Annotated in this window: 59 protein-coding genes and 1 tRNA gene (2 of these 60 only partly in view); 24 read left to right on the forward strand and 36 right to left on the reverse strand. The window is 62.9% G+C overall.

All coding sequences use genetic code 11. The features are described from left to right. Together ilvB and miaA are read right to left on the reverse strand one after the other, a co-directional pair. On the reverse strand, nt 1-1,519 hold the 5' portion of the coding sequence (gene ilvB, locus ACSH0F_RS05325) for a biosynthetic-type acetolactate synthase large subunit (protein ID WP_435200671.1). It extends 233 nt beyond the left edge of the window; the window shows 1,519 of its 1,752 coding nt (coding positions 1-1,519); the start codon lies at nt 1,517-1,519; the stop codon falls past the left edge of the window. Nucleotides 1,520-1,636: 117 nt separating this feature from the next. Next, the gene (miaA, locus tag ACSH0F_RS05330; protein ID WP_435200673.1) at nt 1,637-2,581 is read right to left on the reverse strand and encodes a tRNA (adenosine(37)-N6)-dimethylallyltransferase MiaA; all 945 of its coding nucleotides are present in this window, start codon (nt 2,579-2,581) and stop codon (nt 1,637-1,639) included. Between miaA and serB the strand changes: the two genes are divergently transcribed. Beyond that, nucleotides 2,574-3,458 carry a phosphoserine phosphatase SerB gene (gene serB / locus ACSH0F_RS05335; protein ID WP_435200675.1) on the forward strand — a complete coding sequence of 295 codons (885 nt, stop codon included), beginning with the start codon at nt 2,574-2,576 and terminating at the stop codon, nt 3,456-3,458. The genes miaA and serB overlap by 8 nt on opposite strands. Before the next feature lie 72 nt (nt 3,459-3,530). Next, complete coding sequence (locus ACSH0F_RS05340) at nt 3,531-4,364, forward strand: Coq4 family protein (protein ID WP_435200677.1); 834 nt, start codon at nt 3,531-3,533, stop codon at nt 4,362-4,364. 3 nt (nt 4,365-4,367) lie between these two features. Here ACSH0F_RS05340 and ACSH0F_RS05345 read toward each other — a convergent pair whose 3' ends face one another. From ACSH0F_RS05345 to ACSH0F_RS05365, 5 genes are read right to left on the reverse strand one after another with little or no spacing between them, the layout of a single operon-like run. Further along, entirely contained in the window at nt 4,368-5,039 is a 672-nt protein-coding gene (locus ACSH0F_RS05345) for a nitroreductase family protein (protein ID WP_435200679.1), read from the reverse strand. Between the two features lie 23 nt (nt 5,040-5,062). Then, nucleotides 5,063-5,470: a DUF3052 family protein gene (locus ACSH0F_RS05350; protein WP_435200681.1), complete on the reverse strand. Its 408-nt coding sequence runs from the start codon at nt 5,468-5,470 to the stop codon at nt 5,063-5,065. A 46-nt stretch (nt 5,471-5,516) separates the two neighbouring features. Beyond that, a complete protein-coding gene (gene purL / locus ACSH0F_RS05355) occupies nt 5,517-7,763 on the reverse strand; it encodes a phosphoribosylformylglycinamidine synthase subunit PurL (protein WP_435200683.1) in 2,247 nt (748 codons plus the stop codon). Between the two features lie 11 nt (nt 7,764-7,774). Then, entirely contained in the window at nt 7,775-8,455 is a 681-nt protein-coding gene (locus ACSH0F_RS05360; RefSeq protein ID WP_435200685.1) for a hypothetical protein, read from the reverse strand. 7 nt (nt 8,456-8,462) lie between these two features. Continuing rightward, a complete protein-coding gene (locus ACSH0F_RS05365) occupies nt 8,463-8,858 on the reverse strand; it encodes a DUF2177 family protein (protein ID WP_435200687.1) in 396 nt (131 codons plus the stop codon). A 64-nt stretch (nt 8,859-8,922) separates the two neighbouring features. On the opposite strand from ACSH0F_RS05365, the gene ACSH0F_RS05370 reads away from it, so the two are divergent. The 5 genes from ACSH0F_RS05370 (at nt 8,923) to queA (ending at nt 12,428) form a co-directional block, all read left to right on the forward strand. Beyond that, nucleotides 8,923-9,180, forward strand: a complete 258-nt coding sequence (locus ACSH0F_RS05370) for an exodeoxyribonuclease VII small subunit (RefSeq protein ID WP_435200689.1) — start codon at nt 8,923-8,925, stop codon at nt 9,178-9,180. 5 nt (nt 9,181-9,185) lie between these two features. Then, the gene (locus ACSH0F_RS05375) at nt 9,186-10,085 is read left to right on the forward strand and encodes a polyprenyl synthetase family protein (RefSeq protein WP_435202160.1); all 900 of its coding nucleotides are present in this window, start codon (nt 9,186-9,188) and stop codon (nt 10,083-10,085) included. Further along, entirely contained in the window at nt 10,085-10,597 is a 513-nt protein-coding gene (coaD, locus tag ACSH0F_RS05380; RefSeq protein WP_435200691.1) for a pantetheine-phosphate adenylyltransferase, read from the forward strand. Before ACSH0F_RS05375 ends, coaD begins: the two co-directional genes overlap by 1 nt. A gap of 80 nt (nt 10,598-10,677) precedes the next feature. Next, nucleotides 10,678-11,358, forward strand: coding sequence for a peptidylprolyl isomerase (locus ACSH0F_RS05385; RefSeq protein WP_435200693.1), 681 nt, complete (start codon nt 10,678-10,680; stop codon nt 11,356-11,358). A gap of 41 nt (nt 11,359-11,399) precedes the next feature. Beyond that, a complete protein-coding gene (gene queA / locus ACSH0F_RS05390) occupies nt 11,400-12,428 on the forward strand; it encodes a tRNA preQ1(34) S-adenosylmethionine ribosyltransferase-isomerase QueA (protein WP_435200695.1) in 1,029 nt (342 codons plus the stop codon). On the opposite strand, the gene ACSH0F_RS05395 is transcribed toward queA, so the two are convergent. After that, a complete protein-coding gene (locus tag ACSH0F_RS05395; protein WP_435200697.1) occupies nt 12,398-13,042 on the reverse strand; it encodes a TetR/AcrR family transcriptional regulator in 645 nt (214 codons plus the stop codon). The genes queA and ACSH0F_RS05395 overlap by 31 nt on opposite strands. On the opposite strand from ACSH0F_RS05395, the gene ACSH0F_RS05400 reads away from it, so the two are divergent. From ACSH0F_RS05400 to ACSH0F_RS05430, 7 genes are all read left to right on the forward strand, one after another. Then, entirely contained in the window at nt 13,043-14,470 is a 1,428-nt protein-coding gene (locus tag ACSH0F_RS05400; RefSeq protein ID WP_435200699.1) for a carotenoid oxygenase family protein, read from the forward strand. It abuts the gene before it with no gap. Then, nucleotides 14,471-15,406, forward strand: coding sequence for an ABC transporter ATP-binding protein (locus tag ACSH0F_RS05405; protein ID WP_435200701.1), 936 nt, complete (start codon nt 14,471-14,473; stop codon nt 15,404-15,406). Beyond that, nucleotides 15,403-16,167, forward strand: a complete 765-nt coding sequence (locus tag ACSH0F_RS05410; protein WP_435200703.1) for an ABC transporter permease — start codon at nt 15,403-15,405, stop codon at nt 16,165-16,167. The genes ACSH0F_RS05405 and ACSH0F_RS05410 overlap by 4 nt, the downstream gene beginning before the upstream one ends. A gap of 111 nt (nt 16,168-16,278) precedes the next feature. After that, nucleotides 16,279-16,833: an outer membrane protein gene (locus ACSH0F_RS05415; RefSeq protein ID WP_435200705.1), complete on the forward strand. Its 555-nt coding sequence runs from the start codon at nt 16,279-16,281 to the stop codon at nt 16,831-16,833. A 92-nt stretch (nt 16,834-16,925) separates the two neighbouring features. Further along, a complete protein-coding gene (locus tag ACSH0F_RS05420; protein ID WP_435200707.1) occupies nt 16,926-17,879 on the forward strand; it encodes a DUF481 domain-containing protein in 954 nt (317 codons plus the stop codon). Nucleotides 17,880-17,881: 2 nt separating this feature from the next. Beyond that, nucleotides 17,882-19,015, forward strand: a complete 1,134-nt coding sequence (gene tgt, locus ACSH0F_RS05425; RefSeq protein WP_435200709.1) for a tRNA guanosine(34) transglycosylase Tgt — start codon at nt 17,882-17,884, stop codon at nt 19,013-19,015. A gap of 111 nt (nt 19,016-19,126) precedes the next feature. Further along, nucleotides 19,127-19,789 (forward strand): M50 family metallopeptidase, encoded by a 663-nt coding sequence (locus ACSH0F_RS05430; RefSeq protein ID WP_435200711.1) that lies wholly within the window; start codon nt 19,127-19,129, stop codon nt 19,787-19,789. 4 nt (nt 19,790-19,793) lie between these two features. Here ACSH0F_RS05430 and ACSH0F_RS05435 read toward each other — a convergent pair whose 3' ends face one another. Beyond that, entirely contained in the window at nt 19,794-19,964 is a 171-nt protein-coding gene (locus ACSH0F_RS05435; protein ID WP_278328761.1) for a hypothetical protein, read from the reverse strand. Nucleotides 19,965-20,085: 121 nt separating this feature from the next. Next, nucleotides 20,086-20,700 carry a 30S ribosomal protein S4 gene (rpsD, locus tag ACSH0F_RS05440; RefSeq protein WP_278328760.1) on the reverse strand — a complete coding sequence of 205 codons (615 nt, stop codon included), beginning with the start codon at nt 20,698-20,700 and terminating at the stop codon, nt 20,086-20,088. A 207-nt stretch (nt 20,701-20,907) separates the two neighbouring features. On the opposite strand from rpsD, the gene ACSH0F_RS05445 reads away from it, so the two are divergent. Beyond that, nucleotides 20,908-21,219, forward strand: coding sequence for a chorismate mutase (locus tag ACSH0F_RS05445; RefSeq protein ID WP_435200714.1), 312 nt, complete (start codon nt 20,908-20,910; stop codon nt 21,217-21,219). On the opposite strand, the gene ACSH0F_RS05450 is transcribed toward ACSH0F_RS05445, so the two are convergent. From ACSH0F_RS05450 to ACSH0F_RS05500, 11 genes are all read right to left on the reverse strand, one after another. Continuing rightward, complete coding sequence (locus ACSH0F_RS05450; protein WP_435200716.1) at nt 21,209-21,937, reverse strand: RNA methyltransferase; 729 nt, start codon at nt 21,935-21,937, stop codon at nt 21,209-21,211. The genes ACSH0F_RS05445 and ACSH0F_RS05450 overlap by 11 nt on opposite strands. After that, on the reverse strand, nt 21,924-22,391 hold the full coding sequence (nrdR, locus tag ACSH0F_RS05455; RefSeq protein WP_278328757.1) for a transcriptional regulator NrdR: 468 nt from the start codon (nt 22,389-22,391) through the stop codon (nt 21,924-21,926). Before nrdR ends, ACSH0F_RS05450 begins: the two co-directional genes overlap by 14 nt. Before the next feature lie 8 nt (nt 22,392-22,399). Next, nucleotides 22,400-22,621, reverse strand: a complete 222-nt coding sequence (locus tag ACSH0F_RS05460; protein ID WP_435200719.1) for a hypothetical protein — start codon at nt 22,619-22,621, stop codon at nt 22,400-22,402. A gap of 4 nt (nt 22,622-22,625) precedes the next feature. After that, nucleotides 22,626-23,951 (reverse strand): serine hydroxymethyltransferase, encoded by a 1,326-nt coding sequence (gene glyA / locus ACSH0F_RS05465; RefSeq protein ID WP_435200721.1) that lies wholly within the window; start codon nt 23,949-23,951, stop codon nt 22,626-22,628. A gap of 2 nt (nt 23,952-23,953) precedes the next feature. Next, the gene (gene rpiB / locus ACSH0F_RS05470) at nt 23,954-24,391 is read right to left on the reverse strand and encodes a ribose 5-phosphate isomerase B (RefSeq protein WP_435200723.1); all 438 of its coding nucleotides are present in this window, start codon (nt 24,389-24,391) and stop codon (nt 23,954-23,956) included. A gap of 68 nt (nt 24,392-24,459) precedes the next feature. Further along, nucleotides 24,460-24,813, reverse strand: a complete 354-nt coding sequence (locus ACSH0F_RS05475) for a response regulator (RefSeq protein ID WP_435200725.1) — start codon at nt 24,811-24,813, stop codon at nt 24,460-24,462. Further along, complete coding sequence (locus tag ACSH0F_RS05480; RefSeq protein WP_435200727.1) at nt 24,810-26,222, reverse strand: sensor histidine kinase; 1,413 nt, start codon at nt 26,220-26,222, stop codon at nt 24,810-24,812. The genes ACSH0F_RS05475 and ACSH0F_RS05480 overlap by 4 nt, the downstream gene beginning before the upstream one ends. A 150-nt stretch (nt 26,223-26,372) precedes the next feature. After that, on the reverse strand, nt 26,373-28,403 hold the full coding sequence (rpoD, locus tag ACSH0F_RS05485) for an RNA polymerase sigma factor RpoD (protein WP_435200729.1): 2,031 nt from the start codon (nt 28,401-28,403) through the stop codon (nt 26,373-26,375). A gap of 55 nt (nt 28,404-28,458) precedes the next feature. After that, nucleotides 28,459-30,312: a DNA primase gene (gene dnaG / locus ACSH0F_RS05490; protein ID WP_435200731.1), complete on the reverse strand. Its 1,854-nt coding sequence runs from the start codon at nt 30,310-30,312 to the stop codon at nt 28,459-28,461. A gap of 36 nt (nt 30,313-30,348) precedes the next feature. Next, nucleotides 30,349-31,047: a hypothetical protein gene (locus ACSH0F_RS05495; RefSeq protein ID WP_435200733.1), complete on the reverse strand. Its 699-nt coding sequence runs from the start codon at nt 31,045-31,047 to the stop codon at nt 30,349-30,351. Beyond that, a complete protein-coding gene (locus ACSH0F_RS05500; RefSeq protein ID WP_435200735.1) occupies nt 31,044-31,565 on the reverse strand; it encodes a GatB/YqeY domain-containing protein in 522 nt (173 codons plus the stop codon). The genes ACSH0F_RS05495 and ACSH0F_RS05500 overlap by 4 nt, the downstream gene beginning before the upstream one ends. Nucleotides 31,566-31,715: 150 nt before the next feature. Here ACSH0F_RS05500 and carA point away from each other — a divergent pair, with 150 nt between their 5' ends. From carA to greA, 4 genes are all read left to right on the forward strand, one after another. Then, on the forward strand, nt 31,716-32,894 hold the full coding sequence (gene carA / locus ACSH0F_RS05505; RefSeq protein ID WP_435200737.1) for a glutamine-hydrolyzing carbamoyl-phosphate synthase small subunit: 1,179 nt from the start codon (nt 31,716-31,718) through the stop codon (nt 32,892-32,894). Beyond that, nucleotides 32,891-33,247 (forward strand): hypothetical protein, encoded by a 357-nt coding sequence (locus ACSH0F_RS05510; RefSeq protein ID WP_435200739.1) that lies wholly within the window; start codon nt 32,891-32,893, stop codon nt 33,245-33,247. The genes carA and ACSH0F_RS05510 overlap by 4 nt, the downstream gene beginning before the upstream one ends. Before the next feature lie 3 nt (nt 33,248-33,250). Next, complete coding sequence (carB, locus tag ACSH0F_RS05515) at nt 33,251-36,598, forward strand: carbamoyl-phosphate synthase large subunit (RefSeq protein WP_435200741.1); 3,348 nt, start codon at nt 33,251-33,253, stop codon at nt 36,596-36,598. A 110-nt stretch (nt 36,599-36,708) separates the two neighbouring features. Next, nucleotides 36,709-37,176, forward strand: a complete 468-nt coding sequence (gene greA, locus ACSH0F_RS05520; protein ID WP_278328744.1) for a transcription elongation factor GreA — start codon at nt 36,709-36,711, stop codon at nt 37,174-37,176. Between the two features lie 19 nt (nt 37,177-37,195). Here the strand turns inward: greA and ACSH0F_RS05525 are convergent, their stop codons facing one another. The 6 genes from ACSH0F_RS05525 to ACSH0F_RS05550 form a co-directional block, all read right to left on the reverse strand. Continuing rightward, entirely contained in the window at nt 37,196-37,669 is a 474-nt protein-coding gene (locus ACSH0F_RS05525) for a GNAT family N-acetyltransferase (RefSeq protein ID WP_435200744.1), read from the reverse strand. A 10-nt stretch (nt 37,670-37,679) separates the two neighbouring features. Then, nucleotides 37,680-37,910: a DUF4170 domain-containing protein gene (locus ACSH0F_RS05530; protein WP_278328742.1), complete on the reverse strand. Its 231-nt coding sequence runs from the start codon at nt 37,908-37,910 to the stop codon at nt 37,680-37,682. Between the two features lie 102 nt (nt 37,911-38,012). Beyond that, nucleotides 38,013-38,546 carry a hypothetical protein gene (locus tag ACSH0F_RS05535; RefSeq protein WP_435200746.1) on the reverse strand — a complete coding sequence of 178 codons (534 nt, stop codon included), beginning with the start codon at nt 38,544-38,546 and terminating at the stop codon, nt 38,013-38,015. A 46-nt stretch (nt 38,547-38,592) separates the two neighbouring features. Continuing rightward, nucleotides 38,593-38,910 (reverse strand): hypothetical protein, encoded by a 318-nt coding sequence (locus ACSH0F_RS05540; protein ID WP_435200748.1) that lies wholly within the window; start codon nt 38,908-38,910, stop codon nt 38,593-38,595. Continuing rightward, nucleotides 38,907-39,341, reverse strand: a complete 435-nt coding sequence (locus ACSH0F_RS05545) for a phage holin family protein (protein ID WP_435200750.1) — start codon at nt 39,339-39,341, stop codon at nt 38,907-38,909. Before ACSH0F_RS05545 ends, ACSH0F_RS05540 begins: the two co-directional genes overlap by 4 nt. A gap of 22 nt (nt 39,342-39,363) precedes the next feature. After that, nucleotides 39,364-40,002, reverse strand: a complete 639-nt coding sequence (locus tag ACSH0F_RS05550) for a hypothetical protein (RefSeq protein WP_435200752.1) — start codon at nt 40,000-40,002, stop codon at nt 39,364-39,366. Between the two features lie 173 nt (nt 40,003-40,175). On the opposite strand from ACSH0F_RS05550, the gene eno reads away from it, so the two are divergent. The 3 genes from eno (at nt 40,176) to ACSH0F_RS05565 (ending at nt 43,680) form a co-directional block, all read left to right on the forward strand. After that, nucleotides 40,176-41,462, forward strand: a complete 1,287-nt coding sequence (eno, locus tag ACSH0F_RS05555; RefSeq protein WP_435200754.1) for a phosphopyruvate hydratase — start codon at nt 40,176-40,178, stop codon at nt 41,460-41,462. Between the two features lie 77 nt (nt 41,463-41,539). Continuing rightward, nucleotides 41,540-42,589, forward strand: coding sequence for a phosphotransferase (locus ACSH0F_RS05560; protein WP_435200756.1), 1,050 nt, complete (start codon nt 41,540-41,542; stop codon nt 42,587-42,589). Then, complete coding sequence (locus tag ACSH0F_RS05565) at nt 42,589-43,680, forward strand: hypothetical protein (RefSeq protein WP_435200758.1); 1,092 nt, start codon at nt 42,589-42,591, stop codon at nt 43,678-43,680. Before ACSH0F_RS05560 ends, ACSH0F_RS05565 begins: the two co-directional genes overlap by 1 nt. Here the strand turns inward: ACSH0F_RS05565 and ACSH0F_RS05570 are convergent. The 9 genes from ACSH0F_RS05570 to ACSH0F_RS05610 all read right to left on the reverse strand — a co-directional run bounded on the left by ACSH0F_RS05570 (nt 43,677) and on the right by ACSH0F_RS05610 (nt 52,210). After that, on the reverse strand, nt 43,677-44,507 hold the full coding sequence (locus ACSH0F_RS05570; RefSeq protein ID WP_435200760.1) for an EamA family transporter: 831 nt from the start codon (nt 44,505-44,507) through the stop codon (nt 43,677-43,679). The two genes, ACSH0F_RS05565 and ACSH0F_RS05570, sit on opposite strands and share 4 nt — an antisense overlap. A 4-nt stretch (nt 44,508-44,511) precedes the next feature. Continuing rightward, nucleotides 44,512-44,934 carry a 6,7-dimethyl-8-ribityllumazine synthase gene (gene ribH / locus ACSH0F_RS05575; RefSeq protein WP_435200762.1) on the reverse strand — a complete coding sequence of 141 codons (423 nt, stop codon included), beginning with the start codon at nt 44,932-44,934 and terminating at the stop codon, nt 44,512-44,514. Nucleotides 44,935-44,938: 4 nt separating this feature from the next. Next, nucleotides 44,939-46,177 carry a 3,4-dihydroxy-2-butanone-4-phosphate synthase gene (gene ribB / locus ACSH0F_RS05580; RefSeq protein ID WP_435200764.1) on the reverse strand — a complete coding sequence of 413 codons (1,239 nt, stop codon included), beginning with the start codon at nt 46,175-46,177 and terminating at the stop codon, nt 44,939-44,941. Between the two features lie 117 nt (nt 46,178-46,294). Continuing rightward, nucleotides 46,295-46,370: transfer RNA gene (locus ACSH0F_RS05585), tRNA-Lys, on the reverse strand. 110 nt (nt 46,371-46,480) lie between these two features. Beyond that, a complete protein-coding gene (gene rodA / locus ACSH0F_RS05590) occupies nt 46,481-47,554 on the reverse strand; it encodes a rod shape-determining protein RodA (protein WP_435202162.1) in 1,074 nt (357 codons plus the stop codon). Between the two features lie 41 nt (nt 47,555-47,595). Next, nucleotides 47,596-49,713, reverse strand: coding sequence for a penicillin-binding protein 2 (gene mrdA, locus ACSH0F_RS05595; protein ID WP_435200766.1), 2,118 nt, complete (start codon nt 49,711-49,713; stop codon nt 47,596-47,598). Then, on the reverse strand, nt 49,713-50,264 hold the full coding sequence (gene mreD, locus ACSH0F_RS05600; RefSeq protein WP_278328729.1) for a rod shape-determining protein MreD: 552 nt from the start codon (nt 50,262-50,264) through the stop codon (nt 49,713-49,715). The genes mrdA and mreD overlap by 1 nt, the downstream gene beginning before the upstream one ends. Next, a complete protein-coding gene (gene mreC, locus ACSH0F_RS05605; RefSeq protein ID WP_435200768.1) occupies nt 50,264-51,154 on the reverse strand; it encodes a rod shape-determining protein MreC in 891 nt (296 codons plus the stop codon). The genes mreD and mreC overlap by 1 nt, the downstream gene beginning before the upstream one ends. A gap of 12 nt (nt 51,155-51,166) precedes the next feature. After that, on the reverse strand, nt 51,167-52,210 hold the full coding sequence (locus tag ACSH0F_RS05610; RefSeq protein ID WP_435200770.1) for a rod shape-determining protein: 1,044 nt from the start codon (nt 52,208-52,210) through the stop codon (nt 51,167-51,169). A 192-nt stretch (nt 52,211-52,402) separates the two neighbouring features. Between ACSH0F_RS05610 and mutL the strand changes: the two genes are divergently transcribed. After that, entirely contained in the window at nt 52,403-54,208 is a 1,806-nt protein-coding gene (mutL, locus tag ACSH0F_RS05615) for a DNA mismatch repair endonuclease MutL (RefSeq protein WP_435202164.1), read from the forward strand. After that, nucleotides 54,208-54,441, forward strand: the beginning of a protein-coding gene (locus ACSH0F_RS05620) for a hypothetical protein (protein ID WP_435200772.1). It continues 252 nt past the right edge of the window; only the first 234 of its 486 coding nucleotides appear in the window; it begins with the start codon at nt 54,208-54,210; its stop codon lies beyond the right edge, outside the window. Before mutL ends, ACSH0F_RS05620 begins: the two co-directional genes overlap by 1 nt.

The following is a 54,441-nucleotide window of genomic DNA, read 5'->3' on the forward strand; positions in this document are numbered from 1 at the left end:
TCACGAAGTCCGGCAGGCTGTCGGAATAGCTGTTCGAATAGCGGCTTTCGTAGGTCAGTTCCTGCCACTGGCGGACCATGCCCATGTATTCGTTGTTGAGGATGAACACCTTGACCGGCAGGCGGTACTGGCTGGCCGTGCCGAGTTCCTGGATGTTCATCTGGATGCTGGCTTCGCCCGCGATATCGATCACCAGCCTGTCCGGATTGCCGAGCTGCGCGCCGATCGCTGCGGGCAAGCCATAGCCCATCGTGCCGAGACCGCCGCTGGTCAGCCACTTGTTCGGACCCATGAAGCCGAAATATTGCGCCGCCCACATCTGGTGCTGGCCGACTTCGGTGGTGATGATCGGGTCGCGGTCCTTGGTCAGGGCGAAGAGGCGCTCCACGCTCTTCTGCGGCATGATGAGGTCGCCGCCCTTGTCGGGATAAGCGAGACAGTCGCGCGCCTTCCAACCGAGAATGCGCGCCCTCCACTCGCTTAGGTCGCGTGTCGTGCGGCTCTTGAGACCTTCAAGCAGCTGCTCGAGCACATGGCCGCAGTCGCCGACGATGCCTAGGTCGACGGGCACGATCTTGTTGATCTGCGCGCGGTCGATGTCGATGTGGATTTTCTTCGCCTGCGGTGCGAAGGCGTCTAGCCGGCCGGTCACGCGATCGTCGAAGCGCGCGCCGACTGCGATGATCAGGTCCGCCTTGTTCATCGCCATATTGGCTTCGTAGGTGCCGTGCATTCCAAGCATGCCGAGCCAGTCGGGATGGTCGGCGGGAAAGGCACCGAGACCCATCAAAGTGCTGGTCACGGGGGCATTCGTCGCTGACTGCAGCTGGCGAAGCGTTTCGGACGCCTGCGGCCCAGCATTGATCACGCCGCCGCCGGTATAGAACACCGGGCGCTCTGCCTTGGCGATCATCTCGACCGCCTCGGCGATCTCATCCGCCGCGCCGACCATGCGGGGCTGGTAGCGGTGCGAGGGCAGGGGGGTCTCGTCCTGAGCGCTTGCATCGGCCAGTGCGATCTGCACGTCTTTCGGAATATCGACGACGACGGGGCCGGGGCGACCCGTAGTGGCGATGCGGAACGCCTCGTTGATCGTGGCGCGTAGCCGCTCCGGGTCTTTCACGAGATAGTTGTGCTTGGTGCAGTGGCGGGTGAGGCCGACGGTGTCGGCTTCCTGAAAGGCATCGGTGCCGATCAGCGCAGTGGGCACCTGGCCGGTGATCACCACCATCGGGATCGAGTCCATATAGGCATCCGCAATGCCGGTCACCGCATTGGTCGCGCCCGGTCCGCTGGTGACGAGGACCACGCCGGGCTTGCCGGTGGAGCGGGCATAGCCTTCCGCCGCATGCGCCGCGCCGGCTTCGTGCCGCACGAGGATGTGGCGAATATCCTCGTCCGCGAAGAGCTCGTCGTAGATCGGCAGCACCGCACCGCCCGGATAGCCGAACACGAACTCGACACCCTGCCGCTTGAGGCAATCGATCAATATGGCAGCACCGCTGCGCTCGTCCGTCACGTCATCCTCCGGGCCGTATGGCTAGGTCCTAGGCACAAATCGGCCCGGTGCTGGGGTCTGAAGCACCGGGCCGACTGCGATCCTGATACGCCCTTTGGCATTACGCGGTCAACCGCCTTATTGAAATAAAGAAACAAAAAAATCGTACTCCGCGATAGTTTTGTTATCCGCTCGCGGCCAGTCTGGCGGTGGCTGGTTGCGGAACCATGTGTATTGGCGCTTGGCATACTGGCGTGTGGCGGTCTGCCCAGCGGCGATAGCTTGGTCGCGCGATAGTTCGCCTTCGAGCATGGCCGCGATCTCCGGAACACCGATGGCGCGCATAACCGGGAGCGCCGGATCGAGCTTGCGGGCGAGAAGCGCTTCCACCTCTGCTAGCGCGCCGCCATCAAGCATGCGTTCGAACCGCAAATCGCAGCGGGAGTAGAGCCAATCGCGATCGGGAAGCAGCACCACCGGATGCAGCGCGATTTCGGTGCCGATCCCGCCGGTCGGGCGATCCTGCCAATAGACCATGGGAAGCCCGGTCGAGCGGACGACCTCCAGCGCACGCGCCATGCGTTGCACGTCTCGCGGGCCAAGCCGACCGGCCGCTTCGAAGTCTTCCTCTGCCAAGGCTTGTCGCAATTCTTCCACCGATAGTGCTCTCACAGACTCGCGAATGCCGGGGTCGATGGCGGGGATGGGGGAGATGCCCTCAAGCAGCGTGCGCATGTAGAGACCCGTCCCGCCGCACAGGATCGGGACGCCGCCAGCGGCATGGACCTGCTCGATCTCGCTTTTCGCCGCGGCGGCCCAGTCTACGGCCGAGCACGCCTGCGCGCCATCCCAAGTGCCGAACAGACGGTGCGCGATGCCGCCCGTCTCCTCCGCGCTCGGGCGGGCCGAAAGGATATGCAGGTCGCGATAGACTTGCTGGCTATCCGCATTGATCACCGCGCTGCGCCGACCGCTCGCCTCCAGCCGCAGCGCCAGCCGCACGGCGAGATCGCTCTTGCCGCTCGCAGTCGGCCCTGCAATGAGCGCGACCGACGGTTTTTCAGGAGATTGCGCAGTGCTCATCGCCCGGCTGATAGCAGACCAGCAAGGCATCGAAACCCGTGTCGACGCGGCAACGAAAGCGCTCGCCGAAGCGGACATGCCGGTCGCGATGGCAGGGATGCTCGATTTCTGCGGAGACGTGTTGCAATTTGCGCTGCCACATGGCGATCCCGCGCAGCTGACCGCACTGCTGGTTGAGCACTTCGGCGAGGTCGACCAGCTCGTTGCCGATCATGAAATCGAGGTGCCGCGCCTGTTCGTCTCGGACATGGATTCGACGATGATCGGGCAGGAATGCATCGACGAGCTGGCGGATTTCGCCGGTTTGAAAGATCGGGTCGCTGCCATCACCGAGCGTGCCATGCGCGGCGAGCTCGATTTCGCCGATGCGCTGACCGAGCGGGTCAGCCTGCTCGAGGGGCTGGAGGAAACAGCCATCGACCGATGCTTGGCCGAACGGATCGTGCCCGTCCCCGGCGCGCGGACGCTGGTGGCCACGCTAGCCGCAAAAGGGTGCCGCACCGTCCTCGTAACGGGAGGATTCCATCATTTCGCGGACCCGGTCGCAGACCGTTTGGGATTCGAACGGGTCGTCGGCAATCGCCTCGGTGTGCACGACGGGAAGCTGACCGGTGAACTGGCCGGCCCCATAAGCGATGCCTCGACCAAGCTCGCAACGCTCGAGGAAGAGCGAGACCAGCTGGGCGAAGGGGCGAGGGTGCTGGCCACCGGCGACGGAGCGAACGACATTCCAATGGTCGAGGCGGCGGATTACGGCATTGCCTATCGCGCCAAGCCCAAGGCGCGCGATGCGGCCAATGGCAGGATCGCGAGCGAGAACCTGACGTCGATCCTGAAATTGCTCGGTATCGCGCAATCCGACTGGGTCGAAGGTTAATATTTCGATGGCGCGCATTTCCAATTATGCGCCGCGGCTCTCGAATATGTAAGCCGGAAAGAGGCTTGCATAATGAATGAACACATCAGCTTTACTGCCGCGATGGACGCAGCCTCGGATGGCACGCCGCTGCGGCACCCGGATCGTCCCCAGCCGAAATACCGGCCGCTTGTCGCCATCAGGGGCTTTCGCGAGCTCTTGAAGGACAAGGAAAACACGGCGATCGTCTTCCAGATCTACGACGCGCTACCGTCGAAAAGCTTTGTGCCGCGGGTGCGCGACCTTGCGCTCAGCCCGCGCGGCGAGGAATTGCGCGAGCGTGAGCCGTTTCTTCCCACACTGCTCGACGATCACGACATGCTGCGCACCTTCCCGCAAGGCAGCGTTGCGCAAGCCTATTGTGACTTCATGGAGAGCGAGGGGCTGACGGCTGCGGGCCTGGTGGAAGAATTCGAAAAAGCCGGCCGTCCGACATATCCCGATCTGGTCCAGTGGTTCGGCTTTCGCCAGCGCGACACGCACGACTTGATGCATGTCCTGACCGGTTACGGTCGCGACGCGCTTGGGGAACAATGCGTGCTGCTGTTCACCCATGGCCAGTCGCCGAGCCAAGGACACTTGCTGCTCGGCTATGCGGGATCGCTGCACATCAAGAAGCTGCGGAGGGGCAGCCAAGCCCCGGTGCTCAAGGCAACGCGCGAAGCGCATCGTACGGGCAAGGCATGTCCACCGCTGGTCGGACTGTCGATCAGGGATTTGCTTGCGAAGGACCTCTGCGAAGCGCGAGCCGACCTCAATATTCCCGAGCCACGCTGGTATCGCGAATGCCACCGTATCTGGCGCGAGGAAGGGATCGATCCATACGATTTGCTCGCCGGATCAACGAGCGAAAGCGCCGCCGCCTGAGGGTCAGAGCCAGCTGGCGATTTGCGACAGCGGCTTCTTTTCGGTCGCTTTCTTCGGGACGGTAGCTTCGTCCGACGGCAAGCCCGCAACCACGATCATCAGCGGCTTCTCATGGTCGGGTCGCCCGCAAATCTCGCGTAAGAAGCCCATCGGCGAGGGTGTGTGGGTCAGGGTCGATAGCCCGGCTTCGTGCAAGGTAGTAATCAGCATGCCGCACGCGATGCCGACGCTTTCGTTGACGTAGTAATTCTGTGTCTTCCCGTCCTCCCCGATCCCGTCCTTGCGCTGCGCGAAGACCACGATAAGCCACGGAGCGGTTTCAAGGAACGGCTTGTCCGCATCGGTGCCGAGGGGGCCGAGCGCTTCCAGCCATTCGTCGCTCGCCTTGCCGCTGTAGAAGGTGCGCTCTTCCGCCTCGGCCGCCTCGCGAATGGCGCGCTTGGTTTCGGGCGATGAGACGACGGCGAAATGCCAAGGCTGGTGGTTCGCGCCATTGGGCGCGCTGCCCGCTGCCTCGATAGCCGACTCGATGACTTCGCGCGGCACTGGCGCGTCGGAGAAATAGCGGCAGCTGCGCCGTTCCTTCAGCCGGTCGCGCATATTGCGGGCGCGTAAGACTCGCTCCTCGTTGGCGAGGGCAGGCATGGAGTAAGGCGGACTATCGTGATCGCGCATCTCGATGCTTTCAGATTGGCAATTCAGCGCAGGTCCTTGCGGATGACGAGCTTGAGACCCGACCAGATTTCGTCCGCCGCGCACTTCTTCGTATCGACGAAGCCGATAGCAAGCCCCGCTTCGCGGACATCGTGCTCGTCGATCTCGGTGTCGACGCCGGCATCTTTCTTTGGCCAGCTGACCCAGACCTGCCCGTCGGGCGCGATACTGTGGCGCAGTTCCGCGAGTTTGCGTTTGAGCAGGGCTTTTTCGGTCACGAAGATATGGGCGGCATCGGGCCGCTCGTCCGGGCTAGTGACAAAGGTAAGATCGAGAGCGTATTCGCCGATCTCGTCCTGCACGCTTTCCGGCATTTCGTAGAACCAGACTCGCTGGCCATCACGCAGCGAGAGCTTCTTGGCAAGCGGGGTGTCGGAATGGCCTGCGGTCATGTTAACTTCTTTCCATCGGCAGCCCGAACACCTGTAGACACTGCGCCTAGCCGTCCATCCACTCGCTGAAGAAGCTGCGATGGGCGGCGCGCATCTCGTCGATCGTTTTACCGAAGAGCGTGCTGCCGCCGGTCTTGCCGATGCGACGGAAGCCGATTGCAGCGGTCTCGTCGTTCTCCGTTCCCTTGGCGAGTGCTTCGTTGAGCGCTTGCGTATCGGGGACGGTCACAACGTAGCGGCCTTGGTCTTCGCCGAACCACCACGCGGCCTGGCTATATTCCTCGTTCCACTCGACTTCGGCACCGATGCCGCCTGCCATGGCCATTTCGGCAAGCGCAATTGCGAGACCGCCGTCGGAGACATCGTGAACCGCGCTGACCAGACCGTCGGCAATTAACTGGAGCACGATCTTGCCCGCGTTCTTTTCGACCGTTAGGTCGGTCGGCGGGGTGCGGCCTTCGTCGCGGCCGTGGATTTCAGACAGCCACAGCGACTTGCCGAGATGAGAACGTTCCGGATCGGCGGTGGCCCATTCCTCGGCGTGGATGAGGTAGATTGCCTCGCCCTCGGCTTTGAACGGCATCGTCATCATGTGGTCGTAATCGTCGATCAGGCCGACACCGCCGATGGCCGGGGTGGGCAGGATAGCAGAGCCGCCGCCGGTCGCCTTGCTCTCGTTGTAGAGGCTGACATTGCCGCTCACGATCGGGAAGTCGAGCACGCGGCAGGCGCGGCCCATGCCTTCGAGCGCGTGGACGAATTGCGCCATGATTTCGGGGCGCTGCGGATTGGCGAAATTGAGGCAGTTGGTCACCGCCAGCGGACGCGCGCCTACTGCGCACAGGTTGCGGTATGCCTCGGCAATCGCCTGCTTGCCGCCTTCATAGGGGTCGGCGTGGACATAGCGCGGGGTGCAGTCGGTGCTGGTGGCCAGTGCCTTCTTGGTGCCATGGACGCGGACCACGCCCGCATCGCCGCCGGTCTGTAGCGTATCGGCACCGACTTGGCTGTCGTATTGCTCGGAAATCCACTTGCGCGAAGACAGGTTGGGTGAGGCGAGCAGCGTCATCAAATCGCCGCCGACATCGTCGGTGTCGGGACGCTCGGTCATGGGCTTGATGCCAGCCCACGAAGCGTATTCTTCTTTCGAGAGGTAAGGGCGGTCGTACTCGGGCGCATCGGCCGCGAGGGGGCCGAGCGGAATGTCGCACACGACTTCGCCGCCGAATTCGAGCACCATGTGCTGCGTATCGGTGACTTCACCGATGACTGCGAAATCGAGCTCCCACTTCTCGAAAATGGCCGCCGCCATTTCTTCCTTGCCGGGCTTCAGCACCATGAGCATGCGCTCCTGGCTTTCGCTGAGCATCATTTCATAGGGCGTCATCCCCTCTTCGCGGCACGGCACCTTATTCATGTCGAGCCGGATGCCCGCCTTGCCGTTGGTCGCCATTTCGACGCTGGAAGAGGTGAGGCCCGCTGCGCCCATGTCCTGGATGGCGACGATGGCATCGGTCGCCATCAGTTCGAGGCAGGCTTCGATGAGCAGCTTCTCGGTGAACGGGTCGCCCACCTGAACCGTGGGACGCTTGGCCTCGGCATCTTCCTCGAAGTCGGCCGAAGCCATGGTCGCGCCATGGATGCCATCGCGCCCGGTCTTCGAGCCGACATAGACAATCGGGTTTCCGACGCCGGTCGCCGCGCTGTAGAAAATCTTGTCCGCATCGGCGACACCGACGGTCATCGCATTGACGAGGATGTTGCCGTCATAGGCAGGGTGGAAATTGGTTTCGCCGCACACGGTCGGCACGCCCACGCAATTGCCATAGCCGCCGATGCCCGCGACCACGCCCTGCACGAGGTGCTTCATCTTCGGATGCTCGGGGCGGCCAAAGCGCAGCGCATTGGCATTCGCGACCGGGCGCGCACCCATGGTGAAGACGTCGCGCAGGATGCCGCCGACACCCGTCGCCGCGCCCTGGTATGGCTCGATGTAGCTCGGGTGGTTGTGGCTCTCCATCTTGAAGATGGCGGCCTGACCGTCGCCGATATCGATGACGCCCGCGTTCTCGCCCGGACCACATATGACCCAAGGTGCCTCGGTCGGCAGCTTCTTGAGATGGAGGCGCGAGCTTTTGTAGGAGCAATGCTCGCTCCACATCACCGAGAAGATGCCCAGTTCCACAAGGTTCGGCTCGCGGCCCAGCGCATGCAATACGCGGTCGTATTCTTCCTCGCTCAGCCCGTGCTGGGCGACGACGTCGGGGGTGATGGCGGACTCGGGTGTGTTCATGGCCCGCGCCCTTAGCGGGGCGGGGTCGCGACCGCTAGTCCCACCTCGCCCTTATGCCACCGTGTGAGGCTGACCCAATAGGCCAGTGCGGTGAGCAAGGCGAAGGCGAACAGCCCGGTCGCGAGGAAGGCGAAATCGGCGGCCTGTGGTTCCGGCCCGAACCAGTTGATGGCTTGCAGAGCGAGCAGGGTGAAGAGCAATACCAGCGGCGGCACGATCGGGCCCTTCGTACGCCGCATGTACCACCAGAAGGCGAGGCCCATCAGCCCCAGTTCCAGCGGCATTTCGATCCACGGCTTGTTCCATAGCCCGAAGCCGAGTTTCGTCTCGCCGCCCGCGATGGTCAGGTCCGGGCGGTGCACCAGCAAGTCGAGCAACCAGTGTGACAGGACCACTATGCCCGCCCAAATGGCTGCAATCGCGTTGCGCGACAGCAGGTAGACCAACGCGGCGAAGCCGATCGCGAATCCTCCCGTGCCCACCAGGCTGTGCGTGATCGGCATGTGGTAGAAATCCATCGGGTTCATTTCGGTGATGCCCGGCACCACGCGCATCTTCTCTATACCGACCATGGCAAGCAGGAAGAAGGCCCAGTCCACCAGCTGCGCGGCTATGAACAGCGTGCCAAGACGCGGTGCGTCCTTAGTGATCGCTTTCGCCGCTAGCGCAGGTGCGAAGTGGCCGATGAACATGCTCGGCTCAGACCAGCTTGGTCGCCGCGAATGTCGCCACACTCGCCGCGACCGCCGTAGCAAAAGCGCCCCAGCAGATGTCGGCGACCGTCACCGTCGTCGACCACTGCCGCAGCGTTGCCTGGTTGGTGAGATCGTAGGTCGCGTAACACAGCGCCCCCAGCAGCGCGCCGTTCAGCGCCGCCGTCCCGACCCCGCCAGCCAGACCGGGACGCACCGCGAACCACACGATCCCGGCGATGTAAGCGACGTAGAAAACCAGCGCCGGAGCCATGCGGAAACTGTCCGCCAGCATGTCGCTCAAGCGAGGGCGGTAGAAATTGTCGCCGGCCCAGCCGAGCCAGAGGGCGTCGAGCACGCCAAACACGATGGCGGCGGCGACAAAGGCGACAATCCACGTCATATCGGCTCCCCGGTGTTTCGGGTTACTTGACCGCCCACGCCCGCGCGGTCAATGCTCCGCCGCGATGACAGAGCAAGACACTCCGATTGCAGATATGAGTTTCGAAGAGGCCCTGCGCGCGCTCGAAGACGTGGTTCGCAGGCTCGAAAGCGGCGATGTGCCGCTCGACGAGAGCATCGACCTCTATGAACGCGGCGAGGCACTGCGCAAGGCCTGCCAGGCGCGGCTCGATGCAGCGCAGGCGCGGATCGAGAAGATTGTGCAAGGCGCCGACGGCAAGCCGGCCGGAACCGAGCCCTTCGATGCAGGCAGCCCCGCGTGAACGCGATGACGGCAATGCCCGACATCCTCGCCGCAGCATTCGAGCGTATTCAGGCCGAGATCGACAGCGCATTCGACGCTTTCCTGCCCGTCCCGGACGACAGCCGCGCGCCGCTGATCGAGGCGATGCGCTATGCCGCGATCGGCGGCGGCAAGCGCGTGCGCCCGCTGCTGCTGGCGGCGACGGCAGATCTTTACGGCGTGAATCGGAGTGCGGCGGTGAACGCGGGCTGTGCGGTCGAAGCGATCCACGCCTATTCGCTGATTCATGACGATCTGCCCTGCATGGACGACGACGATCTGCGCCACGGCAAGCCGACGCTGCATAAAGCGTTCGACGAGGCGACGGCGGTGCTGGCAGGCGATTGCCTCCACGCTCTCGCCTTCGATATCCTGACCCAGCCAGACACCAGCACCGATCCGTTCGTGCGGGCAGAACTGGTCGCGACGCTTTCGCGCGCCAGCGGCCACGACGGCATGGCTGGCGGGCAGATGATGGATATCGCCTCCGAACAGCAGCAATACGACTTGCGCCAGATCACCCGGCTGCAACAGCTCAAGACCGGCGCTCTGCTGGCCGCGAGCGTCGAAATGGGCGCCGTGCTCGGTAGGGTTCCGCCGGAAGGACGCACGCACTTGCGCGCCTATGCCCGCGACATCGGTCTCGCCTTCCAGATTGCCGACGACCTTCTCGACGTCGAAGGCGACGAGGACAAGGCCGGCAAGGCGCTGCGCAAGGACGAAGGGCAGGGCAAGCAGACCTTCGTTACGCTGATGGGCGTGGACCAGGCGCGCGCACAGGCGGAAATGCTGGTCGAGCAAGCGGGCAAGCATCTTAGCAGCCACGGCGAAGACGCGCGGCTGCTGGTCGAACTGGCGCGCTTTATCGTGAAGAGGGACCATTGATGGCAGAGCGCATCGGCATCTACCCCGGCACATTCGATCCCATCACGCTGGGCCATGCGGACATCCTCCGGCGCGGCTCGAAGCTGGTCGACAAGCTCATCATCGGTGTGACGACCAATCCGTCCAAGAACCCGATGTTCTCGACCGAGGAACGCTTCGCCATGGTCGAGCGCGAAATTGCCGACATGGGGCTTACCAATGTCGAGGTGGTCGGCTTCAACGCCCTGCTGGTGAAATTCGCGCAGAAGATGGGCGCAAACGTGATCATCCGCGGGCTGCGCGCTGTGGCGGATTTCGAATACGAATACCAGATGGCCGGTATGAACCAGCAGCTCGACGACGACGTCGAGACCGTATTCCTCATGGCCGATGTCTCGCTCCAGCCGATCGCCTCGCGGCTCGTCAAGGAAATCGCGATGTTCGGCGGCGACATCAGCCCCTTCGTCAGCAAATCCGTATGCGACGAAGTGGTCGCGCGTGTTAAGCAAACCGGTCTCCGCGGCGATTATTGAGACACACCAATGCTATTCATTGAATGGACAGACCGCGCTCGTTAGAGGGGCGGCAATCCAGACACATCGATGGGATACCCATGTTCAAGACTTCGCTTGCCCTTGCCGCCGCTGCACTCGCCGCGACCATGCCGATCGGTGCTATTGCGCAGGAGGCCGAAACGCCGGCTGCGGCGCAGGACACGCGCACGTATGACCCGGTCAGCTTCGACATGGCGGTGGAGCCCGAGAATATCCTCCTGCTCGACCTTTCGAATGGCGAGCGCGTAGCAATCCGCCTGATGCCGGGCTGGGCACCGAACCATGTGGAGCGGATCAAGACGCTCACCCGCCAAGGTTTCTACGATGGCGTGATCTTCCACCGCGTGATCGACGGCTTCATGGCGCAGACCGGCGATCCGACCGGCACCGGTACAGGTGCATCGCAGCTTCCGGACATCGACGAGGAATTCAATCCGATGCCGCATGTCCGTGGCACGGTAGCCATGGCTCGCGCGGCGGACGAGAATAGCGCGAACAGCCAGTTCTTCATCGTCTTCTACCCGCGCTTCAGCCTTGACCAGAAATACACGAATTTCGGCCGCGTGATTTCGAACATGGCTGGAGTCGACGCGATCCAGCGCGGCGAGCCGCCGCAGAACCCGACGCGGATCCTGCAGGCTTCGATCGCCACCGATGGCAAGCCCGTGCCGATCAACACCGCGCCGCGCGCTGCCGACGAAATCAGCGTCGACGACCTCAACGCTCCGATCCAGGAATAGCGTTTGCGCCTTCGGTGACGCGCGCCTAATCGGCGGCCGTTATGCGCGTTGACCTGTTCGATTTCGACCTCCCGCAAGAACTGATCGCGCTGCGCCCGGCGCGGCCGCGGGATGCAGCGCGCATGCTCGTCGTCCGGGGAGAAGAGCCTTTCGAAGATGCGGGGGTGAGCGATTTGCCGCGTCTGTTGAGGCGCGGCGACGTGCTGGTGTTCAACGACACCCGCGTGATCCCGGCGCAGCTCGAAGGGCGGCGCGGCGAAGCGAAGATCGGCGCAATGCTGCACAAGCGGATCGATCTGAGACGCTGGCAGGCCTTCATCCGCAACGCCAAGCGATTGCGTCCGGGCGAGACAGTCGCGTTCGGCGGAGGAGTTTCGGCGACAGCGGAAGAGCGGCTTGCCGATGGCAGCTTCGTCCTCGCCTTTCACGGAGAAGAACCCGTCGAAGTCCTGCTCGAGCGGGCAGGGCGCATGCCGCTACCGCCCTATATCGCGGGCAAGCGTGCGACGGATGCGCAGGATCGCGAGGACTACCAGACGATGTTCGCGCGTGAGGACGGTGCGGTCGCCGCGCCGACTGCTGCGCTGCATTTTACGCCCCGCCTGATGGACGCGCTGGATGCGGCGGGCATCGCGCGCGAGACGCTGACGCTGCATGTCGGGGCGGGGACTTTCCTGCCGGTCAAGGCCGACGATACCGACGACCATGCGATGCACTCAGAATGGGGCCGGATTGAGCCCGAGACCGCCGAGCGCCTCAATGCGGCGCGTGCAGCGGGCGGGCGGGTCATCGCCGTCGGCACCACCAGCCTGCGCCTGCTCGAGAGCGCCACGGGTGAAGATGGCGTAATCCAAGCCTTCGCGGGTGATACCGACATCTTCATCACCCCGGGATATCGCTTCCGCGCGGTGGATGGGCTGATGACGAATTTTCACCTGCCCAAATCGACACTGATGATGCTGGTCAGCGCTCTGATGGGGCGGGAGCGGATGGTGGCGGCATACGATCATGCGATCGCGAACGAGTACCGCTTCTACAGCTACGGGGATTCCTCGCTGCTGCTGCCCTGAACCGGGAACAGGCTGCCGGTGTCGAGCAGGCGGTCGATTAGCGCGTCGTCCGCCGGAATCCGGCCATCAAGCATGAGCATGGCGATACCATGCGCGATCGACCAGGCTTGCAGTGCGAGGCGCTCCGCCTCTTCGCGGGTAGCGGACAACTCGCAAGCTAGTTCGGTCAACAATTCGCGTGCGGGATCCGGGTCCTCATCGCCAAGCTCGACCGGCTCCCCCTGCGTAAACATCAGGCGAAACAGCACAGGATGGGCGAGCGCGAAGCGGACGTAAGCTCGTCCCGTCAGAGCAAATTTGGTCGATAGATGGTGAGACGTGTCCGCGGCCTGTTTCTGAGCAATCCCAAGCAATTTGGAGCCTTCGCGGGCGAGGGCCCGGTTCAGGGCCTGCTTGTCAGGAAAGTGGCGATAGACGGCAGTGGCGGACACTCCCACTCGGCGGGCCAGTTCGCGCAACGACGGCTCCTTGCCCTCGCCACCTTCCAGTGCTGCAATTCCCTCCGTCAAGAGCGCATCCCGCAGGCTGCCGTGGTGGTAAGTCTCAGCCGATGTTGACACTGTTATCATTGCCTCTATGTTGACGGTGTTCACTTTAGACAAGGCGATTCGCATATGGCAAGCGTCATCGAGAAAACCATCCGCAAGGCCGTCACCCCAGCGATCCAGGCTGTGGCTACCGTCAATCGCACGCGCCTGGCCGAACCATCGGAAAATCCGTTTCTCAAGGGCGTCCACACGCCGATGACGGAAGAGAAGACAATCGAGAATTTGGCGGTGACCGGCACGATCCCCGCCGAACTCGATGGTCGCTATGTCCGGATCGGCCCCAATCCCTTTGGTGATGCGGGCAAGGGGCATCACTGGTTCATCGGCGATGGCATGGTCCACGGTGTGCGGCTGAAGGGCGGCAAGGCCGAATGGTACCGCAACCGCTTCATCCGTTCGCACGAGCTTCAAGCGAAAGGTGGCCCGAAAGGCGTCGGCGGTCCGCGTCGTGGGTACAGTGACACGGTCAATACCAATGTCATGGGAATCGGCGGTACGATCATGGCGCTGGTCGAAGCGAATTCCTATCCCGTCCAGCTGGACGAGAATCTAGAAAGCGTGGCTTACAGCGATTTCGGGGGAGGTCTTGCGGGATCCTTTACCGCCCATCCGCACCAGTGTCCGGTGACCGGAGAGCATCACGCAATTTGTTATCAGGCGGACAAGCCCAACCGGATCTGGCACGTCGCATTGAACGAGCAAGGCGAAGTTCTGCGCGAAATCGCAATTCCGGTCGTCAATGGCCCCTCCATCCATGATTGCGCTTTGACCGAGAACTACGTTGTCATCCTCGACCTGCCGGTGACCTTTTCGATGCGGGCACTCCTCGCAGGCCAGCGTTTTCCCTATCGCTGGAATCGCGAGCATCGGGCGCGCGTCGGACTGCTGCCACGCAAGGGCGGCGCAGATGACATCGTGTGGTGCGATGTCGATCCCTGCTACGTGTTCCACGTCGGCAACAGTTTCGAGGCCGAGGGCAAGGTCGTGATCGACCTGTGCGCCTACGAGACCATTTTCGACGGTGAGATGCCGGGCCCTTATGGTAAGCCGCTAGGTCTTGAGCGCTGGACTGTCGACCCCGCGATACAATCGGTCGAGCGTGTCACGCTCGATGCCGCAGGGCAGGAGTTCCCGCGACCCGACGAACGCTATTTCACCAAGCCCTATCGCTATTTGTGGTCGGACGGGCTCGAAGGCGATCTCGATTTCGTCTCCGCCCTACCGATCTATCGCCATGACCTGCAGACCGGCGAGAAGATCGAACACGATTTCGGCGAGGGCCGCATTCCCGGCGAATTCGTCTTCGTGCCGCGCAGCCACGAGGCTCCGGAAGGCGATGGCTGGATCATGGGCTATGTCATTGATCGCAACGAGAACACCAGTACGCTTGAAATCTTCGAGGCCGTCACGCTCGAGCCGGTCGCGTCCGTGCATATTCCGCATCTTATCCCGCCGGGCTTTCACGGAAACTGGATTGCCGCTAGCCACGGCTGAGTGGAGCCGATTCTCGAACTCAGCGGCCTGACCAAGGTCTATCCCGGCGGGCTGAAAGCGCTCGACGACGTCGATCTGACAATCCGCAAGGGCGAGATTTTCGCGCTGCTCGGTCCGAACGGGGCGGGCAAGACCACGCTGATCGGCGCAGTCTGCGGGCTGGTGCGGCCGAGCAGCGGCACGATCCGCGCCTTCGGCCACGATCTCGCCACCGACTGGCGCAAGGCGCGCGCCCGCATCGGCCTCGTGCCGCAGGAACTGAGCACCGACATGTTCGAGCCGGTGAAGCGCGCGGTCAGCTATTCGCGCGGGCTTTTCGGCCTCCCGCCCAATCCCGCGCGGATCGAGGAAATCCTTCGCAGCCTGAGCCTGTGGGAGAAGCGCGACGAGCGGATCATGGCGCTGTCGGGCGGGATGAAGCGCCGCGTCCTTATCGCCAAGGCACTGGCGCACGAACCCGACCTGCTGTTCCTCGACGAACCCACGGCCGGCGTAGATGTCGAGCTGCGGAAGGGCATGTGGGCGATCATCGACCAGATGCGCGCGCGCGGAGTCACCATAATTCTCACGACCCATTATATTGAGGAAGCCGAGGAAATGGCGGACCGCGTCGGCGTGATCCGCAACGGCCAGATTATCGCGGTGGACGAGAAGGACGCGCTGATGGCAAAGCTGGGCCGCACCGAAGCGCATATCGCTCTCGCCGAACCGATGCAGACATTGCCGCCGGTGATCGCGCAACTCCCGGTCGAGATCGAACAGGATGGTATGTCGCTCTGCTACCGCGGCGGAGACGGCACCGGCCGCGGCAAGGCCGAGGTTGCGGACCTCACTAAGGCGCTCACCCACGCCGGCATCGATTACGTCGGCATCGAAACGCGCGAGAGCAGTCTCGAAGATATCTTCGTCTCACTGCTCGGGGAGAACGCCCAATGATCGCGTGGCGCTCCACCTGGTCGATCTACAAGCGCGAATTGCTGCGGTTCCTGCGGACCGCCTTCCAGTCCGTCCTCGCCCCCGTGCTGACGACCACGCTTTATTTCATCGTCTTCGGCGCGGCCATCGGGGGGCGTATGCCCGACCTTGGCGGGGTGGATTACGGGGCCTTCATCATCCCCGGCTTGCTGATGCTCACCCTGCTCGGCGAGACGACCAGCAATTCGAGCTTCGGCATCTACATGCCGCGCTTCACCGGCACGATCTACGAATTGCTGAGCGCGCCCGTCGGAGTGGCCGAAACGCTGATCGGCTTCGTCGGGGCGGCAATGACCAAGAGTCTTATTCTGGCCGCCATCATCCTGGCGACGGCGCGGTTCTTCGTCGACTACAGCATCGCCTATCCTCTGCTCGCCGTGCTCTACATCATGCTCGTCGCGGCTGCTTTCAGCCTGTTCGGCTTCATCCTCGGCATCTGGGCGGACAATTTCGAGAAGCTCGGCATCATCCCGATGCTGTTCCTCACCCCGCTGACCTTCCTCGGGGGGACTTTCTACTCGATCGATATGCTCCCTGCGCCGTGGGACACGATCGCACTGGCCAATCCCATCGTCTATCTCGTCAGTGGGTTGCGCTGGACCTTTTACGGCAGCAGCGACGTGAACATCTGGGTCAGCTTCGGAATCACCCTTGCGTTTCTCGCCGCCTGCACAGCGGTGATCGCCTATATCTTCAGGACAGGTTGGCGCCTGCGGGCGTGATCGCCGAACCTTTCTGACAGGCTCTTTCCGCGTTCAGAATCCGGACAGCCGGTCGGGCGCAATTGCGCCGGTGCGCCACGGGAAACGGCGCTACAGATTCAAGGATAGAACATGAAGAAAATCGCATTCATCACCGCCGCTGCCGCAGCAGCCATCGCGCTGCCGAGCGCTGCGCAGGCGCAGGACGTGGTGCCGGGTAACGGCTTCATCGGCGTCCAGGCCGGTGTTCACGACCTGGGCCTTGACGATGAACTGGAAGACATCGGCACGGGCCTCGAGCTCGACGATTCGAGCCCGATCTTCGGCGTCTTCGCCGGCTACGACGTGCCTGTCGGCCCCGCGCTTTTCATCGGCGCGGAAGCCAACTACAATTTCGGCACCGACGCGCTGGACGGCGATTACGGCGCGAACGCCCGTCTTGGCTTCAGCGTGCCGGGGGGGGCGAAGATCTATGGCCGTGCCGGCATCCAGGCGATTAAGGTCGACTACAGCGAAATCATCAACGACGATTCGATCGATTTCGACGGCATCGACGACACCGAGAGCGACTACCTCGTCGGCATCGGCGCAGATGTTCCGGTCGGTCGTGCTTTCGTGCGCGGCAATCTCGACACGATCAGCTTCGACACGATGCGCGCAACGGTCGGCGTCGGCCTGCGCTTCTGATCGTCGCAGTGATGCAACGACGGGCCGGTCTCCTTGCGGGGGTCGGCCTTTCGCATTTGCGGGACCGGACATGGAACGCTAGGCGCTTGGCCATGATCTACGCCCGTATCTTTCGCCTTGGATTGCTTGCATGCGTGACATTGGCTGCGCCTCTCCAAGCGGAGCTTCCCGACGGCGCGCAGCAGATGATCGACGCAGCCCTTGCGACCAAAGACGACGCGAAGATCGCGACCGTTCTCGAACTCGCACGCAAGACGTGGCCCGATGACGCTGCGCAGATCGCGGCCATCGAATCCGCGTGGAAAGCGGACAAGGCGCAGCGTCTCGCAACGGTGGAGGAAGCGAAGGAACAGGCAATCCGCACCGCGGGCGTCTTCGATCGGTGGAAGGGGGAGGGCGAGCTCGGCGGCTTCCAGTCGAGCGGAAACAGCGACACGGTCGGCCTCGCGGCAGGACTGAAGCTGACGCGCGAGGGGATCGACTGGTCCCACCGCCTGCGCGCGCGCTTCGATTTTCAGCGCCAGAACGGCATCACGAGCCGCAAGCAATTGTTCGCCGCTTACGAACCTCGCTGGGAATTCGGCGAGGACATCTTCGCCTATGGTCTCGCCCAGTACGAGTTCGACGAGCGGCAGGGCATCGACGCGCGCTACGCCGTCAGCGGCGGGCTCGGCTATCAGGTGGCGGACAGCGACAAATTCAAGCTGGCCGTAAAGGCGGGGCCCGCCTTCCGAGTGACCGAATATACCGACGGCCGGACCGAGAGCAGCATCGCCGCCCTTGCAGGGTTCGACTTCGACTGGAGGATTTTCGAGCGGCTGACGTTCACACAGGATGCGAACGCCGTGACGGAAACGGGCGGCGCCGCGACCGTGATCATCGACAGTTCGAACACGACGCTCAACCTGATCACCGGGCTCGATTTCAAGGTCAGCGACAAGGTTCGCGCGCGCATGTCATACCAAATCGACTACGACAGCAATCCGCCGGTGGGCAAGGTCTCTACCGATACGCTCACCCGAGCCACGCTGGTCTACGGGTTCTAGCCATGGCGCCGAGATTTGCGTTCACCATCGAAGCGACCGATGGGGCTGCACGCACGGGCGTAATTGCCATGCAGCGCGGCGAAATCCGCACGCCGGCCTTCATGCCCGTGGGTACCGCCGCAACGGTCAAGGCAATGAAACCCGAGACGGTCCGCAAGACCGGGGCCGACATCATTCTCGGCAACACCTACCATTTGATGCTGCGACCGGGTGCAGAGCGGGTCGCGCGGCTCGGCGGGCTGCATAGATTCATGAACTGGGATCGCCCGATCCTGACCGACAGCGGTGGCTATCAAGTTATGAGCCTGTCCGACCTGCGCAAGCTGACCGAAGAGGGCGTCGAGTTTCGCAGCCATCTCGACGGGTCCAAGCACATGCTCACGCCCGAGCGCTCGATGGAGATCCAACGGCTGCTCGGCAGCGATATCGTGATGGCCTTCGACGAATGCCCGCGCGCCGACCGCCCGCGCGACGAGATCGCGGCGAGCATGGAAATGTCGATGCGCTGGGCGAGGCGCAGCCGTAATGGCTTCGACAGCAGTGGGGAGCACTCCGCCCGCTCGGCCCTGTTCGGCATCCAGCAGGGTGCGCTGGACGAGGAATTGCGCAAAATCAGCGCCCAGAAACTCATCGACATCGGCTTCGACGGGTATGCCATCGGCGGGCTCGCCGTGGGCGAGGGGCAGGAGGCGATGTTCGCGACGCTCGATTTCGCGCCGGGCCAGTTGCCGCATGACCGCCCGCGCTACCTGATGGGCGTGGGCAAGCCCGACGACTTGGTCGGTGCGGTCGAGCGCGGGGTCGACATGTTCGATTGTGTGCTGCCGAGCCGGTCGGGCCGCAACGGGCAGGCCTTCACCTGGGACGGTCCGATCAACCTGCGCAATGCGCGCTTTGCCGAGGACCAGGAGCCGCTCGACAATCATTGCAGCTGCGACACATGCGGTACCTACTCGCGGGCCTATATCCATCACCTCGTCCGCTCGCAGGAAATTCTCGGCGCGATGCTAATGACCGAGCACAACATCGCCTTCTACCAGCAGCTGATGCAGGCGATGCGCGATGCGATCGGGGAAGGTCGCTTCGCTGCCTTCGCCAGCGACTTCCGGCGTGACTATCTGGCCGGCAGTTCATAGCTAGGCAGGATGGCCCCATTCTCTCGGCGAAACCGACAATCGGCTCCTCCAGCTGCGGCGTGGTCGCTACCGCAAGCTAAGGTCGCTCCCAGGCAGGAGAGCTATTTGCTAGTGATCGCCATCATCACGGTCGTGTTGTGGCAGGTGCCTTTCGGCCAATTGGTGCTTTACCCGTTCTCGCTGCTGGCCACCTGGTTTCACGAGATGGGTCATGGCCTGACGTCCATGGCGCTGGGCGCACGGTTCGACGAGCTGGTGATCTTCCCGAACGGGTCGGGTTACGCGCTATCGTCCTGGCCGGGTGAGCCTTCGCGGCTGTCCCGTGCGCTTACTGCGGCTGTCGGCTTGCTTGGACCCTCGGTTGCAGGATCGCTGCTCATTGTCGGTTCGCGCAGTCCCGCCGCTACTCGCGTTCTGCTCACTGGGCTCGGAGTCGTCCTCGCCATATCCACGATCGTCTGGGTGCGATCGCTGGCCGGGTGGATCATCCTGCCCGCGTTCGCTGCGATCTGCGTTGCTGCCGCACTTTGGGGCAGTCGCAAATCTCAGCGCTTCGCAATAGAATTACTAGGCGTACAAGCGGCGATCAGCGTGTGGCGAGATCTGGGCTATCTCTTCAGCGAAGGTGGGTATGTCGGAGGCGAGTTCATCACGTCCGACACCGGAGCGATCGAGGAAGCGTTGCTGCTGCCCTACTGGGTGTGGGGCGCTCTGATAACCGCCACCGCGGTCATAATTATCTTCGGTGCGCTCAGGGTTGCGTCTGGCCGCTGACCGCTTAAGCCGCCGACTTCTCCCGCATTTCGAGGATCGTGCCGCGGTAGGGCACGAAACGGCCCGCCGCGTCGAGAAAGCCGGCACCGATTGCATTGGCGAAGGACTGCGCGTCACGCAGGTTATCGTACCATTTTCCGCGCCGATTCGGCGTCACGAAGCGATATTGTGTCATAGTATCATCGGAAGTCTCAAAATGGCAGCTGGTTCCGGCCAACCTCCTGAAAACGCGACGAATAGCAACGAAAAAGGGCGGCCCCGCAGGACCGCCCCTTTCGTGACGATATCGTCGGATCTTAGCGCGAGTAGAACTCGACCACGAGGTTCGGTTCCATGGTGACCGGATAGGGCACTTCATCGAGCTTCGGGACGCGGGTGAAGGTCACCTTGTCGGTGCCATCGGGCGCGACGTAGTCGGGAATTTCACGCTCGGGCAGGCTCTGCGCTTCGATCACCAGCGCCATGTCCTGCGCCTTCTTGCCGAGGCTGACGACGTCGCCGACCTTTACGCGAGCCGAGGCGACATTGGTCTTCACGCCGTTCAGGTAGATGTGGCCGTGGCTCACGATCTGGCGGGCGGCGAAGATGGTCGGCGCGAACTTGGCACGATAGACGACCATGTCGAGGCGCTGCTCGAGCAGGCCGATCAGGTTCTGGCCGGTGTCGCCCTTCATCTTGGACGCTTCGGTATAGGTGCGCTTGAACTGCTTTTCGGTAACGTCGCCGTAATAGCCCTTCAGCTTCTGCTTGGCGCGCAGCTGCAGGCCGAAGTCGGACATCTTGCCCTTGCGGCGCTGGCCGTGCTGACCGGGACCGTAGGAACGCTTGTTGACCGGGGAATTCGGGCGACCCCAGATGTTTTCACCCATCCGGCGGTCGAGTTTGTACTTGGCGCTCTTGCGCTTCGACATAAGTCTTTCCTTCGATTTGCTGAGCGGACCTGGTGCCCGCCATCCAACCCGGCATCGCACCGTCAAACCATGAGGTCCGGCGCGGCCACCGCTTCACCGGGGTGCGGGGCCAATTAGCGAGGCGCGCGAATAGCAGTTTTGCGCCATTCGTCAAGCACCGAGATAGGCGCTCGACAAAGCGGTGCGGGGAGGGCAGTGCGCACCGCCATGAACGACACAATCAAGCTCCCCGAGGACTGCACCGACATGGGCGAAGTGCGGCTCGGGGTCGATACCACCGACCGGCAGCTGATGGAACTGCTCAACCGCCGCTTCGGCTATATGCGTGCCGCCGCCCGCATCAAGACCGACCGCAATGTCGTGCGCGATGAAGCGAGAAAGGCGCAAGTCATCGAAAATACGGTGGCGGACGCCGACGCACGCGGGCTTCCATCCGAGAAGATTGGCGAAATCTGGGAACTTCTGGTCGAAACCTCGATCGCTTACGAACTCGAGGAATGGGACCGCATCAGGGCTTAGGCTCGCGCTGGAGCGATGACAGCACACCGCGCAGGGTGCGAACCTCGAGGTGGTTCCAGCCCGGCTTGGTCAACACCCCGCGCAAGGTTCGCCGCGTCGCTTCCGCTCGGCTTTCGGGCAGGAAATAGCCCTTCGGTTCGAGCATGCGGTCGAGGTGGTCGATCAGACCTTCGAGCTCGTCCTGCGGCGCGGGAGGCAGCAGATCTTCCTGCGTCGGCTGCACCAGCGTTTCGTGCTTCGACCATTCGTAAGCACAAAGGATCACTGCTTGCGCCAGGTTGAGCGAGCCGAAGTCAGGGTTGATCGGCACAGTCAGGATTGCGCGGGCAAGGGCGACGTCGTCGGTTTCGAGGCCCGAGCGCTCGGGGCCGAACAGGAAGGCGCTGCGGCCGACATTTTCGACCATTTCGCGCGCGGCTTCCTCGGGCGTCACGACCGGTTTGGTGACGCCGCGCTTGCGGACTGTAGTGGCGTAGACATGCGCGCAATCGGCGACCGCTTCTACGGTGGTAGCGTAGACTTTCGTTCGTTCGAGCAGGATATCGGCACCCGCGGCGGCCGGACCCGCCGAAGGATTGGGCCAGCCATCGCGGGGCTCGACCAGGCGCAGCTCCGTCAGCCCGAAATTGAGCATCGCCCGGGCCGCCTTGCCGATATTTTCGCCCAGTTGCGGCCGGACGAGCACGACCACCGGCTTGCGCGTGTCAGCTTCGCTCATTCGCCGCGTCCTGCACCGTACTGGCGAACTCTTCGAAATCCCGAGCCTCGCTGAAGTCGCGATAGACGCTGGCGAAGCGGATATAGGCAACGCTGTCGATCTGGCGCAGGCCGTCCATTACCATCTCGCCGATCCGCTGCGAGGCGATCTCGGCTTCGCCTGCCGTTTCGACCTGCCGCTGGATCCCGCTCGCCAACTGGTCGATGCGCTCTTGCGGAACATCGCGCTTGCGGCAGGCGAGAGTGATCGACTGCTCCAGCTTGGCGCGGTCGAACGGTTGTCGGCGATCGCCGGACTTGACGACGGTCACTTCGCGCAGCTGCACGCGCTCGAACGTGGTGAAACGCGCGCCGCAGCTCGAACACTGGCGGCGGCGGCGGATCGAGGTGGAATCCTCGGTCGGACGACTGTCCTTAACCTGGCTGTCGTCATGGGCACAGAAAGGGCAGCGCATTCAGGTGGTTACTTCTTGATCCTGTTGTAGAATGCGTATCCCGCGCCGGCTGCCAGACCGATCGGCCAGGTGACTACCGGTAGCAGCGCCGCGGCGACCACGCCGATGGCTGCGCCGGTCAGCACCGGCTTGGTAGAGGGGTGGCTCATGCCTTCCTTGGCCATGGCCTTCGCCTCGCTCCGGGCGCGCTCGCCCAGATCATAACCCTTGTCGTAATCGTCCTGGCTCATCGCTTTACCTTCCGGGATAGACGGGGAATTTAGCGCACAGCTCGCTCACGCGATTGCGCACGCTATCTTCCACCTGCGCGTCGCCTTCGGGACCGTTATTCGACAAGCCGTCGACGACTTCCGTTATAAGCTTGCCGATCTGCTCGAATTCCGCAGGCCCGAAACCGCGCGTAGTCCCCGCCGGCGTGCCGAGGCGGACGCCGCTAGTGACAAAGGGGCTGCGGGTGTCGAACGGAATGCCGTTCTTGTTGCAGGTCAGCCATGCCCGGTCGAGACCTGCTTCGGCAGCCTTGCCCGTCACGTCCTTGGCGGTGAGGTCGACCAGCATGGAGTGGTTGTCCGTGCCGCCGGAAACGACCCGCAGGCCGTTCGCCTCGATGCTCTTGGCCAGCGCGCGGGCGTTGTCGATCACGCGCCGTGCGTAATCCTTGAAGTCCGGCCGCAGCGCCTCGCCGAAGGCGACCGCCTTGGCGGCAACGACATGCATCAGCGGGCCGCCCTGCATACCGGGAAAAACGGCCATGTTGATCGGCTTGGTGTATTTCTCGTCATTCCACAGAATCACGCCGGAACGCGGACCGCGCAGGCTCTTGTGGGTCGTGGTGGTCACGATATCGGCATGCGGGAAGGGCGAGGGGTGCGCGCCGCCCGCCACGAGGCCGGAGATGTGGCTCATGTCCACCATCAGGTATGCGCCGACCTCGTCCGCGACCTTGCGGAAGGCCTCCCAGTCCCACACGCGCGAGTAGGCGGTGCCTCCAGCGATGATGAGCTTGGGCTTGTGCTCCTTCGCGGTGACCATCACGGCGTCCATGTCAATCAGTTCATCGTCCTGCCGGACGCCATAGCTGACCGGATTGAACCACTTGCCGCTCATGTTGACCGGCGAGCCATGCGTCAGGTGACCGCCCGAATTGAGGTCGAGGCCCATGAAGGTATCGCCCGGCTGCAGCAGGGCGAGGAAGACGGCCTGGTTCATCTGGCTGCCCGAATTGGGCTGCACATTGGCGAAATTGCAGCCGAACAGTTCTTTCGCACGCTCGATCGCCAGCGTCTCGACCACGTCGGCATAGTCGCAGCCGCCATAGTAGCGCTTGCCCGGATAACCCTCGGCGTATTTGTTGGTAAACACGCTGCCGGTCGCTTCAAGCACGGCGGTCGAGGCGATGTTCTCGCTCGCGATCAGCTCGATTTTATCCTGCTGCCGCGCTAGCTCCTTGCGGATCGCGCCGTAGATCTCGGGATCGGCCTCGGCGAGACTATCGTGCCAGAAGCGGTCCCCAGGGGATCGAGGCTGTTCGCGGGAGGTGTCCTTCGGGAGAGTGGCCATGATCAGAATTCCGGGTTTGAGAGCTTGTCGACGCGGCGCTGGTGACGGCCGCCGCCAAATTGTGTTTCGAGAAAGGCGGCGAGGCAGGCCCTGGCCATGTCGCTGCCGGTCAGGCGCGCACCGATGGCGATGCAATTCGCGTCGTTATGCTCGCGGGCGAGGCTGGCGGAAAGTGGCTCCGAAACGAGAGCGCAGCGCACAGCAGGATTGCGGTTGGCGCTCATCGAGATACCAATACCCGATCCGCACAGCGCAACACCGCGCTCGGCTGTGCCATCTGCGATTACGCTGGCGAGCTTGTAGCCGAAATCGGGATAATCGACGCTGTCGGTAGTCTCCGGGCCGAGGTCTGCGACCTCGTGGCCCTGCTCGATCAACCAGTCCCGCAGCTCGGCTTTGAGTTCGATGGCGGCATGGTCGGAGGCGATGGCGATACGCATGGTGGGGGCCATAATGCTTTAGCCCCTGCTGTGCCACCGTAATGTGTCGTTGTCCTCAACGGCGCAATTTAACTCGGAGGAGATGAAGCGGCAGCCTGAATCTGCTCTACGCTATACGGTTTGGTAACGGTCGGGACCTGGCGAAAACGCTCCGGATGCTCGGCATCGCCATAACCGGTGGCAAAAATAAACTCGACGCCCGCTTCCATCAACCGGTCGGCCACCGGATAGCTTTTTTCACCGTGAAGATTGACGTCCAGCACCGCAAAATCGAAATCGTTGTCGGCAAGCATTGCAAACGCTTCTGTAATTGAGGTCGCGACCGCAACGCTAGCGCCAACCTCTAAAAGCATGTCCTCAAGACCGAAGGCGATAATTGCTTCATCTTCCAGCACCAGAATGTGGCGATCAGCAAGGATCACAGGATTGTATCCAACTGATAGTGCAGACCTTCTGGGCGGAAATCGAGACTAGCATTTCCGCCGGGCGTTCCCAAACCCCGGCCAATCAACCGCGTGCCGAATCCGGAACGGTTTGGCGGGGTTGCTGCAGGACCTCCCCACTCGGTCCATTCGAAGGTCAGGCGGGTATCATTCCCTTGAGAATCTGTACTCCAGGAAATGTCGACGGAGCCATCGGGTGCTGAGAGTGCACCGTACTTTATCGCATTCGTACCAAGTTCGTGGATCACCATCGCAAGGGAAACGGCCATCTGTGGGGGCAAAAGGACCGAAGGACCTTCGATTGTAATCCGAGAGGGATCATCTGGTGCTATGGCTTCCAGTCCCTGGCGGACAACGGACTCCATATCCGCCGTCTCCCAATTGCGAGCAGTCAGGTGATTGTGGGCGGTCGCGAGGGCATTGAGCCGATCCGTGAAGGCTTTACGCTCTTGGACTTGCGACATGTCGCGAAAAGTCTGCTGTGCAATGCCTTGAACCACCGCAAGTGTGTTTTTCACACGGTGATTGAGTTCATTGATGAGGATGGTTTGCTGCTCCTCTGCTGCAACTTCCTCTGTAACATCGTGTCCTTGGACGAGAATGCCTCGAAACCCGTCTTCTCCATGTATCGGCTGGAAGATGAATTCGAGAAAGCGAGGTTCGAGCCGATCGCTGTTTTTTTCCTGGAGGAGCACGCGTTCCTTCTGGCCGAAATAGGGTTGGCCAGTTTCCCGTACGCGGTCGAGAATATCAATGAAGCCCTGGGCCTCCACCTCCGGCAAGGCTTCGGCAACCGGCCTCCCGTCAAGTTTTCTCTCGCCGATTAATTGGCGATAGGCCGCATTGGCCATGACGAACTTGTGGTTCCTACCTGCGAGAACGGCGACGAAACCCGGGGCCTGTTCGAGCATCGCCTTAAAACGGTCCAGTTGGCGAGCGGCTCCTTGGTAGCGTTGTTCGACTGCTTCGGCCCGACGAGCTACCCCTGCGACATTTCTTGGTCCCTCTACCTCGTCGAGATCGGTAATTCGGACGGTGTGCTGAAGGATATGCGTAACGCGCTCCTCCTCGTCGAGGATGGGTGTGTGCGTCGCGCTCCAGGTATGAACATCGAAGCCACCGTTACTACTGGGAATATCGTAGCGAATATGCGCGATCTCGTCGGCTTCGCCAGTTTCTAGGACTCTCTCCAGCGACTTCGTCAGTTGACGGCGCGGTTCGCCTTCACTCGGAAAAGCGTCGAACATATTGCGTCCGACGATGTCCTCCAACTCGCGCATGGTCGCCGCCAGATAGGCGTCGTTCGCCCATTCAATGCAAAAGTTTCGGTCGAGCAGAACATAGGGATTTGGGGATTTCGCCAGAACCAATTGGAAATCGATTGTCATTCCGGACCCACCAGACGCGACGTACAATAGATGTCGGACAGCTGCGCCTGCCCAGTGGATGCTCAATGGTCGGCCGGGCCAGCGGTTCCTGTATCTTAGCTAGCAGGAGAGAGGTGTGCTTTATCGGCCACAATTCCGAGCACCGCAAACCTACTGATCCAGGAACGAACGCATCTTGCGGCTGCGGCTCGGGTGCTTGAGCTTGCGCAGGGCCTTGGCCTCGATCTGGCGGATACGTTCGCGGGTCACCGAGAACTGCTGCCCGACTTCCTCCAGCGTGTGATCCGTGTTCATGCCGATGCCGAAACGCATACGCAGCACGCGTTCTTCGCGCGGGGTGAGGCTGGCAAGGACGCGCGTGACCGTTTCCTTGAGGTTCGCCTGGATCGCCGCATCCACAGGGATGATCGCGTTCTTGTCCTCGATGAAATCGCCGAGATGCGAATCCTCCTCGTCGCCGATCGGCGTTTCGAGGCTGATCGGCTCCTTGGCGATCTTCATCACCTTGCGCACCTTTTCGAGCGGCATGGAGAGCTTCTCCGCCATCTCTTCGGGCGTCGGTTCGCGGCCCTGATCATGCAGGAACTGGCGCGAACAGCGAACCAGCTTGTTGATCGTCTCGATCATGTGGACCGGGATGCGGATCGTGCGCGCCTGGTCGGCGATCGAGCGAGTGATGGCCTGCCGGATCCACCACGTGGCGTAGGTGCTGAACTTGTAGCCGCGGCGGTATTCGAACTTGTCGACCGCCTTCATCAGGCCGATGTTGCCTTCCTGGATCAGGTCGAGGAACTGCAGGCCGCGGTTGGTGTATTTCTTCGCGATGGAGATGACGAGGCGCAGGTTCGCCTCGACCATTTCCTTCTTTGCGATTCGCGCCTCGCGCTCGCCCTTCTGGACCATGTTCACGATGCGGCGGAATTCCTCCAGCGCCATACCGGTCTGGCTGGCGATGTCGGCGATTTCCGTGCGGATGCGATCGATCGCGTCGGCTTCCTTCTCGGCGAAGGCTGCCCATTTCTTGTCCTTCTTGACCCGGTCGTCCATCCAGGTGTCGTCGAGTTCGTTGCCGATATAGGCATCGAGAAAATCGACGCGCTTGACTTTGTGCCGCTCCGCCAAGCGCAGCATCTGGCCGCCAAGGGCGGTCAGGCGGCGATTGAAGGCATAAAGGTTGTCGACCAGAAACTCGATCTTGGTCGCGTGGAACTGGACGCTTTCGACTTCGGCAGTGAGCTGTTCGCTCAGCGCCTCGTATTTCTTTTCCTTGGCGGCGGTGAAGTTCTCACCCTTCGCCATCAGGTCGACCCGTTCCTTCTGGAGCTTTTCGAACTTGCCGAACAGGTCGGTGATGCGGGCGAAGCGCTCGATCGCGTCGGGCTTCAGCGCCGCTTCCATCTGGGCGAGGGACATGGTGTTGTCCTCGTCCTCGTCATCGTCCTTCTTAGACGAACCTTCCTCGCCGTCCTCGTCTTCGGAGGTCTCGTCGCTATCCTCGTCCTCGTCGTCGTCGCGGATGGTCGGGCCGGCGGTTTCCTCGGAGATCTCGCCGTCGTCGTCATCGTCTTCCGCGTCTTCGGCCATCTTGTCGGCCGGCGGTTCCTTGGAAAGCATGGCGTCGAGATCGAGGATCTCGCGCAGCTGCATTTCCTCGGCATTGAGCGCTTCGGACCACTGGATGATGGCATGGAAGGTGATCGGGCTCTGGCACAATCCGATGATCATCATGTCGCGGCCGGCTTCGATCCGCTTGGCGATGGCGATCTCGCCCTCGCGGCTGAGCAGCTCCACGGCGCCCATTTCGCGCAAGTACATGCGCACCGGATCGTCCGTGCGTTCGCCGGCGGCCAGCTTCTTCGGGGCCGCAGCGGGGGCTTTCTTGGCGTCCTTCTTTTCGGCCTTGCCCTCGATCGAGATTTCCTCGACCTCGTTGGCTTCGTCCTCTGCCGCCTCGGCATCCTCGTCGCTTTCGACGATCTGCACGCCCATGTCGGAGAGGGCAGACTGGATATCCTCGATCTGGTCGGAACTCATCTCGCCTTGCGGCAAAGCGTCGTTGAGCTCGTCATAGGTGACGTAGCCCTTCTTCTTCGCCTTGGTGATCAGCTTCTTGATCGATGCCTCGTTGAGGTCGATCAGAGGTGCGTCGTCCTTGTCGGTGGACTTCGACTTGGTGGCCATAGAGTACGTCAACCCAATCTATCGTTACGCGCGGCGTGCACTTCCGCGGCAATCACTAATCCGAATCGTCCGGTCCCGCCGCTTTCCTGCGCCCGAACTGCTTCAATCGCTCGTTAAGGACCAGCAAGCGCTCACGCAATCGGGCCTGTTCGGCGATGGAGCCTTCCGGGTCGCGATCGAAACGCGCTGTAGCCTCCGCCAGAGCGGATTCCAGCGCCGGTCTCTCGACCAGCAGCGACACGGCCTCGGCCAGATCCTCGCGCGCTTCATCCGGATCGGTGCCCTCATCGAGGAAGGCGAAATTGGGTTTAGCCGGCAGGGCGGGAAGGCCTCGTTCGAGCGATATGGGCGATCCACTGTTTAAATCAAGCGTTTCGGCGGCCTCGAGCAGCAAATCGATTGCGGGGCCGACATTTTGGTCACGCCTGGCGAAAGTGGCCAGGGTTTCTTCGTGGCGGACGATCTGGTCGGGAAAGCGCACCAGCCCGGCAATGACAGCGCGCGAGAAGAGATCGCGTGAGCCGCCCGCGATGGCGCGTTTCAGCTTGTCGGCGGTTTGCGGCGAGAGGGTGGGAACGCGCGCTTTCCAGTCGCCCTTCTTCCAGTCGCTGCGCGGCGTGAACTGGCGCTGCGGGCGCGGAGGGAAGGCGAAGGCGGAGAAGCGCTCCAGCAGCTCACGCTTGTAGAGGGCGCGGATGTCGGGATGCTGGATCGCATCGACATGGTCGAGCAACCGTGCCTTCAGCCCGGCCTTGTCTTCGGGCGAGGTGAGCGGCCCCGCGGCCTTTTCGAACTCCCACAGCGTGTCGAGCAGACTGGCAGGCTGTTCGAGCAGGGCTTCGATCGCGCCGACGCCTTTCTCGCGAATGAGGTCGTCGGGGTCCATGCCAGCCGGCAAGCGCACGATGGAGAGCGAATGGCCGGGGCGGAGCATGGGCAAGGCGCGCGAAATGGCACGCATGGCTGCGCGTTGACCGGCATTGTCGCCATCGAAGCACAGGATCGGCCGCTCGACCTGCCGCCAAAGCAGCTCGATCTGGTTTTCGGTGAGCGCCGTGCCGAGGGGCGCAACGGCCTCGCGGATTCCCGCATTGGCGAGCGCGATGGCGTCCATATAGCCTTCGACCACGATCATCCGCCCGCTCTGCCGCGCGGCGGGGGCGGCGCGGTGGAGATTGTAAAGCGTTCGGCCCTTGTCGAAGAGCGGCGTGTCCGGGCTGTTGAGGTATTTCGGGGCCTTGGGATTGGCCTCGGCATCGAGGATGCGGCCGCCGAAGGCGATCACCCGGCCGCGGGTGTCGTGGATCGGCAGCATCAACCGGCTGCGGAAGCGGTCGTAAGGCTCCTTGTCCTCCACCGTGATGCGCATGCCGGCGTCGATCAGCATGTCCTCGTCGAACTTGCCAAGCGCGCGCTTGAGGGCCTGCCGGTCCTCCGGTGCGTAGCCGAAGCCGAACTCGCGCATAATTGCTTCGGAGAAGCCACGCCTGCCGAGATAGCCGCGCGCCACCGTCCCCTCGCTGCCGTGCAAATTGCTTTCAAACCACTCCTGCGCCGCCGCGGTCACATCATGCAGGCTGGCGCGCTTTTCGGCGCGTTTGGCCGCCTGCGGATCGGGGGCGGGCACTTCCATCCCGGCCTCGGCGGCCAGCTCTTTCACTGCATCCATGAACGGCATCCCGCGCTGGTCGGTCAGCCAACGGATCGCGTCGCCATGCGCCTCGCAGCCGAAGCAATGGTAGAAGCCCTTTTCGTCATTTACGTAGAAGCTGGGTGTGCGTTCGTTGTGAAATGGGCAGCACGCCTTGTACTCTCGACCTGCTTTCGTCAGCCGCGTGGTGCGACCGACTATTGCGGACAATGTGATCCGCGCGCGCAATTCGTCGAGCCATTGGGGTGACAGGGCCATAGGGCGAAAATCCCTACAGCCGCGCCCACCGAATCGCTAGTTGCCAGAGGTCCCGTCTGCCGGATTTTCCGGCTCGGCGGGGAATGGCCCAGTGGCGCTCGCCTGATTGCCATCGACTTCGAGCAGGTAAGCGTCCGCCGGGCCTGCTGGGGCCAGGGTGGACTGCCACCAGAAGGTCAGCGTGGTGCCGGGCTGCCAGCCGGACCCCGCGACGACGCGCCAGATCAGGCTGCCGTTGTCGATGCTGATCGCGATCGCATCGGGATCGCCGAGGGCTTCCTCGACCTGTGCCAGGGCATAGCCGACCGACTGGTTGAAGCCGTGCGCTCGCTGGGTCGTGCGGAACAGGGTGGGCGGCGTCTCGCGGACTTCCGGCCCTTCGGTGGGCTGGGCATCAGCCGCGTCCTCGTCCGCATCGGCCAGCGTCACCTGGTGGACATAGGTGTAGACGGTATCCTCCGGCATCTGTCCCGGCACGCATTCCCCGACTCCCTCGGGGCAGGCGACGTAGCTGACCATCGTGCCGAGCTGGCGACCGCCAGCGCTGAGCGTCGTCTCGACCTCCGGCCCCTGCGGACCGACGATCTTCGCGCCCAGCGTCGACAGGTCGAGATCGGCGCCGACCAGCGTGCGCGGTGCCGCGACGGTGGGCGTGGGGGTCGGCTCCGGCTCGGGAGCAGGCTCGCTGCAGGCGACAAGTGCCAGCGGCAGCGCAATCAGTGCGAGCGCCCTCACGACAGCGACTCCTTCACCAGACCGCTGGCGCGACTCATGTCGAGCGATGCCCCATGGCGCGCCTTCAGCTCGCCCATCACGCGGCCCATGTCCTTCATGCCGTCGGCACCCAGGTCCGCCTTGATCTGCGCGATGGCGGCGCGGGTTTCGTCCTCGCTCATCTGCTGTGGCAGAAACTCCTCGATCACGGCGAGTTCGGCCTTTTCCTTGTCGGCCAGCTCCTGCCGCCCGCCGCCTTCGTACATCTCGATCGATTCGCGGCGCTGCTTGGCCATTTTCATCAGCACGTCGGTGATCATCGCATCATCCGAAGCGGGAGGTGTGTATGATTTCTGCGGCATCGGTTCGTGATCGGCTGTGTATTCGACTGACCGACCTTCAGCTTTGGCTTTCAGGCCTCTTTCTTCGATATCGCGGTCCTTGATCTTGGCCCCGATCAGGCGCAGCGCGGCAGTGCGCTCCTTGTCCTTCGCCTTCATGGCGGTGACGGTTTCGGCCTGGATTTTCTCGCGCAGCATGTCTGGTCCGTTCGGTAATCTGTGGATGGTTCGCAGCCCATGTAGAACAGTGCACCGATATGCCAAGGGTTCCGCTTGACGGGACCCCCAACCGGCCTTAGCGGGTGGGGCTTAGCGACATCGCCGGAAAACCCCTGACTCGGAGAGCCCATGGCCCTGCCCGTATTTTCGCACGCGCAACCCAAAAATGCGACGGGCGTGCTCGTTCTCGCGGACGGCACCTGTATCTGGGGGAAGGGCTTCGGTGCGACCGGCTCGTCGGTCGGGGAGGTGTGCTTCAACACCGCCATGACCGGTTACCAGGAGGTGATGACCGATCCCTCCTACGACAGCCAGATCGTCACCTTCACCTTCCCGCATATCGGCAATGTCGGCGCGAACGATGAGGACGTGGAAAGCCGCGGCCTCGGCGCGGTCGGGTTGGTGGTGCGGCAGGCGGTGACCCCGCACTCCAATTTCCGCGCGCAGAACGAATTCGTCGAATGGTGCGTCAGCCATGGCAAGATCGGCCTGTCGGGCGTGGACACCCGCGCGCTGACGCGCCGCATCCGCCTGTCGGGCGCGCCGAACGCAGTGATCGCGCATAGCCCGCGCGGGCAATTCGATGTGAAGGCGCTGAAGGCTCAGGCTGCGGAATGGAGCGGGCTGGAAGGGCTCGACCTCGTCCCCGGCGTGACGCGCGGGGTGCTGGAGGATTGGCGCGGCGGCTACTGGCAGCTCGGCACCGGCTACGGCGCGGCGGACAATGCGAAGCCGCATGTGGTCGCGATCGATTACGGCGCGAAGGACAATATCTTCCGCAATCTCGTGAAGGCCGGCGCGAAAGTCACGGTGGTGCCCGCGCGCACCTCGCTCGACGAGATCATGCGGCTCAAGCCCGATGGCGTGTTCCTCTCCAACGGCCCGGGCGATCCGGCGGCGACGGGTGAATATGCCGTGCCGGTAATCAAGGGGCTGCTGGACGCGGACGTTCCGCTGTTCGGCATCTGCCTCGGCCACCAGATGCTCGGCCTTGCGGCAGGGGCGAAGACAGCCAAGATGTTCCAGGGCCACCGCGGCGCCAACCACCCGGTCCAGCGCGTGGGCGAGCGCTGGGGGACAAGCGAGGGCCTCGTCGAGATTACCAGCATGAATCACGGCTTCGCAGTCGACGGCGATACGCTGCCGCCGGAGGTGGAGCAGACCCACGTCTCGCTGTTCGACGGCACCAATTGCGGCATTTCGATCAAGGGCAAGAAGGCGTTTGGAGTGCAATACCACCCGGAGGCGAGCCCCGGCCCGCAAGACAGCTTCTACCTGTTCGAGAAGTTTGTGGGGATGCTGGGGTGAGCATTGATTTCCCACCAAGCTATCCCGAGGAAAGGCTTTTAAAGCAAGCTGTCAGATGGTCTTTCCGAAATCGCTATCATATTCCTTCTCTGACCGAGCTCTTTCCAAATAGGAGTTTGGACTCCCTTATTGCCCTTGGAAGAGAATGGCAGCGTCAGGGCCTTGGATCGATGATCGAAGTATCCGAGCAAGGAAAAAAGTCTGTGCATTTCGCGTTCAACGATGCTGCGGTCATGGCGGTTAAGCGTCTCGACGAAGGGTCATTAATCGGACGCTTGAAGGCCGTGGACTGGTCGAATTGGATTTCTCTCGGAGCTCTTGCTGTCTCCGTAATTGCTCTCCTTAAAGGCTAAATAATGCCCAAACGCACTGACATCTCTTCGATCCTCGTCATCGGCGCTGGCCCGATCATTATCGGCCAGGCCTGCGAGTTCGACTATTCCGGCACGCAGGCGATCAAGGCGCTGAAGGAGGAGGGCTACCGGGTCATCCTGGTCAATTCCAACCCCGCCACGATCATGACCGATCCGGAAATGGTCGCGGGCGAAGGCGGAGGTCCGGACGGGGCGACCTATATCGAGCCGATCACGCCCGAGGTCGTCGCCAAGATCATCGAGAAAGAGCGGCCCGATGCTGTGCTGCCCACGATGGGCGGGCAGACGGCGCTGAACTGCGCGCTCAAGCTAGACGAGATGGGCGTGCTGGAGAAATTCGGCGTCGAGATGATCGGTGCCAAGGCGGACGCCATCGACAAGGCCGAGAACCGCCAGCGCTTCCGCGAGGCGATGGACAAGATCGGCTTAGAAAGCGCGCGTAGCGGCGTGGCGCATACGGTGGACGAGGCCTATGCCGTGCTCGAACGTACCGGCCTGCCCGCCATCATCCGTCCCAGCTTCACGCTCGGCGGCACCGGCGGCGGCATCGCCTACAACAAGGCCGAGTTCGAGAAGATCGTGCGCGACGGCCTCGACGCCTCGCCCACCACCGAAGTCCTGATCGAGGAATCGCTCCTCGGGTGGAAGGAGTTCGAGATGGAGGTGGTGCGCGATGCCAAGGACAATTGCATCATCATCTGCGCGATCGAAAATGTCGATCCGATGGGCGTGCATACAGGCGATTCCATCACCGTCGCGCCAGCGCTGACGCTGACCGACAAGGAATACCAGATCATGCGCACCGCCAGCATCAACGTGCTGCGCGAAATCGGTGTGGAAACAGGCGGTTCGAACGTACAGTTCGCAGTCAATCCAAAAGATGGCCGCCTGATCGTGATCGAGATGAACCCGCGCGTCTCGCGCTCCTCGGCGCTGGCCTCAAAAGCCACCGGCTTCCCCATCGCGCGCGTCGCGGCGAAGCTGGCGGTCGGCTATACGCTGGACGAGATCCAGAACGAGATCACTGGTGCAACGCCCGCGAGTTTCGAGCCGACCATCGACTATGTCGTGACCAAGATCCCGCGCTTCGCTTTCGAGAAGTTCAAGGGATCGAAGCCGGACCTCTCGACCGCGATGAAGTCGGTCGGCGAGGTGATGGCGATCGGCCGCTGCTTTGCGGAATCGCTGCAGAAGGCGCTGCGTGGCCTCGAAACCGGGCTCGACGGGTTCAACCGCGTGCCCGAGCTGGAAGGCGTCTCGAAAGAGAAGATTACCGCTGCGCTCAGCCAGCGCCGCCCCGACCGCATCCTCAAGATCGCGCAGGCCTTCCGCGAAGAGTTCACGGTCGAGGAAATCGCCCAGATCACCGGCTTCGACCCGTGGTTCCTGCGCCAGATCGAGGCGATCATCTACGAAGAGAAGATGATCGGCCACAATGGCCTGCCGAACGATGCGGACGAATTGCGGCGCCTGAAAGCGATGGGCTTTTCGGACAAACGCCTCGCTACGCTGGCCGTGCGCTCGGTCGGCGTTGCCGGCGGACTCGGTGAAACGCGGGCGAAGAGTTCGGGCCTGCTTCACGATGCCCTGCGCGCCATGGCCGGGGCGACGAGCGAGGAAGAGGTGCGCCAGCTGCGCCAGAAGCTCGGCGTGCATCCCGTCTTCAAGCGGATCGACAGCTGCGCCGCCGAATTCGAGGCGGTCACGCCCTACATGTACTCGACCTACGAGGCCCCGACATTCGGCGAGCCGGAGGACGAGGCGGACCCAAGCGACCGCAAGAAGATCGTCATCCTTGGCGGCGGCCCGAACCGGATCGGGCAGGGCATCGAGTTCGACTATTGCTGCGTCCATGCGTGTTTCGCGCTGGCCGAGGCCGGGTTCGAGACCATCATGGTCAACTGCAACCCGGAAACCGTTTCCACCGATTACGACACGTCCGACCGGCTCTATTTCGAGCCGCTCACGGAGGAAGACGTGCTCGAGATTCTGCGCGTCGAGATGTCGAAGGGCGAAGTCGTCGGCGTGATCGTGCAGTTCGGCGGGCAGACCCCGCTCAAGCTCGCCAATGCGCTGGAGCGGGAGGGCATCCCGATACTCGGCACCAGCCCCGACGCGATCGACCTAGCCGAGGACCGCGAGCGGTTTGCCAAGCTGATCAACAAGCTCAAGCTGATGCAGCCCGACAACGGCATCGCCCGCAGCCGCGACGAGGCCGCTGCGGTTGCCGCCCGCATCGGCTACCCAGTACTGCTGCGCCCCAGCTACGTGCTCGGCGGCCGCGCGATGGAGATCGTCGACAGCGAAGCGCAGCTCGATGACTATATCGCCACGGCGGTGAACGTCTCCGGCGACAGCCCGGTACTGGTCGACCAATACCTACGCGATGCGATCGAATGCGATGTCGACGTAGTCGCCGATGGCTTCGAGGTCCGCATTGCAGGCGTGATGCAGCACATCGAGGAGGCCGGCGTCCATTCGGGCGATAGCGCCTGCACCATCCCGCCCTACAGCCTGCCCGACGAGATCGTCACCGAAATGGAGCGACAGGCCGAAGCGCTGGCCAAGGCCTTGCAGGTGCGCGGCCTGATGAACGTCCAGTTCGCAGTGAAGGACGGTGAGGTCTATCTCATCGAGGTGAATCCGCGTGCGAGCCGCACGGTGCCCTTCGTCGCCAAGGCCATCGGCCGCCCGATCGCCAAAATCGCCGCGCGCGTCATGGCGGGCGAGGGGCTGCACGAATTCGAGCCTTTCGATATCCGCCCAAAGCATATGGCGGTGAAGGAAGCCGTCTTCCCCTTCGCGCGCTTCCCGGGCGCCGACCCTGTGCTCAGCCCGGAAATGAAGTCGACCGGCGAAGTGATGGGCATCGACACAGACTTCCCCGCGGCCTTCCTCAAATCGCAGCTGGGCGCAGGCATGATCCCGCCGCGCGAGGGCACGCTGTTTGTCTCGGTCAAGGATAGCGACAAGGAAGTGATCCTGCCTGCGGTGAAGACGCTGCTCGACAGGGGCTTCCGCGTGATCGCCACCGGCGGCACGCATCGCTTCCTCGCAAGCCAAGATCTGGATGTTGAACAGGTCAACAAGGTGGCGGAAGGGCGTCCGCATATCGTCGATGCGATCATCGACGGTGAGGTGGCGCTGATCTTCAACACCACCGAAGGCTGGCAATCGCTGCTCGACAGCCAGTCGATCCGCGAAGCCGCGCTGGAAAAGAAGCTGCCGTATTACACCACCGCCGCCGCCAGCCTCGCCGCTGCGCGCGCGATTGCGGAGGTTTCACCGGAGCAGCTTGAAGTGCGTTCGCTGCAAGACTATTATAGCTGACGGATTAACGCGATTTCCTCCCGACATTCGAACCCGATCGGCCCCGCAGAACGGCGGGCCGGGGTCGAATTGTCCGAACAGGGGAGGGGAGAACAGGAAGGACGCGCGCCATGGAAAAGGTGCCGATGCTGGCCGAAGGCTACGAAAAGATCACTGCCGATCTCAAGACGCTGCGTGCAGAACGCCCGCTGATCGTCGACGCGATCGAGGAAGCGCGCGCGCATGGCGACCTTTCGGAGAACGCGGAATATCACGCGGCCAAGGAGCGCCAGGGCCAGGTCGAGGCGCAGATCGCCGAGCTTGAAGACAAGGCCAGCCGCGCGCAGATCATCGATCCCTCGACCCTGTCGGGCGACAAGGTGATCTTCGGCGCGACCGTGACGCTGCTCGACGAGGACGACAAGCCGATCAAGTACCAGATCGTCGGCCAGACGGAAGCCGATGCGTCCAAAGGTCGGATCAGCTACAATTCGCCGATCGCCCGCGCGCTGATCGGCAAGCAGGTCGACGACGAGGTCGAGGTGACCGTGCCGTCGGGCGACAAGTTCTACCTGATCGAGAAGATCGAGTTCATCTGATCGACGTGCAGAGGCGCTGTCAGGACAGCGGTTTTTCCATCGCCCAGTTGTGGATGGGCACGCCGTCGATTGCGAACTCTCGCTTGTGCATGACCTCGTAGCCAGTCCGTTCGAAGGCGGGTCGAGCAAGGTCGCTCGCTTCCGTGTATAGCCGCTGCGCGCCACATTCGCGTGCCATGACCTCCGCTTCGGCGAGAAGCAGGTCCGCGAGACCGCGCCTCGTGTGGTCGGGATGGCAATAGAGGTGGTCGAGGTGCCCGTCGCGCTCCAGTAGCGCATAGGCGACGGGCCGATTGTCATCGTCGGCTGCAATCAAGATTTGCGCGCCGTCGGCTACGACGTCACGATATCGCTGCGGGCCGGGATGGCGTGAGCGCCAGGCTACCTGCTCGGCCGAATAGGCGCGCGGGCCGATCGCCTCAATGGCTGCCGCGCACACCGCCGCGACCGCCTCGGCATCCTCATCGCGATAAAGGCGGATCGCATAAGCCACCCACTGAGGATCAGGCGCCGGGATCGAGCAGCTTGTGAAGGTGCACGACGACGTATTTCATTTCCGCATCGTCGACCGTGCGCTGGGCATTGGCACGCCAGGCGTCGACCGCCGCGTCGTAATTGCTGAACACGCCGGCCACATGGATGCTTTCCGGATCGGCAAAAGTTGCAGAGCGCGGGTCGGTGACGCGACCACCCATGACAAGGTAGAGCGTTTGCTTGGCTTCGGTTTCTTCCATGGGATGGCTTTCTCGATTGGGGAGGGAGAGTGCCCCGGCCCAATAACGAAAGCGGCGCGACAGGCAAGCCCGTCGCGCCGCTTCTGTTAGCAATGAGTGGTATCAGTAACCGAAACGGGTCTTCAGCGAACGGGCACCACGCGATCCGGCACGCTTCGCTTTGCGCGAATTTGCGCGCAGCGCATCGCTGGCGACGTCCATCCGGTAGGCCGCATCGCGACGTAGTCCGCGTGCAGTGGTAGCGGCGCTGTCACCGAAGTCTTCGAAGCGGTCGCCGGCGTATTCCGCGGCATTCGCTGCACCGTCAATTGCGCGCGCGCCGTAAGCCAGCACGCTATCGAGTGCGAGGGTGGCAAGTGCGCCACCGCGACGGCCAAGCCTGCGGCCCGGGCGGGTCATTGCACCGATTGCGAGACCGATGGCGATCGCGCCTCCGACCACGGCAAACGGATGCTTCTTGGTAAACTCGACTGCGCTGTCGGCGACGTCCTTCGCCTGGTCGGCAAAGCTTCGCTCGGCATTGCGCCTTTCACCGGCTTCGATCTTCGCGCGCAGCTGCTCGCGCTTTTGTTCGTCGGTCAGCTTGCTGTCCGCACTGATCGGCGTGACGTTGTTGGTTTCTGCTGTCTCAGCCATGAAAATCTCCGAATTGGTGTTCGTTTATCCAACGGCTGCGCAGGGTTCATTGTTCCGCCGGTTCAGCCTCATCCTCGCTCGCATCGTCGCCTTCGCCGAGGCCGAACAGGTCGAGCAACGGATTGCGAGCAAACCAGACGACGACCGCAGCGACCAGCGCAGCAAGCGCACCCTTATTGTCTTCGGCAGCGTCCACTGCTTCTTCGTAAAGATCGATAGCACCGTGCTTGACGGTATCCAGGGTGCGGGCCGCCAGTCCTTTGCGCGCGAGGTCTGTTTTCACATGCTCGACATCGGCCTCAACCAAGGCTCTGGCGGAATCGCGGAGATAGCGATCTTCGAGCATTCGTTCACGGCGAGTCATTCTTCTGCGCCCTCCGAGAAAGCATCCCGAATATCGTCGATACGGCCCTTCAGCATGCGCAGAAACACGACGCCCACCACGATAAGGGCGAGCGTCACGACAGCTGTCGCGCCCCACGGGCCGATCAGCGGGACGAGTGCAATGACGAGACCGACAGCTCCCGCGATCAGGGCGAGGTGGAACACGCCGAACGCAGCAAGGCCAAAGGCGATGGCGCCCTTGGCCCTGTTTGCAGTGTAGCCTGCGCGGCTTTTCTGGAATGCCAGTTCGGCTTCGGCGTAAGTCTTGCCATCGGATAACAATGCCGTGACATCGTCTATCAAAGACGCTTCGCCGGATCCCCGCTCTTCATCGGCAGGTTCGTGATCATCCGGCACGTCGAGCGGACCGAGATAGCTCTCGGTCCCGCGCTCTACTTCGTCATCCCTCATCGCAGACCCCCTGATACGTCGATCAACGGCGACCGCCAAACAGGCGCGAAAGGAAGAACCCAGCGACTGCGGCAATACCCAGTGCCTTGCCGGGGCTGCGGCGAACGAATTCGCGGCCGTCGTCGACGAGGTCGTCAACGCTCTTCTGATCGAGCTTGGCAGCGTAATCGTCGAGCGACTTCGATGCTGTGCGAGCATAATCGCCATATTTCGCGCCGAGCTTCTCGTCGACCTGATAGGCGTTGTCGTTGACTATCCGGCTGAGCGAACGCATCCCTTCGCTGGCCTTGACCTTGCCTTCGGTTGCAAGTTCGCGGCCCTTGACCTTGGCATCGTCGCCATAGGCTTTGGCTTCGGCCACCCAATCGTCGCCCTTGCCCTTGGCCCGCGTGCGGTAGGCGGTTGCACGATCCTTGCCTTCCGCTTTCAGCGCGGCTGCGCCGGCCTTGGCTTCTTCAAGCGCGGCATTGAAGCGCGACTTGGCTTCGGCGCGGTTGTTGTTGGTCGTTTCGGCAGTGTCGATCGCGGTGTTGGTCACGGGGGTGGTCTCCTTGGCTGCGGGCGTCTTCGCCACGGTCTTGCGCGGCTTGGCGGCAGTGGATTTCTTCTTGGCGGGTATCTTGCGCTTTTTCGGTGCGCCGGTTCCGTCTGTATCGGCCATTGCTGTCGTCCTTGCCCTCAATTGTTTTCATGCCCCCAACGCTCCTGATGCGAAGGGGTTCAATTGTGCAACGCAACTTGCGCGCCGATGTTCCGGCGAATAGAGCGCGTGCCTGTCCCCATCTGGGGGTGTATTAGTGAATTGCAACACCTCAGCCCGGAGTGCCTCTTCCCATGACCGCCATCATCGACCTCCACGCCCGCGAAATTCTCGACTCGCGGGGCAATCCTACGGTCGAGGTCGATATTCTCCTGGAAGACGGCAGCTTTGGCCGGGCAGCCGTGCCGAGCGGTGCCTCGACAGGTGCGCACGAAGCTGTGGAGTTGCGCGACGGCGACAAGGACCGGTACCTTGGCAAGGGTGTGATGAAGGCGGTCGACGCTGCCAATACCGAGATCGCCGAAGCGATCCTGGGCCTCGATGCGGAAGACCAGCGCGACATCGATGCTGCCATGATCGCGCTCGACGGGACGGACAACAAGGGCCGCATCGGAGCGAACGCGATCCTCGGCACGAGCATGGCGGTCGCCAAGGCTGCGGCCAATGCGCGCGGCCTGCCGCTCTACAGCTATATCGGCGGTGTTTCTGCGCATGTCCTGCCGGTGCCGATGATGAATATCATCAACGGCGGCGAGCATGCCGACAATCCGATCGATATCCAGGAATTCATGATCATGCCGGTCGGCGCCGACAGCCTGGCAGAGGCGGTGCGCTGGGGCGCGGAAGTGTTTCACACGCTCAAGAAGAAACTGCACGAGAAAGGCCTGGCAACCTCGGTAGGTGACGAAGGCGGGTTCGCGCCCGATCTTGCCAGCACACGCGATGCACTCGACTTCATCATGGCGTCGATCGAACAGGCTGGCTTCACCCCGGGCGAGCAGATGGCACTGGCGCTCGATTGCGCATCGACCGAATTCTATCGCGACGGGAAATACGAGATTTCGGGCGAGAACCTCTCTCTTTCGGGCGATGAGATGGCCGAATATCTTGCCAAACTGTGCGCCGACTATCCCATCCGCTCGATCGAGGATGGCATGGGCGAAGACGATTTCGAAGGCTGGAAAGCGCTGACCGATTTGATCGGCGGTTCGGTCCAGCTGGTCGGGGATGATCTTTTTGTGACCAACCCGACGCGCCTCTCCGACGGGATCGAGCGTGGTCTGGCCAATTCGCTCTTGGTCAAGGTCAATCAGATCGGCACGCTGTCCGAAACGCTGGACGCGGTCAGCATCGCCAATCGCGCCGGGTACACGGCCGTCATGTCGCACCGCTCGGGCGAAACAGAGGATGCGACCATCGCCGACCTCGCAGTTGCGACCAATTGCGGACAGATCAAGACGGGCTCGCTAGCCCGGTCGGACCGGCTTGCGAAATACAACCAGCTCATCCGGATCGAGGAAGAGCTGGGCGATAGCGCAGTCTATGCCGGTGCTGGCTGTTTCGGCAGGATCGGGTCCTGACGCGCCATCCGGCTAAACGATTGCCAGCCTAAGTCCTCTGCGTTAGCGTCTGCCCTTGCTCTTTGTGGGAGAGGAGCTTGGGACGATTTCCGGCACACCCGGACGAGGTAACAGCCAGCTGGCTCGGCGACGTGCTTGGCGCGCGGATGGACGGTGTGCGCTGGGAGCCCATCGGCACGGGTCAGGTCGGCGACAGTGTGCGGTTCCATTGCGAAGGGCAGCGCGGCACCTTCACGCTGGCCGGTAAGTTCAGCGCGGAAGACGAGGCCAGCAAGGCGACGGCCACATCCTTCGGCCTCTATCGCAAAGAGGTCGAGTTCTATCGCAACACCGCTCCGCATCTCGCCGTGCGCGTGCCCCAGGTGCACTATGCCGAGGTCAATGACGAAGGAAGCGAATTCCTCCTTCTGTTCGAGGACCTCGGCCCGGCGGAGCAGGGCAACCAGATTGCCGGTTGCGGAATAGAGAGGGCACGCGACGCGATCGTTCAGGCCGCCGCGATTCATGCGCCGAGCTGGAACAATACCGAGCTTCTCGAAGCGGAATGGATCCAGCCTCCTCCCGAACTCGGTGCGACCGTCGCCGCGATGTATCCGCAGGCCCAGGCCGTTTTCCGCGAGCGATATGCCGACCAACTCGAGCCGGACTTCATGGCCTTGTGCGAGGAACTGGCCGATCTGGCGCCGGTCTACTTTCGCAGCGATCCCGACCGGCAATGCATCGTCCACGGCGATTTCCGCCTCGACAATATGCTGTTCGACATAAGGGGGGGGGCGGAGCCGATTGCCGTGCTGGACTGGCAGACCGTGACCGTCGGCAAGGCCATGACCGACGTCGGTTATTTCTTGGGCTGCGGCATCGGCGAGGCCCTGTGGCGAGAGCATGAAGAAGACTTGCTCGACCTCTGGCTGGCCGAGATGGCCAAGCGGGGCATAACGCTGAGCCGCGACGGGATCGAGGACGATTACCGGCGCGGTATTCTCCACGGTGTCTCTACCGCCGTCTTCAGCGCCGCTTTCGTCCAGCGCACCGAGCGTGGCGACGCGAATTTCCTGTCCATGGCGCGCGGCGCGTGTTCGCTGGCGCTGGCCCGCGACTCTCTGGCTGCATTGAAAGAGGTAAGTTAATGGTCCTGTCACGCGGCGATGAATATCCGATCCACCAGACGCCCGAACCAGTCGCCTATTCAGGCACCGACCGGAATTTCTACGACCGGTATTTCTTCAACGGCTATGCTCCCGACGGCAGCGGTTTTTTCGCCCTGGCGCTGGGCGTTTATCCGCATCTCGACGTGATGGATGCGCATTTCAACGTCGTTCGCGACGGGGTGCAGCACTGCATCCATGCGAGCCGCGAGTTGAACATGGAGCGGATGGATCTGATTGTCGGGCCGATCCGCGTCGAGGTGATCGAGCCGCTGCACAAGCTGCGCCTGATCGTTGATGAGTGCGAAGGCATTTCGGCAGATCTAACGTTCACCAGCCGCGCCTTCGCGATCGAGGAGCCGCGCTTCACGCATCGCATCGGCCCGCGTGCCTTCATGGACTACACGCGCATGACGCAGAACGGCCATTACGAGGGCTGGATCTCTGCCGATGGCGACCGGCGCGAGCTGGCCGGGGGCACAGCCGGCACACGCGACCGCAGTTGGGGCGTGCGGCCTATCGGCGCCCGCGATCCGCAGCCCATGCCCGGCGCCCCGATGCCCGGCTTCTTCTGGCAATGGACACCGATCAATTTTGCGGGCGGCAGTCTGTTCTTCCACGTCAACAATGACGAGCATGGCCGTGCCTGGAACACGCGTGCGGCCTGGGCTCCGGACGGTGCGACGGCCAGCGACATTCGCGAAGGCCACGGCAGCATGCGGACGCGGATCGCGCCCGGCACTCGCTGGCCGACCGGAGGAACGCTGTCGCTGGCCGTGCCCGGCGCGCCGGAGCAGGTGACGCTCGAACCGCTGTCGCGCTTCCAGATGCGGGGGCTGGGGTACACCGATCCCGATTGGGGGCACGGTCTCCATCACGGGCCGCTCAAGGTAGAACGCGAGGATATCGAGCTGGATCAGCTCGATCCGCTAGAGCCCCAGAACCTCCATGTGCAAATGCCGATGCGCGTTACCGGCAGCGCGGGCGAGGAAGGTATTGGCGTGTTCGAGCAGCTCATCATCGGGCCGTTCTCACCGCTCGGCCTTGGTGAATTTCTCGATGGCGCGAGCTAGCGAGAGAGCAAAAGCACAAAAACGCCGCTGAAGATGACGATCCCGCCGGCGATCTTGAGCCGGTCCGGCCGCTCGCCGAGAAACAGCGTTGCGATGAGCAGCGCGAACAGGATCGAGCTCTCCCGCAAAGGCGCGAGACGCGGCAATTCGCCGACCGAATAGGCAAGCATTGCAAGGCCATAGCTGGCGACGCCCGCCGCTCCGGCTGCGACGCAGCTCTTCCAGTTGCGGCGAGTGTAGTCGATGAAGGCGCTGCCACGCCAAGCTCCAATGGCCCCGCCGATCACAGCTCCCAGCACGAAGAAAGCCCATGCGATGTAGGAGAAGGGCGTCGGCGCATTCCGGACGCCGCCCGCATCGAGTACGGTGTAGGTCGCGACGGCAAGGCCGGTAAGCAGCGAATAGCCCAGCGCCTCCCGCGTCAAGTTGCGCCCTATCGCGCTGAGAAGGATCCCGCTCGTGACCAGTCCCATACCGATTGCGACCGGGAGAGTAATCGCGTCGCCCAGGAACACTACCGCACCGAAGGCCGCGAAAACCGGCGCGGTGCCCCGCATGACGGGATAGGTCGCGCTCATGTCCGCCACTTCGAACGCGCGCACCAGCGCGAGGAAGTAGACGGCGTGGACGATCAGCGATCCCAGCAGCCAGCCCCACGCGCCATGCGGCGGCGGGAAGAAAAAGATTGCCGGCAGCACCAGCAAGCCGCCGCTCAGATCGATCAGCGCCCGGCTTGCGAGTTTGTTGTCGCCCGATTTTAGAACAGCGTTCACCACCGCATGGATCGCGCCGGACGCGATCATCATCAGGGCGGCGACTTCGAGCATTTGCTCAGCGGGCGAAGCGCCCCTGCAAGTCGAGCAGTGCCAGCGCAGCCTGCGCCGCTTCGCCGCCCTTGTTCTTCTGCTTCGGATCGGCGCGCACCAGTGCCTGCTCCTCGTTCTCGACCGTCAAAATGCCGTTGCCGATCGCAACGCCGTCCATGGTCAGCGCCATGATCCCGCGCGCACTTTCGCCCGCGACGATCTCGAAATGATAGGTCTCGCCGCGGATCACGACACCGATGGCGACGAAGCCGTCATAAAGGCCGCTGTCTGCAGCCATCGAGATTGCGCCGGGCACTTCCAGCGCGCCGGGCACGGTGAGCACTTCGGCCTCGTGACCCTGCGATGCAAGCGTCTCACGGGCGCCATCGATCAGCATGTCGTTGAGATGGTCGTAGAAACGCGCTTCGACGATCAGGAACTTGGCCATGGAATCACTCCGGAATGGGACGGTGGTCGACGATGTTGAGGCCATAGCCTTCGATCGCCACGACATTGGGTTGCGAATTGCTGAGCAGGATCATGTCCTCGATGCCGAGGTCAGCGAGGATCTGGGAGCCGATACCGACATTGCGCTCGGCCTCGCTCTCGCCATAGCCGCTCGCCGGACGGCCGGTGATGATCACGATCACGCCCGAGCCATGATCGCCGACTGCCTGCATCGCCCGCTGCAAGGTGCGCTTGCGCGCCCCCGGCTTGCCGAGCACGTCGTCGAAGATCGAGATCGGATGGACGCGGGCGAGGGTGGGTTCGCCGGGCTTCACTTCGCCCTTCTGCAGGACATAGCTCTCGCTGCCGTCGACCGTGTTGCGATAGGTCATCATGCGCCATGCGCCGCCATAGTCGGATTCGAAAGTGTCTTCGGCGACGCGCTCGACGAGGTGGTCGTTGCGCATGCGATATTCGATCAGGTCGCGGATCGTGCCGATCTTCATCTCGTGCTTGCGCGCGAAACTGACGAGGTCGTCGAGGCGGGCCATTGTGCCGTCCTCATTCATGATCTCGCAGATGACACCCGCCGGATTGAGACCCGCAAGGCGCGAGATATCGACTGCCGCTTCGGTATGACCGGCGCGCACCAGTACCCCGCCGTCACGCGCGGCGAGGGGGAAGACGTGGCCCGGGGTAACGATATCCTCCGGCCCCTTGTTCGCATCAATGGCGACCGACACGGTACGCGCGCGGTCTGCGGCGCTGATGCCGGTGGTGACTCCGGTCTTGGCCTCGATCGACGTGGTGAAAGCTGTCTGCATGCTTTCACGATTGTCGCGGCTCATCGGTTCGAGACCGAGCGCCTCGACCCGCTTGCGGTCGAGCGAGAGGCAGATGAGTCCGCGGCCGTGGGTAGCCATGAAATTGATCGCATCGGGAGTCGCCATCTGGGCGGGGATGATGAGATCGCCCTCGTTCTCGCGATCCTCGTCATCGACGAGAATGTACATCCGGCCATTGCGGGCTTCGTTGATGATTTCCTCGGCCCCGACGATGACCGGCGTTTCGTCGTTCGCTTCGAGAAAAGCCTCGAGTTTGGCGAGCGTATCAGCGGTGGGGTTCCACCCATCCTCGGTGCAATCGCGCAGGGTATTGGCATGCAACCCGGCTGCGCGGGCGAGGCCGGCACGGGTCATCAAACCCTGCGAGACGAGCGAACGAACTTTGTCGATGGTGTTCATGGCCCGACCGACTATCACATCATAATGTGATGTCAAACAACGTAATCACATTGCATACCGGACGTGGCACATTCCGACTGTGCCAGCAAAAGTCGCGCGATGAAATTAAAGAGAAAGTGGTGGACGCACTAGGGCTCGAACCTAGGACCCGCTGATTAAGAGTCAGCTGCTCTACCAACTGAGCTATGCGTCCACACTGCGGCTTGCCGCTCGCCCGTGGATGGGCGCCCCGAATCGGAGAGGCGCTCATATAGCTGGCTTGCTCGGGATTAAAAGGGCTTTTTCCGGTCGCCCGAGGTGCGTTCAAGAGATGAGGCCGGTGCGAGGGGCGCGGCGGTTCCAGCGGGCGACCATCATCAGCGATCCGATGCAGATCATATTCGTCATCATCGAGCTGCCGCCGTGGCTCATGAAGGGTAGGGGAATACCCACCACAGGCGCTAGACCCATGACCATCATCAGATTGATCGCGACGTAGAAGAAGATCGTCGCCGTCATTCCTGTGGCCAGCAATTTTCCGAAGCGGTCCTGACTTTCGCGCGCGGTTTTCAGGCCCCAGCCCAGAATCATCGCAAAGGCGCCGATCACTACGAGACCGCCTATGAAGCCCCACTCCTCAGCCATGGTCGAGAAGATGAAATCGGTTTGCGGTTCGGGCAAATAATTGAGGTGGCTCTGCGACCCCTCGTTGAAGCCCTTGCCGCCCAGCCCGCCCGAGCCAATGGCGATCTTGGACTGCGTGATGTGATAGCCATCGCCCAGCGGATCGCTCTCGGGGTCGAGGAAGGTGAAGACGCGGCGCTGCTGATAGGGCTGGAGTCCGAAGAAGAAGGCGACCGGCGCGAGTACCGCAGCGGCTGCTCCGGCAGCGAGGAACCAGCGTAGGGGCAGGCCTGCAACGAACATTACGACTGCACCGCCGAAAGCCAAAGCGAGTGATGTGCCTAGGTCGGGCTGCAGCAGCACCAGTGCCACCGGAGCGCCGATCAGGGCGGCGGCGGGAACGACCGATCGCCAGGTCGGGATCAAGCCGATGGGGAGGTTGGCGTAAAAGCGCGCAAGGACGAGGACGAGCCCCGGTTTCATCAGTTCCGACGGCTGCAACTGCATGAAGCCCAGATCGAGCCAGCGCTGGCTACCCCCGCCCACGAAACCGATCGCCTCCACCGCCATCAGCATGACGATAATCACGATGTAGACGGGGAAGGCGAAGAATTGCGCCAGTTCTCGGCTGAACATGCTGATGACGAAAGCCATCGGCAGGAAGACCAAGAAGCGGATCACATGCGAGGAGGCATAGGGGTCCCAAGACCCTCCTGCCGCCGAAAACAGAACGAGCGCGCCGAAGCCTATCAGGACGAACAGCGGGAAGAGCATCCGCCAGGGCTGGCGGGCTATCGGATCGGGTACAATTCCGCTCACTCGGGATCGTCCGCCGGGGTGGCCTGTGTGGTCGATCCGGGCGAAGTCGGCCTCGCCGAGTTGGTGTCTTCGGACACCTCTTCGGCAGAACGGGTATCAACGCGCGACGGGCTGGCTTCCTCGGCAATCGCTTCGGGTTGGCGAGCCGCCACGCGCGCTTCAGCCTCGACCTGGTCGAAGATATCCTCGTCGCGCTCGGGCACCGGGGGAACCGCTTCTCCGGCGGCCGCTGCGTAGGCGCGATATTTCTGATTGAGGCGCTCTTGCGCCGTGCCGCCCCATTGCTCTTCCAGCGGGCGCAAAGCCTCCATGCCCTTCGCCGGATCGAACATGAAGGTCATCACGTCCCGCGCGATGGGGTAGGCAGAGCCCGAACCGCCTCCGTGCTCGATCACCACCGCGCCGGCGTATTTCGGCTTGTCGAAGGGTGCGAAGAACACGAACAGGCCGTGGTCGCGATATTTCCAAGGACCCGTCTTGCCGTTCGAGATGCTCAGCGAAACAACCTGCGCGGTACCCGTTTTCCCGGCCATGAGAATATCATCGAACGGCAGGCGGGCGCGCCCGGCCGTGCCGGGTCCGTTGACCGTGTCGCTCATCGCCTGGCGAACGTAGCCGATCTCCTCGGGGCTAAAGTCGAAATGCTCGAACTGCGGCTTTTCGTCGGTCAGGCGCAGGCGCGGCATGACCCTGTCGCCGGTCGCGAGGCGCGCGCTCATTACGGCGAGCTGCAGCGGACTGGTGAGATAATAGCCCTGGCCGATGGACGAGTTGACCGTATCGTAGGGCTGCCACTCCTGATCGAACTTCTTTTTCTTCCACGCCGGATCGGGCACGGTGCCGTAGAACTGGCTGGTGACGGGAAGGGGAAATTCTTCGCCCAGACCCATCTTGTGCGCCCATCTCGCCACATGGTCGAAGCCGACCTGCTGCGCGAAATGGTAGAAATAGCTGTCGCAGCTTTGGTAGATGGCCTTTGCCATGTCGACAGAGCCGTGATTGCTCCAGCAGTTGAAGAACCGGTTGCCGATGCGCCGGCCGCCGCCACAGATAATGGTTTCTTCCGGCTTCACGCCTGCATCTAGGAAGGCCATGCAGTGCATCGGCTTGACCGTCGAGCCTGGCGGATAAAGGCCCTTGAGCACCTTGTTGCGCAGCGGCACGCGCTCGTCATCACGCAGCATGGCATATTCCACGCGGCCGATGCCTTGCGAGAAACTGTTCGGATCGAAGCTCGGCATGGAGGACATGCAGAGGACGTCGCCGGTCTCGCAATCCATGACCACGCAGGACCCGCTTTCGAGGCCGATGCGCCGCGCGGCGTAGTCTTGCAAAGGGCCGTCGATGGTCAGGCGAACGGGATCGCCCTGGACGTCTTCGCGCGTTTCGAGGTCGCGAACGATCCGGCCTGATGCCGTAACCTCCACCCGCCGCGCGCCGGGGACGCCGCGCAGGTCCAGCTCGAACTGCTGCTCGAGCGCGTCCTTGCCGATCTTGTAGCCGGGGGTGATGAGCAGCGGGTTGCGGTCCTGTTCTTCGTATTCCTCGGCATTGGCGGGCCCGACATAGCCGATCAGGTGACCGACCGACGGGCCGGTCGGATAGAAGCGCGAGAAGCCGCGTTGCGGCACGACGCCGGGCAAATCGGGCAGGCGCACGCTGACAGCGGCGAACTGGTCGTATTTGAGGCCGGAGGCGACTTCGACGGGCTGGAAGCCGGGCGAGTCCTCGATCCGCTTGAGCACGTCGGCGGACTGGTTTTCGTCGAGCTCGAGTATGTCGGTAAGGACCGCGACCGTCCGGTCCGGATCGGGCGTGCGTTCCGGAATAATGTCGACACGGAAGTCGGCACGGTTGGATGCCAGTGGGGCGCCGTTACGGTCGAGGAGCCAGCCCCGCCGCGGCGGGATCAGCGACAGATTAACGCGATTGCTTTCGCTTTCGAGTTCGTATTTCTCGTTCTCGGCAATGGCGATATAGCCCATGCGCGCAGCGAGCAGAACGCCGAGCCCGCCCATCGCCGTGCCGATGGTGAAGGTACGGCGGTCGAAAGCATTGTCCAGCGTCACCTGGCTTACGATATCGCGCCGCTTGTTCCTGTTGCGCAAGCCCATCAGATCGTTCTCCAGCGATGCAGCCGGAAGCGATCGAGCCGCGCGACTATGCGCGAGAGAATGGGGAAAAGCAGTATGGACAGCACGAGTTGGGGCACGAGAGCGATAAGCGAATGGATGTTGGGCGTGGCGCCGGATAGCAGCCAGCCAACAATCAGATAGACGCTTACGACTATACCAGCGGTGAACCAGTCCTGCCAGAAGGCGCGCCACGGCAACCTACCTTCGAGGATCTCGATCCCGATCAGGGCGAGCGACCAAGTCAGTATCGCAAAGCCGAAGGGCTGGCCGCTAAAAAGGTCGTCGAACAGGCCGAGCGGAATGCCGGCCCACACCGGCAAAAGACCGGGGCGCACGAGCCGCCACCCGAGCAGCATGAGAAATCCCAGCGGCGGCAGGAGCGGCAGCGCGGAGGCAATCGGGAACAGCGGCAGGATCGACGCGAGGAGGATCGATCCCCACGGCACGACCGTCGCGAGGAAAGTCGAATGCGAGCGATTGATGCGATTGCCGTAAGCGTCGCTGCGAGCACGCGGGTCGATCCGCTCCATCAGTCGGACAGCTCGGTTTCGGTCGGTGTCTCGACTGCCAGGGCGGCTTCAGGCTCGAAGATCGGGTCGATGGAAACGAAGTCGGTCGCCGCGGGATCGCTGACCATGCGGGCGAGACCGCCATCGTCGGTCTTTTCGACCAGGATCGCGACGGCAGCACCCGGGCGATAATATCCGCCTGCACCGCTCGTCACGAACAGATCGCCTTTTTCGAGCGGATTGATACCGAGGTTAATCAGCCGGATGCGCAGCAGGCCGTCGCCGCGCCCCTCGGCGAACGCCACGACCTCATCGCTCGCGCGGCGGACAGGCAGGACGCTTTCGGTGTCGGTTAGCAGCAGGATGCGCGCGCTATCGCTGCCGGTTTCGAGCACTCGGCCGACGACGCCGCGCGGCGAGCGGATCGGCATGCCGACCTCGACACCCTGGTCGCTGCCTGCCCCGACATAGGCAAAGCGACGCGTGCTTGATGCCGTGGAGCCGACCAGCCGTGTGACAGCAACAGGTTCGACGTCTTCTTCCCGCAAGCCCAGAAGCGCCTTCAGGCGAAGGTTTTCCTGCTCGACCGCCTGCGCTTCGGCCAGGCGGATACGGGCGATCTCTATCTCGCGCTTAAGTTCGGCATTCTTGGACCCCGCGCGGTAGTATCCGCTGATCGAATCCCAGATGCTCTTGCTGCCCGTGCGTACCGTGGCGGAAGTCTCGGTCGCCGGAGAGACGCCATCGGCCGCCGCGCCTCGCAGCCCGCCGAACAGCTGGGGCTGGAAGAAGGACAGCACCAGCAACACGGCACCGATCAGGGCACCGATCCCGGCGATGATGTAGCCGGTGAAGAGATTGTACTGCGCCCTTCGCGAATAGCCCGAGCGCCGTTGGCCTGTCGGCGCCATATGCAGTCCCCCTTACGCCGTCATCAGGACGCCGCGATAGATCGGATCCTCCATCGCCCGGCCGGTGCCGAGTGCGACACAGGACAGCGGATCCTCTGCGATGGTCACCGGCAGACCGGTTTCCTCGCGCAAATACTCGTCCAGCCCACCGATCAGCGCGCCGCCGCCGGTGAGCACGATGCCCTGATCGACGATATCGGCAGCCAGTTCCGGGGCGGTATTCTCGAGAGCGATCCGGACGCCTTCGACGATCGCACCGATGGGTTCGTTCAGCGCCTCTGCGACGTGGCCCTGGTTGATCGTGATCTCTTTCGGAACCCCGTTCACGAGATCGCGGCCCTTGATCGTAATGCTTTCGCCAATGCCGTCCTCGGGTGCGCGGGCGACGCCGTAATCCTTCTTGATCCGCTCGGCCGTGGCGTCACCGATCAGCAAGTTGTGATGTCGGCGGACATAAGAGACGATCGCTTCGTCCATCTTGTCGCCTCCGGTGCGCACCGAGGTGGTATAGGCGAGTCCGCGCAACGAGAGCACGGCGACTTCTGTCGTGCCGCCGCCGATATCGACGACCATGCTGCCGACCGGTTCGGTCACGGGCATGTCGGCACCGATCGCCGCGGCCATCGGCTCGAGGATTAGATAGACCTGGCTGGCGCCCGCATTCGAGGCCGCATCGCGGATCGCGCGGCGCTCGACACTGGTCGAACCCGAGGGCACGCAGATGGTGATCTCGGGATAACGCATCAGGCTCTTGCGACCGTTCACCTTGCGGATGAAGTGCTTGATCATCTCTTCGGCGACATCGAGATCGGCAATCACGCCATCGCGCAGCGGGCGGATTGCTTCGATGCTGTCGGGCGTCTTGCCCATCATCATCTTCGCGTCGTCGCCGACGGCCTTCACGCGCTTCTGGCCATTAATCGTTTCCAGCGCGACCACGCTCGGCTCATTCAGCACGATGCCCTGGTCCTGGACATAGACCAGCGTATTGGCGGTCCCGAGGTCGATCGCCATGTTCTGCACGCCGAATTTGAAGAGGTTGTTCCAGAAGCCCATTTTAATTCGTTTTTCCGTTTGATCTTGGGTTGCTGCAGAGCGGCAAGCGAGTGCTGCATCGACCCGGAGGACAGGGATGGCGCGCTCTTTAGCGATACATTGCGGAAATTGCCAAAAATTTCCTTACGGGCAGCGGTGGAAACTCGCTCGCCCGATCTCGGATTCGCGCCCGTTCATCGCTACAACCGGGGAATGCCGCAAATCCGCCGCCTTCCCGACGCTCTGGTCAATCGCATTGCTGCGGGCGAGGTCGTGGAGCGGCCGTCCTCCGCGCTCAAGGAACTGATCGAGAATGCGATCGATTCCGGAGCGAGCCGGATTGCGGTGAAACTGGTCGAAGGCGGGCTGGCAAGCCTCGAGGTCACCGACAATGGCTGCGGCATGACAGCTGACGAGATGAGTCTCGCGCTCGAACGGCACGCGACGTCTAAGCTGCCCGACGAGGCGATCGAGCAGGTGATGACGTTAGGCTTCCGAGGCGAAGCCTTGCCCAGCATCGCCAGTGTCGCACGTTTCACGATGGAAAGTCGTCCGCAGGGTGCGGATGCAGGGTGGAAGCGGGTCGTCGACCATGGCGAGACGATTGCCGAGGGACCTGCTGCCCTTCCGCCCGGCACCCGGGTGCGGGTCGAGAACCTGTTCGGCAAGGTGCCCGCCCGGCGAAAGTTTCTGCGAACCCCTCGCAGCGAGTACGCCGCGTGCAAGGATGTGGTCCAACGTCTGGCGATGGCGCGCCCGGACATTGCCTTCACGCTCGATCATGGCGACCGCCGTATCCTTGCGCTGCAGGGCGGAGAGACCCCGCAAGACCGTGTCGCCCAGATCGTCGCGCGCGAATTGAAGGACAATGGCGTGCTGCTCGATATGGAGCGGGGCGCGATGCGGCTGACCGGAGTTGCCGGCTTGCCGACCTACAATCGCGGTGTGGCCGATCACCAGTATCTGTTCGTCAATGGTCGTCCCGTGAAGGACCGGCTGCTGATCGGCGCAGTGCGCGGAGCCTATGCCGATATGCTCGCGCGCGACCGCCATGCGGTGCTGGCGCTGTTCCTCGAAGTTCCGGCCGAAGACGTCGACGTGAATGTCCACCCGGCCAAGACCGAGGTGCGTTTCCGCGATGCGCAGGGTGTGCGCGGCTTTATCGTTTCCGGTCTACGGCAGGCGCTTGCGACTGGCGACAAGCGCAGCGCGCAAAGTCCCGATGCGGGCGCGATGGGGCGCTGGCAGGCGGAACCCGCACGCGAAGAACCGTCGCCTGCACTTCGCTCGATCTTCTCGGGCCGCGACTGGACCGGACCATCTCCTTCGCGCGTGTCCGAGCCGAATGCAGCCTGGCGAGGCGTGGAGGCCAATGTGATGGCTGCCCCGCGAGGCCGCGCGGAAGAGGCGCAGCCGGTAGCGGAGGAGGAGAGGGACTATCCGCTCGGGATCGCCCGGGGGCAGGTGGCCAATACCTATATCGTCGCCGAAGCGCAGGACGGTCTCGTGCTGGTCGATCAGCATGCGGCGCACGAGCGTCTCGTCCTCGAACGTCTTCGTGCTGCGGGGGCAGAGGATGCGGTGAAGCGCGAGCAGGCGCTGCTCATTCCCGAAGTGGTCGAGCTGGAAGAAACCGCCTGCGACCGGCTCGAGGACGCCGCGCCGAAGCTTGCAGAACTCGGCCTCGGGATCGAGCGGTTCGGGCCGTCCGCCATGCTGGTACGATCGATGCCGCATGCCATCGCGCGGACCGATCCGGAGAAGCTGCTGCGCGATATCGACGACGATCTGGCGCTCAACGGCGAGGCGCTGTTGCTGGGCGAGAAACTCGATCTCGTGCTAGCGACGATGGCCTGCCATGGCTCGGTGAGGGCGGGGCGCACTTTGCGGGTCGACGAGATGAATGCGCTGCTGCGCGAAATGGAGCGCACGCCGCGTTCAGGGCAATGCAATCATGGGCGGCCGACATGGGTCAAACTGTCGATGGAAGACGTCGAGAAACTTTTCGGGAGGCATTGATGCGGATAGCAATTCCGGTGGCTCTGCTGGCTCTGGCCGCCTGTGCGGCCGAGCCGAGCGAGGAAGAACGCCAGGCGGCGGTTGCCGAAGTCGAGGCGAACCAAACACCCGCTCCGGAAGAGCTGGCGCTGGAGCCCATCGGTTATCCCGATATCGAGCAGAACGACCTCTATGGCGCCGGGTGCAACTTCGCTCCCGATGGCGGCGGGATGGGTGCCGTGGCGATCGCAATG

The organism is Qipengyuania sp. 902 (assembly GCF_051195295.1).
Taxonomy (GTDB): Bacteria; Pseudomonadota; Alphaproteobacteria; order Sphingomonadales; family Sphingomonadaceae; genus Qipengyuania.

What these genes read in the sequence shown, in the direction of transcription:
- ACSH0F_RS05420 (WP_435200707.1), top strand. Translation starts at nt 16,926, where the DNA reads ATGATCTACGCCCGTATCTTTCGCCTTGGATTGCTTGCATGCGTGACA.
- queA (WP_435200695.1), top strand. Translation starts at nt 11,400, where the DNA reads ATGCGCGTTGACCTGTTCGATTTCGACCTCCCGCAAGAACTGATCGCG.
- ACSH0F_RS05385 (WP_435200693.1), top strand. Translation starts at nt 10,678, where the DNA reads ATGTTCAAGACTTCGCTTGCCCTTGCCGCCGCTGCACTCGCCGCGACC.
- dnaG (WP_435200731.1), bottom strand. Translation starts at nt 30,312, where the DNA reads ATGGCCCTGTCACCCCAATGGCTCGACGAATTGCGCGCGCGGATCACA.
- nrdR (WP_278328757.1), bottom strand. Translation starts at nt 22,391, where the DNA reads ATGCGCTGCCCTTTCTGTGCCCATGACGACAGCCAGGTTAAGGACAGT.
- miaA (WP_435200673.1), bottom strand. Translation starts at nt 2,581, where the DNA reads ATGAGCACTGCGCAATCTCCTGAAAAACCGTCGGTCGCGCTCATTGCA.
- ACSH0F_RS05410 (WP_435200703.1), top strand. Translation starts at nt 15,403, where the DNA reads ATGATCGCGTGGCGCTCCACCTGGTCGATCTACAAGCGCGAATTGCTG.
- purL (WP_435200683.1), bottom strand. Translation starts at nt 7,763, where the DNA reads ATGAACACACCCGAGTCCGCCATCACCCCCGACGTCGTCGCCCAGCAC.
- ACSH0F_RS05530 (WP_278328742.1), bottom strand. Translation starts at nt 37,910, where the DNA reads ATGGAAGAAACCGAAGCCAAGCAAACGCTCTACCTTGTCATGGGTGGT.
- coaD (WP_435200691.1), top strand. Translation starts at nt 10,085, where the DNA reads ATGGCAGAGCGCATCGGCATCTACCCCGGCACATTCGATCCCATCACG.
- ACSH0F_RS05460 (WP_435200719.1), bottom strand. Translation starts at nt 22,621, where the DNA reads ATGAGCCAGGACGATTACGACAAGGGTTATGATCTGGGCGAGCGCGCC.
- ACSH0F_RS05360 (WP_435200685.1), bottom strand. Translation starts at nt 8,455, where the DNA reads ATGTTCATCGGCCACTTCGCACCTGCGCTAGCGGCGAAAGCGATCACT.
- greA (WP_278328744.1), top strand. Translation starts at nt 36,709, where the DNA reads ATGGAAAAGGTGCCGATGCTGGCCGAAGGCTACGAAAAGATCACTGCC.
- ACSH0F_RS05570 (WP_435200760.1), bottom strand. Translation starts at nt 44,507, where the DNA reads ATGCTCGAAGTCGCCGCCCTGATGATGATCGCGTCCGGCGCGATCCAT.
- ACSH0F_RS05540 (WP_435200748.1), bottom strand. Translation starts at nt 38,910, where the DNA reads ATGACTCGCCGTGAACGAATGCTCGAAGATCGCTATCTCCGCGATTCC.
- ribH (WP_435200762.1), bottom strand. Translation starts at nt 44,934, where the DNA reads ATGGCCAAGTTCCTGATCGTCGAAGCGCGTTTCTACGACCATCTCAAC.
- rpoD (WP_435200729.1), bottom strand. Translation starts at nt 28,403, where the DNA reads ATGGCCACCAAGTCGAAGTCCACCGACAAGGACGACGCACCTCTGATC.
- ACSH0F_RS05500 (WP_435200735.1), bottom strand. Translation starts at nt 31,565, where the DNA reads ATGCTGCGCGAGAAAATCCAGGCCGAAACCGTCACCGCCATGAAGGCG.
- mutL (WP_435202164.1), top strand. Translation starts at nt 52,403, where the DNA reads ATGCCGCAAATCCGCCGCCTTCCCGACGCTCTGGTCAATCGCATTGCT.
- ACSH0F_RS05535 (WP_435200746.1), bottom strand. Translation starts at nt 38,546, where the DNA reads ATGGCTGAGACAGCAGAAACCAACAACGTCACGCCGATCAGTGCGGAC.
- ACSH0F_RS05415 (WP_435200705.1), top strand. Translation starts at nt 16,279, where the DNA reads ATGAAGAAAATCGCATTCATCACCGCCGCTGCCGCAGCAGCCATCGCG.
- ACSH0F_RS05445 (WP_435200714.1), top strand. Translation starts at nt 20,908, where the DNA reads ATGAACGACACAATCAAGCTCCCCGAGGACTGCACCGACATGGGCGAA.
- ACSH0F_RS05610 (WP_435200770.1), bottom strand. Translation starts at nt 52,210, where the DNA reads ATGGGCTTCTGGAACAACCTCTTCAAATTCGGCGTGCAGAACATGGCG.
- carB (WP_435200741.1), top strand. Translation starts at nt 33,251, where the DNA reads ATGCCCAAACGCACTGACATCTCTTCGATCCTCGTCATCGGCGCTGGC.
- mreC (WP_435200768.1), bottom strand. Translation starts at nt 51,154, where the DNA reads ATGGCGCCGACAGGCCAACGGCGCTCGGGCTATTCGCGAAGGGCGCAG.
- ACSH0F_RS05345 (WP_435200679.1), bottom strand. Translation starts at nt 5,039, where the DNA reads ATGCGCGATCACGATAGTCCGCCTTACTCCATGCCTGCCCTCGCCAAC.
- glyA (WP_435200721.1), bottom strand. Translation starts at nt 23,951, where the DNA reads ATGGCCACTCTCCCGAAGGACACCTCCCGCGAACAGCCTCGATCCCCT.
- mreD (WP_278328729.1), bottom strand. Translation starts at nt 50,264, where the DNA reads ATGGAGCGGATCGACCCGCGTGCTCGCAGCGACGCTTACGGCAATCGC.
- ACSH0F_RS05450 (WP_435200716.1), bottom strand. Translation starts at nt 21,937, where the DNA reads ATGAGCGAAGCTGACACGCGCAAGCCGGTGGTCGTGCTCGTCCGGCCG.
- ACSH0F_RS05550 (WP_435200752.1), bottom strand. Translation starts at nt 40,002, where the DNA reads ATGGCCGATACAGACGGAACCGGCGCACCGAAAAAGCGCAAGATACCC.
- ACSH0F_RS05565 (WP_435200758.1), top strand. Translation starts at nt 42,589, where the DNA reads ATGGTCCTGTCACGCGGCGATGAATATCCGATCCACCAGACGCCCGAA.
- eno (WP_435200754.1), top strand. Translation starts at nt 40,176, where the DNA reads ATGACCGCCATCATCGACCTCCACGCCCGCGAAATTCTCGACTCGCGG.
- ribB (WP_435200764.1), bottom strand. Translation starts at nt 46,177, where the DNA reads ATGAACACCATCGACAAAGTTCGTTCGCTCGTCTCGCAGGGTTTGATG.
- ACSH0F_RS05350 (WP_435200681.1), bottom strand. Translation starts at nt 5,470, where the DNA reads ATGACCGCAGGCCATTCCGACACCCCGCTTGCCAAGAAGCTCTCGCTG.
- ACSH0F_RS05395 (WP_435200697.1), bottom strand. Translation starts at nt 13,042, where the DNA reads ATGCGAATCGCCTTGTCTAAAGTGAACACCGTCAACATAGAGGCAATG.
- ACSH0F_RS05375 (WP_435202160.1), top strand. Translation starts at nt 9,186, where the DNA reads ATGACGGCAATGCCCGACATCCTCGCCGCAGCATTCGAGCGTATTCAG.
- mrdA (WP_435200766.1), bottom strand. Translation starts at nt 49,713, where the DNA reads ATGGGCTTGCGCAACAGGAACAAGCGGCGCGATATCGTAAGCCAGGTG.
- tgt (WP_435200709.1), top strand. Translation starts at nt 17,882, where the DNA reads ATGGCGCCGAGATTTGCGTTCACCATCGAAGCGACCGATGGGGCTGCA.
- carA (WP_435200737.1), top strand. Translation starts at nt 31,716, where the DNA reads ATGGCCCTGCCCGTATTTTCGCACGCGCAACCCAAAAATGCGACGGGC.
- ACSH0F_RS05480 (WP_435200727.1), bottom strand. Translation starts at nt 26,222, where the DNA reads ATGACAATCGATTTCCAATTGGTTCTGGCGAAATCCCCAAATCCCTAT.
- rpiB (WP_435200723.1), bottom strand. Translation starts at nt 24,391, where the DNA reads ATGCGTATCGCCATCGCCTCCGACCATGCCGCCATCGAACTCAAAGCC.
- ACSH0F_RS05365 (WP_435200687.1), bottom strand. Translation starts at nt 8,858, where the DNA reads ATGACGTGGATTGTCGCCTTTGTCGCCGCCGCCATCGTGTTTGGCGTG.
- rpsD (WP_278328760.1), bottom strand. Translation starts at nt 20,700, where the DNA reads ATGTCGAAGCGCAAGAGCGCCAAGTACAAACTCGACCGCCGGATGGGT.
- ACSH0F_RS05370 (WP_435200689.1), top strand. Translation starts at nt 8,923, where the DNA reads ATGACAGAGCAAGACACTCCGATTGCAGATATGAGTTTCGAAGAGGCC.
- rodA (WP_435202162.1), bottom strand. Translation starts at nt 47,554, where the DNA reads ATGCTCTTCCCGCTGTTCGTCCTGATAGGCTTCGGCGCGCTCGTTCTG.
- ACSH0F_RS05400 (WP_435200699.1), top strand. Translation starts at nt 13,043, where the DNA reads ATGGCAAGCGTCATCGAGAAAACCATCCGCAAGGCCGTCACCCCAGCG.
- ACSH0F_RS05435 (WP_278328761.1), bottom strand. Translation starts at nt 19,964, where the DNA reads ATGACACAATATCGCTTCGTGACGCCGAATCGGCGCGGAAAATGGTAC.
- ACSH0F_RS05545 (WP_435200750.1), bottom strand. Translation starts at nt 39,341, where the DNA reads ATGAGGGATGACGAAGTAGAGCGCGGGACCGAGAGCTATCTCGGTCCG.
- ACSH0F_RS05340 (WP_435200677.1), top strand. Translation starts at nt 3,531, where the DNA reads ATGAATGAACACATCAGCTTTACTGCCGCGATGGACGCAGCCTCGGAT.